This window comes from Olsenella sp. HMSC062G07 (genome assembly GCF_001811895.1).
Taxonomy (GTDB): Bacteria; Actinomycetota; Coriobacteriia; order Coriobacteriales; family Atopobiaceae; genus Olsenella_F; species Olsenella_F massiliensis.
The window spans coordinates 427,775-485,445 of sequence record NZ_KV806951.1 but is presented as its reverse complement, the minus strand read 5'-3'; the positions used below and the strand labels follow the sequence as shown (position 1 = coordinate 485,445).

At 65.4% G+C, this 57,671-nt stretch carries 46 protein-coding genes and 1 tRNA gene (1 of these 47 cut by a window edge); 14 read left to right on the top strand and 33 right to left on the bottom strand.

Features of this window, described 5'->3' with window-relative positions; genetic code table 11:
- From HMPREF2826_RS05360 to HMPREF2826_RS05335, 6 genes are all read right to left on the bottom strand, one after another.
- Window positions 1-3,623, bottom strand: partial view of a DUF4430 domain-containing protein gene (locus tag HMPREF2826_RS05360; protein ID WP_070639853.1) — the 5' portion only. The gene continues 1,438 nt to the left of window position 1, outside the view; only the first 3,623 of its 5,061 coding nucleotides appear in the window; it begins with the start codon at window positions 3,621-3,623; its stop codon lies beyond the left edge, outside the window.
- A 244-nt stretch (window positions 3,624-3,867) separates the two neighbouring features.
- Window positions 3,868-4,698, bottom strand: coding sequence for a prolipoprotein diacylglyceryl transferase (lgt, locus tag HMPREF2826_RS05355; RefSeq protein WP_070639850.1), 831 nt, complete (start codon window positions 4,696-4,698; stop codon window positions 3,868-3,870).
- Window positions 4,699-4,846: 148 nt separating this feature from the next.
- The gene (locus HMPREF2826_RS05350) at window positions 4,847-5,065 is read right to left on the bottom strand and encodes a NifU family protein (RefSeq protein WP_070641172.1); all 219 of its coding nucleotides are present in this window, start codon (window positions 5,063-5,065) and stop codon (window positions 4,847-4,849) included.
- A 241-nt stretch (window positions 5,066-5,306) separates the two neighbouring features.
- Window positions 5,307-7,850, bottom strand: a complete 2,544-nt coding sequence (locus tag HMPREF2826_RS05345) for a U32 family peptidase (protein ID WP_070639847.1) — start codon at window positions 7,848-7,850, stop codon at window positions 5,307-5,309.
- Between the two features lie 103 nt (window positions 7,851-7,953).
- On the bottom strand, window positions 7,954-9,012 hold the full coding sequence (locus HMPREF2826_RS05340) for a glycosyltransferase family 2 protein (protein ID WP_070639844.1): 1,059 nt from the start codon (window positions 9,010-9,012) through the stop codon (window positions 7,954-7,956).
- Window positions 9,009-10,163: a glycosyltransferase gene (locus HMPREF2826_RS05335; protein ID WP_070639840.1), complete on the bottom strand. Its 1,155-nt coding sequence runs from the start codon at window positions 10,161-10,163 to the stop codon at window positions 9,009-9,011. The genes HMPREF2826_RS05340 and HMPREF2826_RS05335 overlap by 4 nt, the downstream gene beginning before the upstream one ends.
- A gap of 139 nt (window positions 10,164-10,302) precedes the next feature.
- On the opposite strand from HMPREF2826_RS05335, the gene HMPREF2826_RS09425 reads away from it, so the two are divergent.
- Genes HMPREF2826_RS09425 through HMPREF2826_RS05320 form a run of 3 tightly spaced genes read left to right on the top strand, consistent with a single transcriptional unit; the run spans window position 10,303 to window position 15,261 of the window.
- Entirely contained in the window at window positions 10,303-12,411 is a 2,109-nt protein-coding gene (locus HMPREF2826_RS09425; protein WP_070639837.1) for a hypothetical protein, read from the top strand.
- A gap of 13 nt (window positions 12,412-12,424) precedes the next feature.
- On the top strand, window positions 12,425-13,516 hold the full coding sequence (locus tag HMPREF2826_RS05325; protein ID WP_070639833.1) for an acyltransferase family protein: 1,092 nt from the start codon (window positions 12,425-12,427) through the stop codon (window positions 13,514-13,516).
- Window positions 13,513-15,261 (top strand): DUF6020 family protein, encoded by a 1,749-nt coding sequence (locus HMPREF2826_RS05320; protein WP_070639830.1) that lies wholly within the window; start codon window positions 13,513-13,515, stop codon window positions 15,259-15,261. The genes HMPREF2826_RS05325 and HMPREF2826_RS05320 overlap by 4 nt, the downstream gene beginning before the upstream one ends.
- Window positions 15,262-15,375: 114 nt before the next feature.
- On the opposite strand, the gene tyrS is transcribed toward HMPREF2826_RS05320, so the two are convergent.
- Complete coding sequence (tyrS, locus tag HMPREF2826_RS05315) at window positions 15,376-16,593, bottom strand: tyrosine--tRNA ligase (protein ID WP_070639827.1); 1,218 nt, start codon at window positions 16,591-16,593, stop codon at window positions 15,376-15,378.
- A 214-nt stretch (window positions 16,594-16,807) separates the two neighbouring features.
- Between tyrS and HMPREF2826_RS05310 the strand changes: the two genes are divergently transcribed.
- On the top strand, window positions 16,808-19,741 hold the full coding sequence (locus HMPREF2826_RS05310; protein WP_070639825.1) for an RICIN domain-containing protein: 2,934 nt from the start codon (window positions 16,808-16,810) through the stop codon (window positions 19,739-19,741).
- Between the two features lie 38 nt (window positions 19,742-19,779).
- On the opposite strand, the gene HMPREF2826_RS05305 is transcribed toward HMPREF2826_RS05310, so the two are convergent.
- The 3 genes from HMPREF2826_RS05305 to rfbA form a co-directional block, all read right to left on the bottom strand.
- A complete protein-coding gene (locus HMPREF2826_RS05305; protein WP_070641170.1) occupies window positions 19,780-21,249 on the bottom strand; it encodes a sugar nucleotide-binding protein in 1,470 nt (489 codons plus the stop codon).
- Between the two features lie 65 nt (window positions 21,250-21,314).
- Entirely contained in the window at window positions 21,315-22,334 is a 1,020-nt protein-coding gene (rfbB, locus tag HMPREF2826_RS05300; RefSeq protein WP_070639822.1) for a dTDP-glucose 4,6-dehydratase, read from the bottom strand.
- Between the two features lie 2 nt (window positions 22,335-22,336).
- Window positions 22,337-23,248 (bottom strand): glucose-1-phosphate thymidylyltransferase RfbA, encoded by a 912-nt coding sequence (gene rfbA, locus HMPREF2826_RS05295; protein ID WP_070639818.1) that lies wholly within the window; start codon window positions 23,246-23,248, stop codon window positions 22,337-22,339.
- 281 nt (window positions 23,249-23,529) lie between these two features.
- Between rfbA and HMPREF2826_RS05290 the strand changes: the two genes are divergently transcribed.
- A complete protein-coding gene (locus HMPREF2826_RS05290) occupies window positions 23,530-25,683 on the top strand; it encodes a transglycosylase domain-containing protein (RefSeq protein ID WP_070639815.1) in 2,154 nt (717 codons plus the stop codon).
- Between the two features lie 167 nt (window positions 25,684-25,850).
- On the opposite strand, the gene HMPREF2826_RS05285 is transcribed toward HMPREF2826_RS05290, so the two are convergent.
- Entirely contained in the window at window positions 25,851-26,288 is a 438-nt protein-coding gene (locus HMPREF2826_RS05285) for an arginine repressor (protein WP_058271216.1), read from the bottom strand.
- A 197-nt stretch (window positions 26,289-26,485) separates the two neighbouring features.
- On the bottom strand, window positions 26,486-26,899 hold the full coding sequence (locus tag HMPREF2826_RS05280; RefSeq protein ID WP_246824696.1) for a GtrA family protein: 414 nt from the start codon (window positions 26,897-26,899) through the stop codon (window positions 26,486-26,488).
- Window positions 26,900-27,122: 223 nt separating this feature from the next.
- Between HMPREF2826_RS05280 and HMPREF2826_RS05275 the strand changes: the two genes are divergently transcribed.
- The gene (locus tag HMPREF2826_RS05275; RefSeq protein WP_083307281.1) at window positions 27,123-28,310 is read left to right on the top strand and encodes a cysteine peptidase family C39 domain-containing protein; all 1,188 of its coding nucleotides are present in this window, start codon (window positions 27,123-27,125) and stop codon (window positions 28,308-28,310) included.
- A gap of 108 nt (window positions 28,311-28,418) precedes the next feature.
- Here the strand turns inward: HMPREF2826_RS05275 and HMPREF2826_RS05270 are convergent, their stop codons facing one another.
- Entirely contained in the window at window positions 28,419-30,140 is a 1,722-nt protein-coding gene (locus tag HMPREF2826_RS05270; protein WP_070639812.1) for a phospho-sugar mutase, read from the bottom strand.
- A 235-nt stretch (window positions 30,141-30,375) separates the two neighbouring features.
- Here HMPREF2826_RS05270 and rlmKL point away from each other — a divergent pair, with 235 nt between their 5' ends.
- Window positions 30,376-32,757, top strand: coding sequence for a bifunctional 23S rRNA (guanine(2069)-N(7))-methyltransferase RlmK/23S rRNA (guanine(2445)-N(2))-methyltransferase RlmL (gene rlmKL, locus HMPREF2826_RS05265; protein WP_070639809.1), 2,382 nt, complete (start codon window positions 30,376-30,378; stop codon window positions 32,755-32,757).
- A 45-nt stretch (window positions 32,758-32,802) separates the two neighbouring features.
- Here rlmKL and HMPREF2826_RS05260 read toward each other — a convergent pair whose 3' ends face one another.
- The 6 genes from HMPREF2826_RS05260 to HMPREF2826_RS05235 form a co-directional block, all read right to left on the bottom strand.
- Entirely contained in the window at window positions 32,803-33,477 is a 675-nt protein-coding gene (locus HMPREF2826_RS05260) for a potassium channel family protein (RefSeq protein ID WP_070639807.1), read from the bottom strand.
- 2 nt (window positions 33,478-33,479) lie between these two features.
- Window positions 33,480-34,154 carry a potassium channel family protein gene (locus tag HMPREF2826_RS05255; protein WP_070639805.1) on the bottom strand — a complete coding sequence of 225 codons (675 nt, stop codon included), beginning with the start codon at window positions 34,152-34,154 and terminating at the stop codon, window positions 33,480-33,482.
- Window positions 34,155-34,156: 2 nt separating this feature from the next.
- Window positions 34,157-37,036 carry a cation-translocating P-type ATPase gene (locus HMPREF2826_RS05250; RefSeq protein WP_210388975.1) on the bottom strand — a complete coding sequence of 960 codons (2,880 nt, stop codon included), beginning with the start codon at window positions 37,034-37,036 and terminating at the stop codon, window positions 34,157-34,159.
- 208 nt (window positions 37,037-37,244) lie between these two features.
- Window positions 37,245-37,940, bottom strand: coding sequence for a response regulator (locus HMPREF2826_RS05245; protein ID WP_070639803.1), 696 nt, complete (start codon window positions 37,938-37,940; stop codon window positions 37,245-37,247).
- Entirely contained in the window at window positions 37,937-39,505 is a 1,569-nt protein-coding gene (locus HMPREF2826_RS05240; RefSeq protein WP_070639802.1) for an ATP-binding protein, read from the bottom strand. The genes HMPREF2826_RS05245 and HMPREF2826_RS05240 overlap by 4 nt, the downstream gene beginning before the upstream one ends.
- Window positions 39,506-39,514: 9 nt before the next feature.
- Complete coding sequence (locus HMPREF2826_RS05235) at window positions 39,515-39,724, bottom strand: hypothetical protein (RefSeq protein ID WP_070639799.1); 210 nt, start codon at window positions 39,722-39,724, stop codon at window positions 39,515-39,517.
- Window positions 39,725-39,938: 214 nt separating this feature from the next.
- Here HMPREF2826_RS05235 and HMPREF2826_RS05230 point away from each other — a divergent pair, with 214 nt between their 5' ends.
- Window positions 39,939-42,245, top strand: coding sequence for a KUP/HAK/KT family potassium transporter (locus HMPREF2826_RS05230; RefSeq protein ID WP_070639797.1), 2,307 nt, complete (start codon window positions 39,939-39,941; stop codon window positions 42,243-42,245).
- Window positions 42,246-42,311: 66 nt separating this feature from the next.
- On the opposite strand, the gene HMPREF2826_RS05225 is transcribed toward HMPREF2826_RS05230, so the two are convergent.
- The 4 genes from HMPREF2826_RS05225 to HMPREF2826_RS05210 form a co-directional block, all read right to left on the bottom strand.
- Entirely contained in the window at window positions 42,312-43,763 is a 1,452-nt protein-coding gene (locus HMPREF2826_RS05225; protein WP_210388974.1) for a citrate synthase, read from the bottom strand.
- Between the two features lie 75 nt (window positions 43,764-43,838).
- On the bottom strand, window positions 43,839-44,135 hold the full coding sequence (locus HMPREF2826_RS05220; RefSeq protein ID WP_070639795.1) for an ACT domain-containing protein: 297 nt from the start codon (window positions 44,133-44,135) through the stop codon (window positions 43,839-43,841).
- A 112-nt stretch (window positions 44,136-44,247) separates the two neighbouring features.
- Entirely contained in the window at window positions 44,248-44,748 is a 501-nt protein-coding gene (locus tag HMPREF2826_RS05215; RefSeq protein ID WP_070641159.1) for a CarD family transcriptional regulator, read from the bottom strand.
- A 143-nt stretch (window positions 44,749-44,891) separates the two neighbouring features.
- A complete protein-coding gene (locus HMPREF2826_RS05210; protein ID WP_070639793.1) occupies window positions 44,892-46,790 on the bottom strand; it encodes a subtype A tannase in 1,899 nt (632 codons plus the stop codon).
- Window positions 46,791-46,951: 161 nt separating this feature from the next.
- Here HMPREF2826_RS05210 and HMPREF2826_RS05205 point away from each other — a divergent pair, with 161 nt between their 5' ends.
- Window positions 46,952-47,344 (top strand): acylphosphatase, encoded by a 393-nt coding sequence (locus tag HMPREF2826_RS05205; RefSeq protein ID WP_083307279.1) that lies wholly within the window; start codon window positions 46,952-46,954, stop codon window positions 47,342-47,344.
- A 105-nt stretch (window positions 47,345-47,449) separates the two neighbouring features.
- Here the strand turns inward: HMPREF2826_RS05205 and HMPREF2826_RS05200 are convergent, their stop codons facing one another.
- Window positions 47,450-47,965, bottom strand: a complete 516-nt coding sequence (locus HMPREF2826_RS05200; RefSeq protein WP_070639791.1) for a ferritin — start codon at window positions 47,963-47,965, stop codon at window positions 47,450-47,452.
- A gap of 195 nt (window positions 47,966-48,160) precedes the next feature.
- Between HMPREF2826_RS05200 and HMPREF2826_RS05195 the strand changes: the two genes are divergently transcribed.
- From HMPREF2826_RS05195 to HMPREF2826_RS05175, 5 genes are all read left to right on the top strand, one after another.
- Complete coding sequence (locus HMPREF2826_RS05195) at window positions 48,161-50,059, top strand: DUF2207 domain-containing protein (protein ID WP_246824695.1); 1,899 nt, start codon at window positions 48,161-48,163, stop codon at window positions 50,057-50,059.
- A 71-nt stretch (window positions 50,060-50,130) separates the two neighbouring features.
- Window positions 50,131-50,206: transfer RNA gene (locus HMPREF2826_RS05190), tRNA-Phe, on the top strand.
- Window positions 50,207-50,518: 312 nt separating this feature from the next.
- The gene (locus HMPREF2826_RS05185; protein WP_070639787.1) at window positions 50,519-50,758 is read left to right on the top strand and encodes a helix-turn-helix domain-containing protein; all 240 of its coding nucleotides are present in this window, start codon (window positions 50,519-50,521) and stop codon (window positions 50,756-50,758) included.
- Entirely contained in the window at window positions 50,755-51,333 is a 579-nt protein-coding gene (locus HMPREF2826_RS05180) for a recombinase family protein (RefSeq protein ID WP_070639785.1), read from the top strand. Before HMPREF2826_RS05185 ends, HMPREF2826_RS05180 begins: the two co-directional genes overlap by 4 nt.
- Window position 51,334: 1 nt before the next feature.
- Entirely contained in the window at window positions 51,335-51,601 is a 267-nt protein-coding gene (locus HMPREF2826_RS05175) for a hypothetical protein (protein WP_070639783.1), read from the top strand.
- A gap of 246 nt (window positions 51,602-51,847) precedes the next feature.
- Here HMPREF2826_RS05175 and HMPREF2826_RS05170 read toward each other — a convergent pair whose 3' ends face one another.
- The 9 genes from HMPREF2826_RS05170 to HMPREF2826_RS05125 form a co-directional block, all read right to left on the bottom strand.
- Window positions 51,848-52,201, bottom strand: a complete 354-nt coding sequence (locus HMPREF2826_RS05170; protein WP_070639781.1) for a hypothetical protein — start codon at window positions 52,199-52,201, stop codon at window positions 51,848-51,850.
- A gap of 95 nt (window positions 52,202-52,296) precedes the next feature.
- Window positions 52,297-52,569 (bottom strand): hypothetical protein, encoded by a 273-nt coding sequence (locus HMPREF2826_RS05165; protein ID WP_070639779.1) that lies wholly within the window; start codon window positions 52,567-52,569, stop codon window positions 52,297-52,299.
- Window positions 52,570-52,619: 50 nt separating this feature from the next.
- On the bottom strand, window positions 52,620-53,567 hold the full coding sequence (locus HMPREF2826_RS05160; protein WP_070639777.1) for a DnaB-like helicase C-terminal domain-containing protein: 948 nt from the start codon (window positions 53,565-53,567) through the stop codon (window positions 52,620-52,622).
- A complete protein-coding gene (locus HMPREF2826_RS05155; protein ID WP_070639775.1) occupies window positions 53,554-54,135 on the bottom strand; it encodes a helix-turn-helix domain-containing protein in 582 nt (193 codons plus the stop codon). The genes HMPREF2826_RS05160 and HMPREF2826_RS05155 overlap by 14 nt, the downstream gene beginning before the upstream one ends.
- Before the next feature lie 270 nt (window positions 54,136-54,405).
- A complete protein-coding gene (locus tag HMPREF2826_RS09420; protein ID WP_070639772.1) occupies window positions 54,406-54,675 on the bottom strand; it encodes a helix-turn-helix domain-containing protein in 270 nt (89 codons plus the stop codon).
- A gap of 414 nt (window positions 54,676-55,089) precedes the next feature.
- Window positions 55,090-55,308, bottom strand: coding sequence for a hypothetical protein (locus HMPREF2826_RS05140; RefSeq protein WP_070639770.1), 219 nt, complete (start codon window positions 55,306-55,308; stop codon window positions 55,090-55,092).
- Window positions 55,305-55,964, bottom strand: a complete 660-nt coding sequence (locus HMPREF2826_RS05135) for a hypothetical protein (protein WP_070639768.1) — start codon at window positions 55,962-55,964, stop codon at window positions 55,305-55,307. The genes HMPREF2826_RS05140 and HMPREF2826_RS05135 overlap by 4 nt, the downstream gene beginning before the upstream one ends.
- A 31-nt stretch (window positions 55,965-55,995) precedes the next feature.
- On the bottom strand, window positions 55,996-56,184 hold the full coding sequence (locus HMPREF2826_RS05130) for a hypothetical protein (protein ID WP_070639766.1): 189 nt from the start codon (window positions 56,182-56,184) through the stop codon (window positions 55,996-55,998).
- Window positions 56,185-56,187: 3 nt separating this feature from the next.
- Window positions 56,188-57,444, bottom strand: coding sequence for a tyrosine-type recombinase/integrase (locus HMPREF2826_RS05125; protein ID WP_070639764.1), 1,257 nt, complete (start codon window positions 57,442-57,444; stop codon window positions 56,188-56,190).
- Window positions 57,445-57,671 lie beyond the last annotated feature (227 nt).

Genomic DNA, 57,671 nt, shown 5'->3' with positions numbered 1-57,671 from the left:
AGCCACATGGCCAGCGACGTGCCCTTGTCAAACGCACCCTCGTGGACGGGGGCGTCCGATCTGCCGCTTCTGTCGTTGCCCAGGCGTCCCGCCCAATCGACGCTGCTGTCCAGGGGCTTCGTGTCCTGCCCCCACGGCGCGGGGTCGCTCGGCGTCGGGGGCGGTGCGGCGGCATCGCCGTAGCTCCAACAGATCCGGTCGCCGTCCCTGAGCGTGTAATTGCCGGGAAGGTACGCGGAGAACGTGCCGTTGACGTAGAGGCGCCAGAACGACCGCGCCCCCGTCCTCTGGTCCGTCGCGTCCCCGCGACGGGAGCTTCCGTCGGGGAGCGTCTTGCCGTCGCGCGCGATGATGGTGAGGAGGCTCGGGTCCGTGTCGTAGCCGGCAGATGCAAGGACCTCGCGCGAGGCGGAAAGTGCCGTCGTCCCCGCCTTGAAGCGCCTCGTGGTCTCGGGCAGCCAGTCGACGGCGCGCCCCCGGGCGTCCGGCCCCACGACGCGAACGCTCGCCGTGACGTCCTGGGCGGAATCGTTTGGCCCGAGAGTCGTCCCGGAGCCCGTCGGGTCGTCCTTGCCGCTCGTGCCCTTGACGACGAGCGTTGCGGCGACATCCTGGCTGACGAGGCGGCGCAGCTTGGGCCCCCAGACGGGGTCGTCGCCGTAGGCCTGCGCGACGGCGACGAAGCGTTCGTCGGACAGGACGGAGCGCACGGTGACGGCCGTGTTGTAGCGGGGCTGCGGACGCCACTTGTAGGACGAGCCCTCGTTCCACGCCAGGTGGAGGGTCTCGTTGACGATGACGTCCGTGTTGTTCGAGACAAAGGTGCGGGCCTGGTCGGCGGCGCCCATGGGGTCGTATCCCGGCAGGTCCTCAAGCACGATCCCCTCGTGCGCGCCCGCCTCCGTGTAGGTCCGCGCCCAGGCGAGCGTGCCGTCCGCCGCGCGATAGGCCTTCTGGAAGGTGGCAAGGTCGCGCGTCACGTCCCCTGCGGGCTGGCCGGACAGAAGCGCGGCGGCGTAGCCCGCCTTGGCCTGCTCCATGAGCTCGAGGGCGTCGTCGACGTCGGCGGCGGCGAGCGGGTCGACGACGAAGGTCAGGGTCTTGCTCGCCGTGACCTCGGGGTTGGCCTTGCTGGCGATGGTGCAGGTCACGTCAACGGCCCGGGCGGCAGAGCCGGGAAGCGGGCGGGTGGGCGTTGCGGCGTAGCCCACGATGCCTAGGGCGTCGTCCGAGCTCGCGTACGTGACGGAGAAGTCCCGCCCGTCCACCCCAAGGACGCGGGGCCTCGGGAGCCTCAGCCGCTCCGTGACGCCCGTGCCGTCCGCACTCACGGCCGCGCCCGTGGTGGAGACGGTGACGTTGGCGTACGTGAAGGCCGCGTCGAGCTTGTCGGCGAGCTCCTGTCGTGCCTGCTGGATCTTGAGGGGGTCCGCCTTCACCGTGACCGTGAAGGTCTTGCTGACGGTGCCAAACGCGGCCGCGGACTCGACGTAGTCGTTGAGCACGCTCGCGTTGGGTGCGAACGTCGCCGTCAACGTGACGACGCGGTCCGTCGCCTGGCGGGTCACCGTGGCGCTCAGGGGAGCCGTGGGCAGGGTGCCGGCGGCGGCCTGGGGGCTAACGACGCTCGGATCTGAGCTCTCCCATGAGATCGCCGCATAGGAGCCCCGGACGCCCGCGCCACCGAGCTGCGGGAGCGCAAGGTCGCCCGTAACCTCGCCAAGGGAGGTGTTTGACCCCTTGATGGCGTCGTCGGCGAGCCCGTCCGCCTCGGCCTGCATCCGAGAGCGGAAGAAGTCCTGGTCCCAGCAGACCGTGACCGTATGGGGCGCCGAGACGGCCTCGGCCTGGCCCAGCGAGAGCCTGAAGGTGCAGGAGACGTTTCTGAAGTGACCCCAGCTGCCGTCAAGCTCGTCCGTCACGTAGCGAAGGGAGCCGTCCTGCGCCACATGGGCCGCGTCATCGGTGGAGGCGACCTCCACCCTGAGGCCGGCGGGGACCAGGCTTCCCAGGCTGGACAGAACGAGGTCATTGACGTTGGTGTCATGACCAAACTGCGGTCGCAGCGCCGTGAGGCCGTTCAGGGCCTTGGCGGCCTGGTCCACGAACATCTGGTTGGGGTCTGCGAAGACCTTGATGCGCCGGGTGACGTAGAGCTCGGACGTCGAGGGCGTGAAGGGCTGGGTGACCACGGTGCCGTCAGACCCCCTCGCCGTGACCGTGTAGGGGGCGTTCGCGACGCTCAGGACGTAGCTGCCGTCGGCGGTGGGGGCGTCCGTGACCGTCTCGGTCATGCCCTCCCAGTCCTCCTCCTCATGGGTGACCACGAAGCGCGCGCCCTCGTCCAAAAGGCCGCCCGCGCCAAGTCCCACGAAGGTGACGACGTTCTCGCTGAGGGTGGCCACGACGTCGAGCGGGGCCGTCTCGGCGCCCGTCACCACATGGGTGAGGCGGGCCGTCGCATAGTGGGGCGCCGTGACGCTCGCCACGAGCGTGGTGCCCACGGCCGCCTCGTAGCTGCCGTCAGCCTGGGGCGAGAGGGGCGTCCCCCAGGAGCTGCCCCTCCTCACCTGGACGGAGGCGCCGCCCATCTCGTTGCCGGCCGCGTCCACGGCGCGAAAGCGCACCCGGGCCATCTTGAGGGGCGCGAGCGCCGGGCCAAAGGCGCCCGAGGACATGGGCGTAAAGCGCGCGTCGACATAGGGCTCGTATCCGTCGGCGCTGACGGTGACGTGATAGGTCTTGGTCGAGTCCAAAGGGTAGCTGCCGTCTGCGGACGGGCTCACGACGGGACCCCCGGAGGCGCCCTCTCGCACCGTGACCGTGGCACCGGCGACGGCGGCGCCGGTCTTGGCGTCATGGGGCGTCAGGTCCACGGCAAAGACCGCCGGGGCGCAGGCGAGCTCCAGCGAGAAGGTGAAGGTGGCGAGCGGGCTCGCCGTGCTGACGTCGGCGCCCTTCTCGTACACCGAGAGGGTCAGCTCGACCGTGGACGGCGCGCCCTGGGGACGGTCATGGATCGTGAACCTCCCCTTGGTGGGGTCGGCGGTGCTGGCGCTCACATAGGGGTTGTCCCGCACGGTCAGGGCCATGGTGTACGAGCCGTCCCGCACGAGCGGGCGGAAGTTGAGCGTGTTGATGACGGATTCCGAGGGGCTCTTGTATCCCACCTGGTAGCTCAGGCCGCCCTCTCCCTTGACGACGGCGTCGCCCCCGTTGGAGATGATCTTGGTGCTGCCGTCGAGGTAGGTTGACCGAACGTGGTCGCGCGCCGCCCTGGCCGCCGCCTCGTCGACGCTCCCTCGCGTCGCGGGCGGCGCCGGCACGCCCGCGACGCCCGCGGACGCAGCGGGCACAGGAGCGCGGGGCCCATCGGGCTTGCCGGCCGGCGAGCCCTCGTCAAAGGCTGCGGCGCCACCATCGCGCACGGTCGGCAGGGACGACGTCGTCGGGGCCTTCGCGGTGGCCGGGGCCTCAGGGCTCACCTGCTCGGCAGGGACGGCCTGCGCCCACGCGACGGCGGGCACGCCCGAGAAGGCCAAGGCCACGCTCAGCATCAGGCACAGGCACCCCCGCGCGACGCTCGCCGCCAGCCTGACCTCACGACCTCGTCCGTCAACCATGTACCCGCCCCCCATCTCCCCGCCACGTCAAGCGGCGTCGGCAACTACGTCGGGAGGGCAGGCTCACGCCGGGGCGATGCCCCTGACGCGATGGTGCGAACACGGTCCCACGCTGGCCCGGTGTCAAACCGGAATCCTTTCAGCAGGCGTAGCAGCAACGGCAACGTGCCCTCAACTTGTATCTTGCAGTGTATCAGGGTCAGGGGCCCCACGTCACGAGCCGCCGCCCGGCAGGGCGGGCCCGTCAGTCGTCCAGATGACCCCGCTGAGGACGTCCTCGGCGGAGCGCGACCAGGGCGACGACGGCGCCCGCAAGCACGAGCGGCAGCGAGAGGCACTGCCCCATGGTGAGCCAGCCGGTGCCAAACAGGTAGCCCAGCTGCTTGTCGGGCAGGCGCACGAACTCGACGAGAAAGCGGAAGCAGCCGTACAGGACCAGAAACGTGCCAAGAAACGTGCCCTGAGGCAAGGTGGGGCGGCGACGGGCGAGCAGGTAGAGCAGCACGAACAGGACGACGCCCTCCAGCAGGGCCTCGTACAGCTGGGAAGGGTGCCGATACACCAGGCCGCCACCCGTGTCAGAGAACATGACGCCCCAGGGCAGGCTCGTCTCCTTGCCCCAGAGCTCGCCGTTGATGAAGTTTGCGCACCGCCCGAAGAACAGCCCCAGAGGGGCGCCGCACGCCACGAGGTCGCACATGGTCGCAAACGAGACGCGCAGGGAACGACAGATGGCGAGGCCCCCCACCACCGCCCCCACGAGACCGCCGTGAAAGCTCATGCCCCCCTCGCTGAGCGCAAAGACCTTGAGGGGCTGCTGAAGATAGTAGCCGTCGCCGTAAAAGAGCACGTAGCCAAGACGGGCGCCGACGATGACGCCCAGCGCCACGGCAAGGACCACGGACGTGACGTCGTCTGCCGTGAGACCCACGCCCCAACGACGGGAGTTGCGCGCGACCATGAGGCCCGCGAGCGCGAAGCCCGCAAGGTAGGCAAGGCCGTACCAGCGGATGGCCAGGGGCCCCAGCTGCAGGGCGACGGGGTTCAGGGCGTGATAGAGCTCATCGAGCCACATGGGCGAAACACTCCTTGCCTCGGACGGGGCCAGCCGCGCGGGTCCCGCGAATGAACGCGACGGACGGGTCGTCGTCGCCGGCGGCGGGCCCGCGGGGGCCGGTGTCGCGACGGCGCGGGAACGACCGATCAGGCACTGATGGCGTCTGCTACCAGGGCATGGCCGGCTGGACGCGCGTCACGCCCGGCACGTGCTCCCTGAGGATGCGCTCGATGCCCTCGCTCATGTCATAGCTCGACATGGGGCAGCCCGCGCAGGCCCCCTGCATCTCGAGCGTCACGACGCCGTCGTCGTCGCAGTTGACGAGCACCACGTCGCCGCCGTCGGCCTGCAGGCTCTGGCGGATGACCTCAAGGGTCGCGTCCAGGAGCTCTCGGTTGACCTTGGGGGGCTCCTGCGTCTGGGGGGCCTCCTGGGCCTGGGGGGCCTGTCCTTCCGTCTCGTTCTTGGCGTTGTCTGTCACGACGCTTCCTCTCCTGCGATGACGCGCCCCGGATCGAGGCAGCGTAAATCCTACCTATTGACGTGCATTTTTACGGAGTGTACCCCAAGAGCGGGCGGCCCTGTCAGGCGGGACGCCGCCCCGGCGAATCGCCGCGCGCCGGCGTTCATGCGATGGGCCGGAAGAGATGACCGTCGCTCGTGCCTTTCAGACGGGGTGCGGGACGCTCGCCTTTTCCCACGGCGCAAACGGCACGAACGACGCGCGCGACGGCGGAGGCGGCCTCCTCGGCAGAGAGCAGCGTGCAGTCGGCCATGAGCCGCGTGACGCCGGCGGCGAGGTACGCCCCCACCTCCGGGGTGGCGTCCAGCGGGCGGGCGGCGTAGATGCGGCTGCGACCCTCAAGGTCGGTGCGGACGGGAAGGAGCTGGCCCTTCCCGTCACGCAGCGAGAGGCGCTGGCCCCTCAGGGAGCAGCGGGCGCAGTCGTGGATGCAGCGGCCGGCCGTCTGGAGCACGCAGTGCTCGCTCGTCATGGCCCGGGGCCTGCCGCTGACGATGACGCCGCAGGGCACGGCCGCCATGCGTCCGAGGTCGCAGGCCTCTTGGAGCGTGAGCTCGCCCGAGAGCCAGAAGCCCCGGGCCCCCGCCTGTTCGAGCGCCACGAGGCAGCTCTCGTTGTGGACGGGGATGCAGGGACGCACCTCCGCCTTGGCGCCGCACTCCGCAGCAAGCGCGAGCTCGCTCACGTTACCCACGGCGCAGGGCTCCCCCGCGCGCACGAGCGGGTCCAGGCGGGCATGGTCGCCCTCGCGACACACCTCGTCGAGCCAGGGGATGGGCGCCGTCCTTCCGGGCCAGACCCTCCCCGCGCACTCGGCGTCGGCCAGCGCGTCGGCGGTGGCGTAGAGGCGCGTCGCTCCCGCCTCGAGCGCCGAGACGGCAACGGCGGGCGTGGGGACGAGGGCGCAGACCTCCGCGGCCGGGACGCCGCGGCGGGCGTCGCGCGCGGGCGCCCCTCCCCTCTCTCGCCTGAACGTGAGTTGGGCATGAATGTCGGCAAGGTCGGGGACGCGCGCCAGGCCGCGCTCGCGCACCGCCCTGCCAGAGGGCGCGAGCAGCCGCTCCTCAAGGAGCCTGCAGGCCTCGGCCCTCACCGCGTGGACCGCCGAGAAGCCCATGCCGCAGCCCTCGTCAAGCTTCACGTCAAAGGAGGCGGGCGCGAAGGGGCTCTGCCCCATGCGGCCCACGTGCTCGACGAGGTCCTCCCGCGTCACGGCCCTGGTGCGCGCGCCCTCCACCACAAAGCCCTCGGCGCATGCCGACGCCGACCCGTCCACGCAGGCGAGCTCCACCGAGAAGGGCTCGCCGCGGCGTGCGACGACCCTCACCGCGACCTGCCGTCGCGGCGGTCGCTCCCCTCCCGCGACCTGGGCAGCGTCGTCTAGCGCGGCCTGCGAGCGGATGACGCGCACGGGGGAGCCCGCCGGCATCGGGCGCGCCGTCGCACAGCGCAGGGTCTCGCCCGCGGCCGCGTCTGCGGGAGCCAGCGTTGTGAGAAATTGGCTGGGGTCGGCGAGGGGCCGCGCCTCGAGGAGGTCTCCCTTGCCCACCGGGGCGTCAAGGAGCACGTCTATGGTCGCGTAGGTCTTGGAGCGCAAGCGCGCGCGACCGCCGTTGGCGCCGCCGCGCCGGACCCTCCCCGACCCCAGGTCGCTCGATGCCGTCACGCTGCCCACGAGCTCGCCCCGGTTGTTGGACCTCTCGTAGCTCATCATGTCGTCATCCGAGCGACCGTCCAGGTAGGAGTTCGTAAAGTCGCGGTTGAACGCCCTGCGCAGGCGGGTGAGACGCGCCGAGCGCGCCGCCTCGTCAGGCTCCCTTCCCGCGGCGAGGTCGTCCAGCTGAAGGCGATAGGCGGACGCGACCGCATGCACGTAGTCGGGGGACTTCATGCGTCCCTCTATCTTGAGGGAGCTCAGGCCGGCCCGGGCGAGACGCCCCAGGTCGTTCATCGTGCAGTAGTCCTTGGGGCAGAGCGGCAGCCTCCTGCCGGGCGCGGAGACCACCTGACCCCGTGCGTCCACCAGGTCATACGGCAGCCGGCACGGCTGGGCGCAGAGCCCCCGGTTGGCCGAGCGGTCGCCCGCGAGCGAGCTCATGAGGCACGTGCCCGAGTAGCAGAAGCAGAGCGCCCCGTGCCCAAAGCCCTCAAGCTCCACGCCCTCCCGGGCGATGCGGGCGATCTCGGCCACCGAGAGCTCGCGCGAGAGCGTGACGCGCGATACGCCCAGGGCGCGACACCACGCGACGCCGCGGGCGTCGTGCACGTTGGCCTGGGTCGACACGTGTAGCTCCAGCTGGGGATAGCGCTCGCGCAGCTCAGCCATGAGGCCCCAGTCCTGGACGATGAAGGCGTCCGCCCCCAGAAGCCAGGCCGTGCGCACGAGCGCGAGGGCGCGGGGCAGCTCCTGGGTGCGGATGACCACGTTGACGGTCACGTACACCCGCGCCCCCGCCAGGTGGGCGGCGCGGCACGCGGCCTCGAAGGTCTGGTAGGTGAAGTTGCGCGCCCCGCGTCGGGCGTTGAAGTCGCTGCCCAGGGCGCAGTAGATGGCGTCCGCGCCGGCGGCGAGCGCGGCGTTGAAGGCCTCGGGGCTCCCGGCGGGGGCCAGAAGCTCGGGGACGCTGCAGGGGTCTGGATGGGTCACGAGGGAATGCTCCAGGGTCGGTGGGTGTCGAGGGCGCGCCGGGGCGCCGGCGGCGGAAGGTGGGGACGGCCGGGACGCGGCGGCGCGGCGAGCGCCAGGCGCCTTAGGCCCGCAGGTACCAGCCCGTCGTCAGCCACCTGCGCACGTCGTCCTTGGCATAGCGGAAGTAGTAGAGCGTACGGGCCGACAGCTTCCTTGGCAGCACGAAGCGACTGCGACCCGCGAGGAGCGACGTTGCCAGGCGCCTGTCCGCGTCGTTCGCAAGGCGCTGCGCCACGCCCTCGTCAAAGAACTCCCGCAGGACGTCGGACAGCTCGTTGGTCACCGCCAGGAACTCGCGCTGCGGAACCTTGAACAGCTCGACCATCGTGAAGTCCAGGGCCCACGAGATCATCTCGGGCGCATGGGCCTCAAGCAGGCCCATGCCCCGCCAGTCGGCCAGGATGTGCCGGGCGATGTTGACGTGCTCGCTCATCTTTGCGCCCAGGTCCTGGTTCATGCGGTCCATCAGGGACCCCGCCCGCCAGGCCTGATACTCGTAGAGCTTCTGCGAGAGGAAGACGGTGCGACGCGACCGCGGGTACACCGCAAAGCAGAACACCTGGTCCTCGCCAAAACGGACGTCCTCGTCAAAGAGCAGGTCGTTGTCAATGAGGAAGTCCCTCGCAAAGGCCATCCGCCAGGAGAACGGTCGTGACGCCTCCTTCATGAGCACGTCCATCGAGAAGCCGTCGTAGGTGACGTCCCTCGGGCTCAGGACAAAGTCCAGCCAGGGGCTCCCCGCCTCCGGAGGCGTGTAGGTGGCGCCAAAGGTGAGCACGTCAGCATTGGTGGAGCTAAGGGTGGAGACGATCTGCTCGCAGGCGGCGGGCACGAACGTGTCGTCGGAGTCCAGAAAGCACACGAACCTGCCCCGCGCATGCCTGATGCCGGCGTTGCGCGCGGACGAAAGGCCCCCGTTTGGCTTGCTGACGACCCTCACGCGAGCGTCCCTGCGCTCCCATTCCCTGAGCTTGTCAAGGGAGTCGTCAGTGGAGCCGTCGTTGACGCAGAGGATCTCGATGTTGCCGTAGGTCTGTGCGGCAAGGGAGCCAAGGCAGGTGTCCAGATACGAGGAGACGTTGTAGACCGGCACGACGACCGAGAGCAAGCCTCCCGTCATAGCCTTCCCATCGCCTTGAGCCTGACGAGGGTGGCGACGGCCCCCGGGCCGCCCGCCGCCCAGAAGTTCCTGACGGTCTCCCACTTGCTCTCGCTCGTCCTGGACCTGCGCCTGGCGGCAAAGAGGGCCTTGTTGTCGAGGATCTCCCTGAGGTCGCTCACCTGCCAGGGCATGAAGTACTGGAAGCAGGCAAGCTCGGGGTCCTTGAGGTACGAGCCGTCGAGGACGCCGGGCGCGATGGCGCCTGCGTCGACCTCCTCGCGCATCTCCCGCGAGAACCTGTCGAGGAACTCGTCCTTGAACTCGTCGGCAAGGCGGTCGTAGTTCCAGGAGTAGTTGAGGAACTTGACGTGGGCGCGGATGGGGTCAAGCTCCTCGCGCAGGTCGGGCCTGTCCTCCCTGAGGAAGCGGCTCATCTCCGCGTGCTCGTCGCAGGTGCAGTACACCTTGCCCTTGGAGTTGACCGACGAGTGCTCGTTGTCCTGGCGATAGTGCAGGAAGGCCCGGCCGGAGTACCTGACGCGCTCTGCGCAGGCCAGGACCTTGAACGTGAAGCTGGAGTCCTGGTACGAGGCGCCCGGGGTCGCAAGGAAGCGAATGTCGTTCTTGCGCAGGAAGTCCGTGCGGTACAGGGCGGACCAGATGGAGGGCTTCTTCCAGAACGCACCGGGCACCTTGCGGGCAACGTGGACGCCCAGGCTGATCATGTCAGGCGTGGCCAGTTCGCAGTAGATGTCGTGCCTCGAGGAGTACTCGGGCTTAGGCTCGGACCAGTAGAACCAGAAGGCGCACTTGAACATGTCAAGACGGTCCCTCTCGGCGTGCTTGACCATGTACTCTATGGCCTGGGGCTCCAAGAAGTCGTCTGACTCGAGAATGGAGATGTACGTTCCCGTGGCGGCGTCCATGCCTTGGTTCATCGAGTCGCCGTATCCGCTGTTTGCCTTGTCGATCACGCGAAAGCGGTCGTCCTGGTCAATGAACGACTGGATGATGTCGCGCGAGCCGTCCGTGGAGCCGTCGTTGATGCAGATGACCTCGATGGCGCGATAGGTCTGCGCCCTGAGCGAGCTGAGGCACTCCTCAAGGTACGTCTCGACGTTATAGATGGGAACCAGCACGCTTACCAAGGTATCAGTCGGATTGCTCATGAGCGCCTCCAGAGAATTCGCCTTCGCCTCCTCCGCCTTCAAGAGAGATGGCGTCATCCGATGGTAGCAGAATGACCCTCACCCGTCCCCCGGGTGCATCCCGCTAGAATGAAGCCATCAAAACTCACGGAGGTGCTTTGTGTACATCAACCATCCACTGACCCCCCGACACGCTTCCGCCCAGGCGCAACCATGGATCAAGCGCCTCATAGCTTCACTGGTCGTACTCGTGTTCATCGAGGTCTTCCTGATGAACTTCCGATTCTGGGAGTCGCTCACGTTTGGCGAGAGCGCAACGCCGAGCATCGCCTCAATTGGAGAAGGGCTTTTGGCACATGACGACGGCAGCTATACGGTCACCGACCCAGACAGAGCCTTCGTCGAGTACGCCGACCTTGGGCGCCACATTGACAACGTTGAGCTTGATCTTGACGTCCCGGGATGGGCTCCCACGTCTTGGAGAGATTCTTCCGGGCCGTACCTCATGACAAGGCTGGAGGCAAACGATGAGTCGAGCGCGGACCTCATCACGCTTCCCAAGACAACATACGCTCGCAACAATACACAGAGCCACTGGACCCGCATACATCTATCTGGTAAATCCCAAAGGCTCAGGCTTACCGTTAAGTGCCCCAAAGGGACGGAACTCACGATTGGTCAGACGCGAATCAACAGCGTCCGCCCCTTCCTCCTCTCTCCCGCACGCATTCTCGCGCTTGCAATCTGCATGTTCCTGTTCCAGCTCCTGCGCCCCTCGTCCCGCCTCTACTCCACCGACATGTTTGACGGCAAGCTTTCAAAGCGATTGGTTGTCATCTTCGTCTGTGCCGCCGAGATCGTTGTAACGGTATTCGTGGGAAGCATCGTCTCAAACGGGGAGATTGGAGCACAAACGACATCGGGCGCAACGGTCTATGACTTCAACCAGTACAATCACCTGGCCGACGCGCTCAGCGCGGGGAGGGTCTCCTTGGACCTGCCTGTGGCAAGCTCGCTCAAATCCCTGGACAACCCCTATGACTCCAAGCTCCGGGAGGAGACCCTTTCTAGGGCGGGCGAGACGTACTACCTGGACTATGCATACTACAAAGGAAAGTACTACTCCTATTTTGGGGTTTTGCCCGCCCTGACGCTTTTCCTGCCCTATAAGGCAATCACGGGGTATGACCTGAGCACTGCCCGTGCCGTCGTATTTATGGGAGCGGTGTACATACTGGCCATGAACCACCTGCTCCTGTCCCTTGGAAGAGCCCTTAGGGTTCGGATGAGCATAGGGACATTTTTGCTCGCCTCCCTGTCCATGGTGACATCATCAGGATTTCTCTATCTCATCTACCTCCCCCAGCTTTATTCCTTGCCAATACTCATGGGACTCAGCACGCTATTCGCCGGACTCGGCATCTGGCTGAGAGAGGAGGCTGGCTCAGGCGCACGAGGCTACCGCATCTGGGCCCTTGCCGGCGGCTCGTTCCTCATCGCATGTTGTCTCCTCTGCAGGCCTCAGTACTTTTTGGCAGTAGCGCTTGCCCTCCCGCTTTTCTGGGATGCCATAATAAAAAGGCGCGCCTTTTTCTCTCGCAGAGGTCTGGGGAACACGCTTGCGGTCATCCTCCCCTGTCTGCTTGTTGCCACAGTCGCCATGGCATACAATTTTACCCGGTTTGCTTCGCCCATTGATTTTGGCGCAACGTACAACCTGACCGGGAGCGATATGACCCACCGCAGCATTGACCTCGCTCGCTGCATTCCGGCCACATTCCAATACCTGTTCCAGCCAATCTCCCTTTGCGCCAGGTTTCCCTACATACTTGCGGCAAACATGGCCGTTGACTATCAAGGATACTGGTTCTTTGAACCATACCTTGGAGGAGCAGCCTGGTTCTGCCCGCTTATCTTCACGCTCTTTGGCCTACGCAGTCACCTGAGGGGCAAGTCTGGACTCTCGGTCAGGCTCGTTCCCACGCTTGTCATCCTCGCGGCAGTTATTCTTTTTGTCGACTTCCAGGTCGCGAGCGTGACCACGCGATACTTCAATGACTTTATGTGGCTGCTCATTCTCGCAACCTGGACAGTTTCCTGGGATGGAGCGAGGGAGAAGAGCTGCGGCTGTCCCACATATCTCATTCTGCTCGCCTCTGCCGGATGTGCTCTCAACGTGCTCGCACTTTTCGCCGAGGGGCACTATGCCCCCATGTCTCTATACTGTCCCAGTCTTTTCACCACACTCAGAACGTGGCTATATTGCTAGAAGGAGACTAGTCGTGACGCATGTCAAGCTGAGGAATGCCGCCTCCCCACAAGCAACCGCTCGGATGCCCGAGTTTGACATTGCCAAATGCGGGGCCTTTGTAGCCGTTATCATGGGACACTGCAGCTTTACAGGAATTCCGACGAGCATCATCCAATTCTGCTTCTCATTTCATATGCCGCTCTTCTTTATCGTAAGCGGATATTTCTGTAAACCCTCGGCGCGCCTTGACCGTTCGTTCGTCATGAGGAACATCAAGGCGTTGATCATCCCCTATGGACTGACCTGCCTCTTCATCGCCCTTGCCGCCGCAGTGGTAGGGGCGATAACGAGGGTGGGCCCACCCATGGATTCCGCCATCCATTGGCTGGTGTCGGGGGTATGGGGCTCGGGGGCAATCATGGACGGAATGCCTCCCTCCGTTGGGCTCATCGGCGCCATATGGTTTCTCTGGGCATTGTTTTGGGGAAGGCTCCTTCTTGCCGCAGCAAACCAAATGGGTCATCCTGCCATCGTGTCACTTATCCTATTCATAGTCGGCATCTCCACGACCAACCATGTCTGGCTCCCCTTCTCGATTCAGCCGGGCTTATGCGCGACACTCTTTCTCTGCATCGGGCAGCTCTCCCGCACTCATGACGTGTTCGAAAGGGGCAAAGTATCTCCGCTGCTCTGGTTCTGCGCTTTCATGACCTGGCTCTATTGCGCCGTATTTTTTGGACAGATGAACATGGCCGCTAATAGCTACCCTGCCGGCGCGATTGATGTCATAGGTGGAACGGCGGGAAGCCTTTGTCTTATCAAGGGGTCCCAGGCCCTCGTTCAGAGGGCGCCTCGGCTTGGCCAGGTCCTTGCGAATGCCGGCAGCATCACACTTCCCTTGCTCTGCGCACATATCATCGAGCTTGACGCTCTTCCCTGGCAGCTCATCCTTGACCACCTCTATCGGTTCTCTCAAATCGTGTGGCCTGCCGCGTTCTTGATTCAGCTCATCTCCACCATTGCCATTGCGTTCGCCATCCGATTGCTCCCACGTCCGATCTCCTCTGTCTTCTACTCCGGCATTCCAGACGCAAGCCAAGAGAAAGGAAGGCTGCACCGGTGAAAACACCCATCGCATATGGCAGAGGCATCAACCTAAAACCCGATTGGGCTGCGGTGGCAGCCGCGATGCTTTTCTTTGTATCAATGTGCGCGGGGCAGCTCACGCTTGACGTTATGTATGGTACGGCCACGGTTTCCGGATACTTCAAGACGCATGTTCCACAACTGCTTCAGTATGCGCTCCTTAGTGTTCTGGCCTTCCTGCTGGCAACAGCCTTCTTCTCGATCGCTCATCCCCATAACGCGCAACCGACTCATGCAAAAGGGCGTTCCTTCTTGGAAATATGCCGCCACTTCATTTTCAGGGACACAGCTACGATGTTTGCCTGCTGGCTTCCGCTCCTGCTGATTCGATTTCCTGGAAACCTTGACCCCGACACGCTCTGGCAACTTATGCAGACCAGGGGTTTGGCGCAGCAGTCCAACCATCATCCTTGGTTTGACACGATGTTCTTTTCGACCTTCTGGAATCTAGGGGACGTCCTTGGAAGCCATGCGTGGTCGCTTGGCATCTACGCACTGCTCCAGATGTGTTTAACCGCGCTCGTTCTGTCTCTTGCACTTTCTTACCTACGCTTCGTCATCCCAGCCGGACGCCACCTGCCCGCCATCTCCAAACTGTTCTATTGCCTGTACCCCGCCATTCCGCTTTTTTCAATGACCATGATGAAGGACTCCGTCTTCGCCGTATTTTGGATTCCCTTCCTCATCTGCTTCTATGAGATCGTGCGAACCAGAGGCGTCTGTTTGAAGAACAGGCTTTTCTCAGTTTTTTTCGCTATTGTCATTCTCATGCTCATGCTGACAAAAAAGACGGGCGTATACCTTGTTGTGCTTTCTGCAATTCCGCTCGTTCTTGCCTGCCGGGGGATGAAAAAGGTTCTTTGTTTGACCTGGGTTTTTGCTCCAGTTGCCATGTTCCTCCTCGTCTGGGAATCTCTTCTGCTTCCCATGATGGGCGTCATCAAGGGAGGAGAGGGTGAAATCATGTCGCTGCCCTCCCAGCAGGTTGCATATTACCTGCAAACACATGGTGACGAGATGACCCCCGCCGGATGGGATGCCCTCAGGGGCGTCTACACCTCCCCTGAGCTGCTGGCAAGCTCGTATCAGCCCGGACGAGCAGACTTCACCAAGCGCTACTGGAAGCAGAGCACCCCCAAAGAGCGTGCGGCATTCTTTGCATGGTACGGAACTGAGATGTTTCGCCACCCGGGCACGTTCGCTTTGCCTGCACTTGCTAACACCCTGCCGATCTATTTCCCTGACACGGTGACCGAGGACGATGAGAGCCTCATCTTCTATCGAAACAATCTCAAGTCATCTGAAATGGGGGACGCGGGACTTGAACAAACGTTGCTCGAATTCTCGGGAGGCCTTGGCACCAAGGAGGGAATAGCCGACATGATGTCGGGGGCATATAGAAATCCCCTGGTCAGCAAAATGTCGGACTCCTTCGATGTCCTGTTGAGAAATTTCATGAGCGCAACGTTCCCGCTCTTTGTAAAATGCCTCTTCACATGGTGGATACCTGTGCTGGTATTTCTCGGATGCCTTCGTCAGAAGAACCTCAGGGGCATGCTCACCATGATTCCGACAATAATAGCCTGGCTAACCCTTATTGCAGGGCCAATTGCCTTGCCTCGCTACATGGTCCCATTTGTATTTAGCGCCCCCCTGCTACTTGCCTCACCGTGGATAGGACATGCTGCACCAAAGGCAGGAGAGGCTAAGTCAGGGACCTAAGGGCAAGGTCTCGCCCGGTGCACAAGGCCCCTGCGGCCGCTCGCACGGGACCGGCAGTTCGTCTTTGTAGGATGGGTATGGTTGCCCGTTTGGAAGTACTTGCAGGGAGCGAGGCTACACCAGCCGCGCCCAGCGGCGCTTGCCGGCCTGGAGCACCGTTCCCGGCCCCAGGAGCGCGGGGCTCACGTTATAGCCCTTGGCAGGGACGGGGGCGCCGTCGATCTTGACGCCGCCGCCGTCCACGAGCCTGCGCGCCTCGCCCGCCGACGCGGCGATACCGACGTCCACGAGGAGCTTGCCCAGGTACACCTGCCCCTGGTCGTTGACGGCGGCGACCGTCGCCGAAAACTCGGGGACGTCATCAGGCACCTCGCCCTTCTTAAACGTGGCGTCAAAGGCCGCAAGAGCGCGTTGGCCCTCCCCCGCCCCGTGGTACAGGTCCACGATATTGGCGGCGAGGGTCCGCTTGAGCCGGTACGGGTCGGCGCTGCCGTCCGCGAACGCGGCGTCGATGGCGTCCATCTCGTCGAGCGAGACGGTGGAGCACAGGCGGTAGTACATGGGCACCAGCTCGTCGGCGATGCTCATGAGCTTGCCGAACATGTCCTGGGGCGCGTCCGTGAGGCCCACGTAGTTGCCATAGCTCTTGGACATCTTCTTGACGCCGTCGGTGCCCACCAGAAGCGGCATCGTGAGCGCCACCTGGGGCTCCATGCCCCGCGAGCGCATGAGGTCGCGGCCGGCGAGGAGGTTGAAGATCTGGTCGTTGCCGCCCATCTCGACGTCGGCGTCGATCACCACGGAGTCGTAGGCCTGCAGCACCGGGTAGATGAACTCGTGCAGGGCGATGGAGCGACCCTCCTCGTAGCGCTTGTGGAAGTCCTCGCGCTCGAGGATGCGCGCCACGTTGAACTGGCTCATGAGGCCCAGCATCTGTGAGAGGTCGAGGGGCTTGAGCCACTCGCCGTTGTGGACGATGGTGGTGCGATCGGGGTCGAGCACTTTCATGGCCTGCTCGACATAAGTCCGAGCGTTAGCTTCCACCTGCTCCTCCGTGAGGGGGGGTCGGGTGCTGTCGCGACCCGAGGGGTCGCCGATGAGCGCGGTGCCGTTGCCGATGATGAGCGTGACCTTGTGTCCCAGGTCCTGGAACTGCCTCATCTTGCGCAGGGGGACGGCATGGCCCAGGTGCAGGTCGGGCGAGGTGGGGTCCACGCCGAGCTTGATGTTGAGGGGCCGCCCCTCCTCGAGCTTTCTTTTCAGCTCGTCCACAGGGACGATCTGCATGGTGCCCGACGTGATGACCTTGAGCTGCTCGTCAACTGACAACAACGCGTATACCTCCAGGGATGCGGTCCCGCCCCTGCGGGCGGACGATGCGGCAAATCGTGCTTTCCTAGGATACCTCAACGAGACGGGTGCGCCCCCCACGGCATCGAGCCCCAGGGGCGATTCCCCGTGGCGAGGGGCCAGGGGTGCCCTTTTGGCGCGACATATGCAATCATAGGGAAATCACAGGTCAACCCTACGACCCAAGGGGACTTTCATGCATGCCTCCTCGCCCGTCACAGCAAAGGTCCTGGGCGCCGCCGTCGCGGCCGTCATCCTGCCGTTTCTCATGACCCCCACGAAGACCCTGGCGCTTGAGGGCGCCCCCATGGCGGAGAGCGTGGACGCGGCTGCCTCTCGCGCCATATGGTCCGAGGGCGCCGCGATGACGAGCTCCACCACCGCGAATGAAGCCGCGGCATCGGCCACGGCGCATGCGGCTACGACGAAGCCCGTCTCTGCGGGCGACTCCTTGACGGCGGACTCCCCAGAGGAAACGGACGATTCCGCCTCCCCCAACGCGGGAGAGCCAAACGCCGGCCAGGCGCCAGCGGCGGACTCCCTACCCTCGGGGGACGCCGCCGAAAATCCGCAGGATCCTGCGACGCCGGCCGCCCACGTGGCGCAGGGGGCGGGCGCAGACGACGCCTTGGGTGAGGCCGCCGCGTCCGAGAACCCCGCGTCAGGCGCCGACGCGCCCCGTCAGGCGACCGGGACGGCCGCCAAGGCGCCGGCCCAGGTCGTCCGCGACGGACTGTACGAGATAACGGCCGGCACCTCCTCGTCGCTGAGGCTTGACGTCTCTGGCGGCTCGACGGCCGACGGCGCCCGCGTCCAGGTGTGGAGCGCCAACGACAGCTCCGCGCAGCGCTGGAAAATCACGGCCGGGAGCGACGGCTACTACACCATCATGAACGTCGGAACGGGCAAGTACCTTGACGTGCGCTGGGCGGCCGCCACGAGCGGCGCGCACGTTCAGCAGTACAGCGGAAACGCAAGTTACGCCCAGCAGTGGAGAATCGTGCCGGACGCCGCCCGCGCGGGCTACTTCATGTTCCTCTCGCGCCTTGACGAGTCCCTCGCGCTGGACGTGCCCGGAGCGTCATCCGCAAGCGGCGCGCGCATCCAGCTCTACGCCAGAAACGGCAGCTCCGCCCAGAGCTTCTGCCTCTCGCGCCTGCAGGCAGCGATCGATGACGGCGTGTACGTCGTCGCCAACTCCGGATCGGGACATGCCCTCGACGTGAACGCCGCCTCGCTGGCCGACGGGGCAAACGTGCAGCAGTACGCCCCAAACGGGACCCTCGCCCAAGCGTTTCGCCTGTCCTATGACGCTGCCACGGGCTACTACACCGTCATAAACGCCCAAAGTGGCAAGGTGCTGGACGTGGCGGGCGGGCGCTCGGGCGACTGCACCAACGTCCAGCAGTACGCGTCCAACGGCAGCGCGGCGCAGCGCTGGGTCATCCGGAGGCTCGATGACGGAACCTTCGGGTTCTTCTCGGCCATAGACGGCAGGGCGCTCGACATTGCCTCGGGCTCCCTGAGCTCGTGTGCCAACGTGCAGACCTTCCGCTGGAACGGCACGCGCGCGCAGCGCTGGACGCTGAGCGCGACCACCGCGTGGCTCAAGGACGACAGCTACGAGCTGGTGTGTGCCGCAAACACGAGAATCGCCGTTGCCGTCGGCCGCCACGGCGGACCGGGCGAAGGCGCCCTCACCACGTCCGTCCGGAAGCCGGCCAACCCCTACCGCAAGTGGCGGCTCGTGCGCGGGCACGACGGGTACGTGCACCTTGTGAACCTGGCCACGGGTCTTGCCCTGACGGCGAGCCCCGGCGGGGCGAGCGGCGACGTCATCGGCCAGTCCGCCTACACGGGGGCCCACGAGCAGCAGTGGCTCCCCGTGCTCACGACGGGCGGCATCATGCTGCAGTCGAGGCTCTCCCCCTCCGTCGTCATGGACATTCGGGGGGGTTCGACGAGCGCGGGGGCGACGGTCCAGACCTTCGCGAGCAACGGGACGCCGGCACAGCGCTTCCTGTTTGTCCCCACGAGCCTGCTTGCGACCAACAGGAGCTACCACATCTCGAGCGCCGCGTTTCGGACGATGTCCGTGGACGTTCCAGGCGCGAGCACCGCGGCCGGGCAGGACGTCTGGCTCTACACGTCCAACGGGACGGCAGCCCAGATGTTCTATGTCGAGGACGCCGGCAACGGGCGCGTCCGCCTCATGAACGCCAACTCAAGGCTGTACCTCTCGTCCACGCCCGGCGACGAGTACGTGAGGCAGGTCACCTCCAGGGACGCGGCCTCCTCGCTGTGGACCGTCTCGTTTGGCAACGACATCAACGCCCTGCGCCTGACGAACGCGGCGACGGGGCTTGTCATCACGAGCGGCACGAACGCAAGGGGGGCAAACGCCGCGCTCTTCACCACGGCCCAGAGCACGGGTGACGTTCATGAGGGATTCTTCCTCGTGCCCGTGAGGGTGAGCTCCCAAGGCAGGCTCAACGGCATCGACATCGCAAGCTACCAGGCGGGCATCGACCTGTCCAAGGTCCCCTGCGACTTCGTGATGGTGAAGGCGACGCAGGGCGCCCGCTACGTCAACCCCACGTGGAAGACCATGGCAGACCAGGCCCTCTCCCTTGGCAAGCTCCTTGGCTTCTATCACTTCGTGAGCACGGGCGCCGGCGCGATCGCGGAGGCGACTCACTTTGTGGACACCGTCCGCGACTACGTGGGAAGGGCGATCCTCGTGCTTGACTGGGAGAACAACGACATCACGGGCGAGCAGAACCTCAGCCGAGGCCCCGCCTACGCCAAGGCCTTCCTCGACAAGGTGTACGAGCTCACCGGGGTGCGGCCCCTCATCTACACGAGCAAGAGCGTCACGCGCGAATACGACTGGAGCTCGGTGGCCAGCAGCGGCTACGGCCTTTGGGTCGCCCAATATGCGAACATGGCCCCCCAGCATGGGTATAACCCCGACCCCTGGACCGACGGCAGAGGCTATGGTGCCTGGGACGCCCCGACGATGTTCCAGTACACGTCGACAGGCTACCTCAGCGGCTGGGGGTCGCCTTTGGACCTGGACGTCTTCTACGGCGACGAGGAGGCCTGGAACGAGCTCGCCTCGCGCACCTGACGCGCCGTCAGGCCGCGCGCCCTGCCAAGGCCCTGCCCCTACCCCGCAAGGGGACGGGGCAGGGCCTTCACGTAGCGCTCGAGCTCGTCCTCCCAGGCGTCGGGGACGAAGCCCGCAGACGCCAGCTTGCACAGCGAGAGGACGGAGCTTCTGGGGCGCGGCGCCACGGGGCCCTTGGAGCCCCGGGAGTACTCGTCGGTCGAGACGCCCACCACCACCTCCGGCGACCCGTTGCCGTTGCGCAGGTCAAACACGCGCCGGGCGAGCTCGTGCCAGCTCGTCGGCTCCCCCGAGCCGGTAAGGTCATAGCAGCCGAAGGGCGCGGAGGTCTCCAGAAGGTGCAGGATGCCCCGTGCCAGCTGACGCGCGAAGGTGGGCCGGCCCAGCTGGTCGTTCACAACCCGCACCTGCGTCAGGTCGTCATGAGGGTCCGCGACCCTATCGGAGAGGCGGGCCATGGTCCTCACGAAGTTACGCCCCTGTCCGACGACCCAGCTCGTGCGCAGGAGATAGTGCGAGGGGCAGACCCGGACCGCTAGGTCGCCCGCCGCCTTGGCCTGGCCGTAGACCGAGAGGGGCGTGGGGGTCTCGTCCTCGTCGTGCTCGGCGACGGTGCCGTCGAACACGTAGTCGCTGCTCACATGCACGAGGGTGATACCCGCGTCGGCACACGCCCGCGCAAGGCGGGCGGGGCCCACGGCGTTTGCCGCCCAGCAGGCGCGACGCCCCTCGGCGGTCTCGGCGCCGTCCACGTTGGTGTAGGCGGCGCAGTTGACGAGCGCGCCGTAGCGGCTGCCGTCAAGCGCGTCCGGGGCGTGGGGGTCCGTGAGGTCAAACTCGTCACGGCCCCAGAACTCGAAGTCACCTGCGCGGCCCCGCTCCTCGACGAGGGTGCGCAGGGCGCGCCCCAGCTGGCCGTCCGCGCCGACGACGAGCGTCCTCTTGGGCGCCATGGGTCGCACGTCCCTCAGGAGGGGGTGGTGCCGGTCCGCCTCGGAGAGCTCGCACTCGTCCAGGGGGATGGGCCAGGCGATGGCGAGGTCGGGGTCGGCCAGGTTCACGAAGGTGTAGCTTGCCTTGAGCGCGGCGGACCAATGGGCGTCCACGAGGTAGACGTAGGTCGTGCCGTCCTCGAGCGCCTGGTAGGAGTTAATGACGCCCCGAGGCACGTAGACGGCCCTGCTTGCGTCGATGGTCGTGGTGAAGACCGTGCCGTAGGTCCGGCTGCCCTCGCGCAGGTCGACCCAGGCGCCAAAGATGGAGCCCGTGGCGACGCTCACGAACTTGTCCCACGGCTCCCCGTGGATGCCGCGGGTGGCTCCGCGTCGCTCGTTGTACGAGACGTTGTTCTGAACCCAGCGACGGTCGGGCACGCCCAGCTCGACCATCTTCTGACGCTGCCAGTTCTCCTTGAACCAGCCGCGGTTGTCCCCATGGACCGCGAGCTCGACGATCTTGAGGCCCTCGATGCCCGTCTCGACGAGCCTGAGGCTCTTCTCATACTCCATGCTTGCCTTCCTCTGGTCGAGACGACTCCGGCGCGTCGTCACGTCGCCGGCAGGGTTCCTGCCCGTCACTGGCCCTGGACGGCGTAGCGGGCCTCCGTCTTCTCCTTGACGGGACGCCACCAGGACTCGTTCTCGCGATACCAGGAGATGGTCTGGTCGAGCCCCTCGGCAAAGTCGGTGTGCAGGGGCCGCCAGCCCAGCTCCTCCCTGAGCTTGGTGGGGTCGATGGCATAGCGGCGGTCGTGCCCGGGCCGGTCGCGCACCCAGTCAAAGGCGTCGGCGGGCTGCCCCATGCGCTCCAGGATGGCCGCGAGGACGTCACGGTTGCTTCTCTCGCCGTCCGCGCCAATGAGGTAGGTCTCGCCGAGCCGGCCGCGCGTGAGGATGTCCCAGACGGCGCGGGAGTGGTCCTCGGTATGGATCCAGTCGCGCACGTTCTTGCCGTCGCCGTACAGCTTGGGACGGACGCCGCAGAGGACGTTGGTGACCTGCCGGGGAATGAACTTCTCGACGTGCTGGTAGGGCCCGTAGTTGTTGGAGCAGTTAGAGATGGTGGCACGCACGCCGTATGTGCGGTGCCAGGCGCGCACGAGCAGGTCGGAGCTCGCCTTCGTTGAGCTGTAGGGGCTCGAGGGCCTGTAGGGGTCGTCGGGCCTGAAGCGTCGCGGCTCGTCCAGGGCGAGGTCGCCGTAGACCTCGTCGGTTGACACGTGATGAAAGCGCAGGTCATGCCTGCGACAGGCCTCGAGGAGGCGGTAGGTGCCCTCGACGTTGGTGCGGACGAAGGGGTCGGGGTCCTCGATCGAGTTGTCGTTATGGGACTCCGCGGCAAAGTGGACGATGGCGTCATGGCCCGGCGCCAGGCGCTCGAGAAGCCCCTCGTCGCAGATGTCACCCACCACGAGCTCGACGCGCTCGGGGGGCAGGCCCGCGAGGTTGGCGGGGTTGCCGGCGTAGGTGAGCTTGTCAAGGACGGTCACGTGCACGTCGGGATGCGCCCGCGCCACATGGTGGACGAAGTTGCTCCCGATGAACCCGCAACCTCCCGTCACGATGATGTTCGCGGGCACGAAGGGCTCGGCCATGTTCACTCCCCATCCAGGTCGGCGAAGCGGTCGGGGGCGATCCTGCCCTCGGCCACCTGAAGCAGATGACTGCCGTAGTTGCTCTTACCATAGCGCCTCGCGCACTCGAGGAGCTTCTCCCGCGTGACCCACCCGTTGTCGTAGGCGACCTCCTCGGGCACCGAGACGGGCAGGTCCTGAGCCGTCTGGACCGTCCGCACGAACTGGGAGGCCTCGAACAGCGACTCCATCGTGCCCGTGTCAAGCCAGGCGAAGCCACGCCCCAGCGTCACGACGTCAAGGCTGCCGTCCTCGAGATACAGGCGGTTGAGGTCCGTGATCTCGTACTCGCCGCGCGCCGAGGGCGTGACCCTCGACGCCAGCTCGCACACCCGCTCGTCATAAAAGTAGAGGCCGGTCACGGCGTAGCTACTTTTGGGGCGGGCCGGCTTCTCCTCGATGGAGATTGCGTTGTAGTCGGCGTCAAACTCGACGACGCCGAAGCGCTCGGGGTCGTCCACGCGATAGCCAAACACGGTGGCGCGCCCCGCGCGCGCGGAGGCGACGGCGTGCCTGAGCCTGCCCGTGAGCCCGTTGCCGTAGAAGATGTTGTCCCCCAGCACGAGGGCGCAGGCCTCGCCGCCCACGAACGGAGCGCCGATAACGAAGGCCTGGGCGAGGCCGTTGGGAGTGGGCTGCTCAGCATACGAGAGCGTGATGCCAAAGTCGGACCCGTCGCCCAGCAGGCGCTGGAAGTTGGGGAGGTCCTGGGGCGTGCTGATGATCAGGATGTCCCGGATGCCCGCAAGCATGAGCGTGGAGAGGGGGTAGTAGACCATGGGCTTGTCATAGACGGGCAGCAGCTGCTTGGACGTGACCGTGGTGAGGGGATAGAGACGCGTCCCCGAGCCGCCCGCCAGAATGATGCCCTTCATGTGATGCCCCCCTGCCGCATGCTCGCCTACATAGCTCCACCATGTCAGCCACACCCTGTAAGGGTACCTGAATCGGCTGGCGCGCGGTCGTCACAATCACGCTCGGCGGGCCTTTGCCGCCCAGCGCAGAGCCCGCGTCGCACATTCCCAAGGCGGCGCGCCCCATCCGCCGCGCGGCGGGCGCCGCACGCCCCTGCCACGCCGCGTTCCCTGGGCGCAGGGCGGGACGGGCGGGCAGGTCACCTATAATGATGCATGACTGTTTGTTCAAGGAGGCATACATGGGCATTCGCACCCGTCGGGCTCGTACGCGCTCGCGCACGCACATCGTGGGATTTGGCATCGCCGGTATCTTCGGCTTTGTCGCCCTCCTGGTCCTTGCCCTGTGCATATCGCTCGGCGCCCTCGTGGGCCAGTGGCTTCAGGACCTCCCCGACTACTCCTCGGCGGACGCGTACCTCGTGGCCGAGCCCACCACCGTCTATGCCGCGGACGGCTCCGTCATCAGCGAGTATTACGTGCAGAACCGTCGCACGGTGGAGCAGGACCAGATGTCCGACTACGTCCTCAAGGCCATCATCGACACGGAGGACAAGCGCTTCTACCAGCATAACGGCGTGGACCCCCAGGGTATCGTCCGCGCGGCCGTCGTCCAGCTCGGCGGCGGCTCCGAGGGCGCCTCCACGATCACCCAGCAGCTGGTGCGCAACACGGTCCTCTCGGACGAGCAGTTTGAGCAGACGCTCAAGCGCAAGGTCCGCGAGGCCTACATCGCCGTCCAGATGGAGAAGATGTACACCAAGGACCAGATCCTGACCATGTACCTCAACACCATCTACTTTGGCCACAGCGCTTACGGCATCGAGGCGGCTGCCGTCACCTACTTTGACAAGGACGCCAAGGACCTCACGCTCGCCGAGGCGGCCACGCTCTGCGGCCTGCCCCAGTCTCCCACCACCTATGACCCCCTCGCCAACCCCGAGCTCGCCACGACGCGCCGCAACACGGTCCTCGACCGCATGCTGACCGCCGGCGACATCACGCAGGAGGAGCACGACGCCGCCGTGGCCGAGCCCCTGGAGACCAACGAGGGCAGCTTCACCGACGCGCAGAACGAGTACCCCTATTTCACCGACTACATCAAGCAGGTGCTCCTCCAGGACTTTGACCAGGACACCATCATGAAGGGCGGCCTCAAGGTCTACACGACCCTCAACCCCGCGACGCAGAGGTCCGCCGAGGATGCCGTGAGCTCCCAGCTCAGCGCCATCGGCAACCCCAAGCTCCAAGCGGCCCTCGTGGCCATTGACCCCAACACGGGCTACGTGCTCGCCATGGTCGGGGGACGCGACTACCACACGAGCCAATACAACATGGCGACGGACGCCCGGCGCCAGGTGGGGTCGAGCTTCAAGACCTTCACACTGATAGACGCCATATCCCAGGGCATGAACCCCAACATCTACCTCACATGCAACTCGCCCATGCGCTTTACCTCCACCTGGAAGGTCCAGAACTTTGCTAACGCGAACTACGGGAACATCTCGTTGGCACGAGCCTTCGCCGTGTCGTCCAACACCGGCTTCGTGCAGGTGGCCCAGGCGGTCAAGTCGGAGAGCATCGTCTCGACCGCCCAGTCGCTGGGCATTCGCGAGCCGATGGAGGCCTATGACTCCCTGACGCTGGGCACGACGGGGATCCCCCCCATCCAGATGGCGGAGGCCTATGCGACCGTCGCCACCAACGGCGTGCATCGAGGCGCCGTGGCCATCACCAAGATCGAGGACCGCAACGGCAACGTGGTCTACCAGCATGAGGACAGCCCGACCCAGGCCATCAGCGCCCCCGTCGCACAGGCCTCCCGCGAGGTCATGGAGGGCGTGTGCAAAGGCGGCGGCACCGCAAGCCAGCTCACTTCGCTCATGAAGGTCAACCAGCCCGTCGCCGGCAAGACCGGCACGTCCGAGAACTACCGCGACCTCTGGTTCTGCGGCATCACGCCCCAGCTCTCCGTGGCGATCTGGTGCGGCTACGAGCAGGAGGCGGCGGTCTACGTGGGCGGGTCGTACGGCCACCCCTACAACACGGCCGTCCCCATCTTCGCCAAATTCCTCAACGGCGTCCTCGAGGGCGTCGCGCGCGAGGAGTTTCCCACCACCAAGGAGGCCGTGACGTACAAGCCCAACCGCGACTGGACCTTCTCAAAGACCAACGCGTCCATCTCGGGCATTACCACCCCCACGACGCTGAGCTGGACAAACGCGATTCTTGCGCCACCCAAGCCCGAGGAGGAGGAGAAGAAGGAGGAGGGCGCCGACGCCAGCCAGGACACCCGCACGACCAAGACGGGCGACACCGGGACGCAGACGACGACGGGGACGACGCCCTCGACGACGGGCGAGACGGGCGGCGGGACGACGGGCGCGGGTACCTGACCGGCGCCGCGGACGGCCTTTGAGGCCTGCACGGACGATGCAAGAGGCCGACCTACGAGGTCGGCCTGAGGGGCATGCCTGCGAGCTGTCCTGACGTCGTCTTTGCCCCTTGGGCGTCCGTGCGCCAAGGCGCAACCGTCGCCTCCCGGGCGACGCGGGCGGGGCGCCTAACGACGGGCGTTCTGAAGCTTGCCGATGAGGTGCGTGAGGTCCTGCGCCGCCTCCTCGCTGCCGGAGATGACCAGGACCGTGTCGTTGCCGGCGACGGACCCCTTGACCTCGGGAAGCAGCGCGGCGTCCACCGCGGCGGCCACGCCCGAGGCGGTGCCGGGCTGAGTCTTGATGACGACAAGGTTGTTGGCGATTTCGACGGTCAGCACGAACTCCGACACCATGCGCTGCAGGTGCAGGTCCTCCGCCAGGACATAGATGCCGTCGCTGAGCTTGCGCAGTCCCATGTCGGCGATGTCGCGCGACACGGTCGCCTGCGTGCAGTTGAACCCTATGGCCTGAAGCTCGTCCACGAGCGCCCGCTGGGTCCTGATCGACTTGCCGCGCACGATGTCCCTGATCGCATCCTGCCTGTTATTACGCCTCTTGACCATCGAACGATCCTCTCGAACGCCATCAGGACGAGCCTGAAGGATTCTTGCCATACGCCTGCTCGTAAGGATATCCGATAAGGTATACAATTTGGTGAAAATTACTTCCGTGTTTCGCTCTCTACATGAATACTACATGTGCGCCGCACGGCACAGGCGCATCGTCTGGCCCAGCGGTACGCATACGGCCGGCACAGGCCCTAGTCGGCCTCGCCGGCGTCGAGCCAGCGCCTGCGGCTGAGGAAGTTCCATACCATGACGATGGTGGTGGCGATGAGCTTGGTGGCCGTGATGGCCAGCGGCGAGGCGCCCAGGGCCGTCGTGCCCAGCCACATGCAGAGCTCGTTGATGGCAAGGCCGATGAGAGAGAGGATGACAAAAACCACAAACTCGCCTTGCCGACTGAGGTCGTCGCGCCGGGTGAAGACGTAGCGCATCGAGGCGACGTAGTTGAATATGAGCGAGATGACGAACGAGATGCCCGCCGATAGGACGGGATCCCAGCGCAGGCCCACGGACAGCAGCATGAGGATGCCGTAGTCGATGAAGAACGCGACGAGGCCGACGACGCCAAACTTCAAGAACTGCCTTACGATGCCCCGCACGTCCGCCATGTGGGCCTCCTCTCCGACGATAACGGCGCCCTGTCGCCCTGCCTGGCGCCCGGCCTTATGTCCCAACCCTGCGCCCCAGCCACCAGGGCCCCGAACAGCCGCTGGCTGCCTCGTCGGCACCCAAAGGCCACGCCGCCTGGCGCGGGAGCGTCATAATGCAATAGTATGGAATGGTACGCCTTGGCATGCGCTCCTGACGCATGAATCGACAAGAGGACAGTTCATGGCACGCAATATGGGTAGGCAGGGCCGTCGGCCCAGCGACGGCAACGCACCGTACGTCCCCAGCACGAGGGTCGGCAGGGACGATCCCCGTCGCACCAGCATAGGGTCCCAGTCGCGCGGCGGACGCGGTTCGAGAGCCATCGGTCCGCAGCGTCGCAACTCAAAATACCGCAGCGACCAGAACTACCGAACGATCACGGGCAGGGACACCGGCTACTCCCTGAGGGGGCGCAGCCAGCAGATCAACTTCGACGGGCGCCGGCGCGACCTGCTGGCGCGCTACGGCATATCCAACCGCATGCTGGTCCTCGCCGCCGCCGCCCTCGTGCTCGTACTCATCCTGATCCTGGGCGTGTCCAGCTGCGTGCGGGGCTGCACGGCCAAACAGGCGGCAACGGGCAATGACGACCAGGCATCCACCAACCAGTGGGACGCCCGCGTGGCCGTCGGCGCCTCGCAGGAGCTCACGGGCAAGTTCTCCCCCGCCCTCGACCGCGGCGAGAAGCTCGCCGCCATCGCCAAGAGCGCCGACCAGTACCCTGACCCCCGCATTCCCGAGCTGGCCGTCAACGAGCCCGAGGCCGTCGACTTCGTCAGCGCCTATGCCACGGCGGAGCACAAGCCCACCGACTACGGCCAGCCCAACGACAAGGGCAGCTTCCCCCTGCTGTACGACTGGGACGTGCGCTGGGGCTACGTGGACTACGCGGGCAGCGTCATGGGCGTGACCGGGTCGGGTCCCACGAGCCTTGCGATGGCCTACATGGGACTGACGGGCAAGACGGACAAGACGCCCGCGGCCTTTGCCGCCGACGCCCAGGACAAGGGCTACGGCACCACCGATGACGCATCCACCACCGGCGACCTGTTCACCTACGAGGCCACGCAGCTCGGCCTTGGGTGCAAGGCATACACCAGCCCCTCCGCCGAGACGCTTGAGGACATCCTGTCCGTCAAGGGCGCCGTCGCGATCGTGGGCCTCAAGGCCGGCTTCGACGGCCCCTATGCCCACTGGGCGCTCGTGGTCAGGAAGAACGACGACGGCTCGGTCACGCTGCACGACCCGACCTCGGCCGCCGCGTCGGGCCACAGCTGGAGCGTGGGCACCGTCGCCGCCAACGCCACCTCCTTCTATGCCCTGAGCGGTGATAGCACGTCGGGCTCCTCCGACGCCGCAAAGGACTAGGACGTCGAGGCGCGCGACTCTTTCCTGCGCCCCTCCCGCACACAGTGAGCCCCCGCCGACGTCGGCGGGGGCTCGTGACGCAGGCGGACAATCGCGCGGCGCCCTGGCCTATGAGAGGATCTTCTCGCACGCACCCCTCAGCTCGTCCAGCACCGCCTCGGACGCGGCGCGCGTGGCACCCTTGCTAAAGAGGTATGCCTTGACCTTGGGCTCCGTGCCCGACGGGCGGAAGATGACCTTGTTCTCGCCCGCCAGGCGATACTCGATCACGTTGGCGGGCGGCAGGACCTGCGGGGCCTCCTTCTGCAGGCCCGCCACGCGCGGCATGTCCGCGCCCGTGGCGTAGTCGGTGACACCCTCGACGGCCAGGCCCGCGATCTGGGAGAGCGGCTCGTCACGCAGCCCCTGCATGATGTCCGCCATCCTCCTGGCGCCCTGGGCACCGGGGAACGAGGCATTGACGATGCCGTTGAGGTAGTAGCCATAGCGCTGGTATAGCTCCTCCATGACCTCATAGAGGTCCTTGCCCTGCGCGGCATAGTGAGCCGCCATCTCGACGCACATCTCGACGGCGACGATGGCGTCCTTGTCACGGACGTGCGTGCCGATGAGGTAGCCATAGGACTCCTCGTAGCCCATGAGGAAGCGGTCCTCCTCGCCCGCAGCCTTGAGCTGGTCAATCTGGTCGCCCACGTACTTGAAGCCCGTGAGGACGCGCCTCAGCTCAAAGCCCTGGTCCTTGGCGAGGGCGTCGGGCATGACGGACGAGACGATGGACGTGACGGCCACCTTGCGGCTGACGTCCTCGCCGTTGTCGGCGGCCATCTGCGCAAGCCAGTCCATGAGCAGGACGCCCATCTCGTTGCCGTTGAGGAGCTTGTACGCGCCGTCGTGGGGAATGGCGGTGCCCATGCGGTCGGCGTCAGGGTCGGTGGCGACGACGAGGTTGGGCTTGACCTTCTCGGCGAGGTCGAGGGCGAGCTGGAGCGCCTCGCGAAACTCGGGGTTGGGATAGGTGCAGGTGGGGAAGTTGCCGTCGGGCTCGCTCTGCTCGGGCACCACCGAGACCTTCTCGACCCCGATCTCCTTGAGGATGCGCGTAACGCACTCCATGCCCGTGCCGTTGAGGGGCGTGTAGACGACCGAGTAGGACTCGTCCGCCTTGAAGCCGGGGACGGAGACCTTCTTGACGTTCTCGATGAAGGCGTCAAGCACCTCCTCGGGCGTCCATTCGATGAGTCCCCGCCTGAGGCCCTCCTCAAAGTCCATCATCTTGATGTCGCCGAAGACATCGACGGACTCGATGTTACGGCTGATCTCCGCGGCGGCCTCGTCGGTGATCTGGCCGCCGTTGTCGTTGTAGACCTTGTAGCCGTTGTAGGCCGCGGGGTTGTGGGAGGCCGTCAGCACGATGCCCGCGCTCGTGCCCAGATAGCGCACGGCGAAGGAGAGCGCGGGGACGGGCTCAATGCGGGGGTACACGTACACATGGATGCCGTTGGCAGCAAGCACGCCCGCCGCGACGCGCTGGAAGTCCTCACCCTTGAGGCGGGAGTCGCGCGCGAGCGCAAGGGTCGGCGACTCGTAGTGCTTGTTGAGATAGTCGGCCACGCCCTGGGTCGTCTGGGCCACCACGTGGACGTTCATGCGGTTGGTGCCCACGCCCAGGATGCCGCGCAGGCCGGCCGTGCCAAAGGCGAGGTCGCGATAGAACGCGTCGTTGAGCTTCTCCTCGTCACCCGCCAGGAGCGCGTCGAGCTCCTCCTTGAGGTCAGGCTCCGTCACATGGTCCTTCCACAGCCGGACCTTCTCCTGCGTCTTCTGATCCATGGTCTTCTCCTCCAACGTATGTCGTGGCTGCGGGACGCCCAGCTCCAACCTGACATGTCTGATACTACTTGAAGCTGCGGGGGCGCGGTCAGAGGCCTGGGCGGACGGTCGCGCCCCCTCGGGCTGAGAGGTGCGGCGCCGGCGGGCCTGGCGTGCATCTTGCGGGCGGGCGACTCCCCGAGGTCCAGACGCCTGGGGTCATGGTACCGTACGTAGCAGTCGAAAGGGTGCCATGATGAATGAGAACAGCACGACGGCAAGCGACCACGCGTTCTTCGCCAGCTGCCCCAAGGGCTTCGAGGGCCTGCTCGCGGACGAGCTCAGGTCCCTGGGCACGCCCGGGGTGCGCCCCCTGACGGGACAGGTGGCCTTTCGCGGGAGCGTGCGCGACACCTATCGGGCATGCCTATGGTCGCGCCTCGCCTCGCGTGTGGTGCTCGTCCTGGGCGGCGTGGACGCCCGGGACGCCGACGCGCTGCATGCGGGCGTCTCGTCCCTGGCGTGGGAGGACCAGCTGCCCCAGGGCGCCACGATCGTCGTCGACGCTCACGGCACCAACGCCCAGCTCAGAAACACGCAGTTCGTTGCCATGAGGACCAAGGACGCCATCGCAGACCGCATGATGGTGCGCACGGGCGCGCGCCCCGTGGTCGACGTGGCTCGCCCGGACGTGCGCGTGGTCGTGCGACTCGGACGCGACCGGGCGAGCGTGGGCATCGACCTCTCGGGCGAGGCCCTCTTCAGGCGCGGGTACGAGCGGGACGCCCACGGCGCCGGGCGCGGCGCGAGGGGCCCGCGCCTTGAGGGCCTACGCTGCGACTACGCAGCGGCTCTGCTTGCCACGGCGGGCTGGTTCCGCACGCTGCGTCACCCCCACCCCTGCCTCGTCGCCGCGTTTCCCGGCACGGGCACGCTGCTCGTGGAGGCGGCGGCCCAGGCGCTCGACCGCGCTCCCGGGCTGCTGCGCAGGCGTTGGGGCTTTGAGGGCTGGGCGGGTCATGACGCTCACGCATGGGAGGAGCTGGTGGCGGAGGCGCGCGAGCGCGCCGAGGCGGGCCGGGACGGACTGGCGCCGGAGGCGGACGTCGTGCGTCTCGTCGGCTGTGACACGCGACGCGGGGTGGAGGGGTCGGCTCGGCGGCTCCTGCGTGCGGCCGGCATCGACCTGGAACCTCGGTTCGTGACGCCCGGCGAGCTTGCCGGCGCGGTCGCGGGCTGCGTGCCGACGCTCGTCTGCGACCTCTCCTGGGCGGGCGGGGATGACATGCCGCACGAAGCGGCGGCGCTCTCGCAGCTGGCATCCGTCGCCGCCGCCGTCAACGACGCGCCAGGCGAGGGCGGGGCGGCCGCCCTCGCGCGTGACGCCGTCGTCGACGAGGTCCTGGGACGCAGGCCCTCCACCACAACCGAGGTGATCGTGGGACGAGACGGGGCGGTCCTGCGCGGCTACGGGGCGGCGCGCGGGGCAGACGCTCCGCCGACGCCGCCGACGGCGGAGCTTCCCAACCCTCACGGGGGCGCCGTCCTGAGGCTCCCCGTGCTCGTGGCGGGCTCCGACCAGTTTGCGCGACGCCTGGCGAAGATGGCCCGTCAGAGGGCAAAATGGGCGCGGCGCGAGGACGTGAGCTGCTATCGCGTCTATGACGCCGACCTCCCTGACTATGCCGTTACCATCGACCTCTTCCAGCGGTCGGAGCTCGCGCCCCAGCGCGGGAGCCGGGGGCCCTGGCTGCAGGTGTTCGAGTACGCGGCTCCCAAGGACGTTGACCCCGCCCTCGCCCGCAGGCGACTTTTGGACGTCCTCTCGCTCGCCCCGCACGTCCTGGACGTGAGCCCCGACAACGTGTTTCTGAGAACCCGCGTTCGGGCGCGGGGCGGCTCCCAGTACGCCGCCGAGGCGGCTGAGGGGCGTTACGGGCCGCGCCGGGAACGGCGGGAGGGCAAAGGCTCGTCTCGCATCGAGCTGCCGCGCGGTGCCCACCTGGTCGACGAGGGAGGCCTCACGTTTGAGGTCAACTTTGACCTGCGCCTGGACTGCGGCATCTTCCTGGACCACCGCGACACCCGCGCGCTCGTGCGCGAGATGGCCAAGCAGACTCGAGGGTCCAAGCGCTTCCTCAACCTCTTTGCGTACACGGGAAGCGCGACCTGTTACGCGGCGGACGGCGGCTGCAAGTACACCACGACCGTGGACATGAGCCGACCCTCGCTTGAGTGGGCCCGTCGCAACATGGCGCGCAACGGCTTCGTGGGACGCCAGCACGAGTACGTCCAGGCGGACGTCCTGTCGTGGGTCAACGAGCAGCGCCACAGCAGGAACCGCTGGGACCTCGTGTTCTGCGACGTGCCCACCTTCTCCAACTCAAAGGGCATGCAGGGCAGCTGGGACGTGCAGCGCGACCACGTTGAGCTGCTCATCGACGTGTCCCGGCTCCTCACCCGCGACGGCGTGGCGCTCTTCTCGTGCAACCTCAGGCGCTTCAAGCCCGACGTGGCCGCCCTCGCCAAGGCTGGCGTTGGCGTCGAGGACATCACCGACCGGACGATTCCGGAGGACTTCTCGCGCTCCCCCCAGGTCCATCATTGCTACCTGGTAAGACGAACGACCCAACCCTGACGGTCTGACCGGCCGCCGCGCCGTCTTGATGATGCGCGGCGGCCGTCAGATGGCGGACGCACCGTTGCAGAACACCGCGACAAGCTGATCGCGACGAGACCCCTGCACGAGCGCGATCACTCGGTCGCCCGCCAGCAGCGTCGTGTCACCATGCGGAAGCGTCACCTCATCCCCACGGGCTACGGCAAGGACGAGCACATCTTCCCCAAGCCCAAGCTCTGCCAGGCTGCGCCCGACGGCGGGGGCGCCCTCGCTCACGTCAAGCTCGACCACCGTGCGGTCGCTGGCACCGACGCTCATGAGGGCGTACATGTCGCGCATGTCAAGTCCGTTCCTGATGACGCGCGAGAGAATCTCAGACTGGTCAACAGCGACGTCGACGCCCATCTCACGTGTGAACATCCAGGCATTTTGCGGATTGTTGACGCGCGCGATGACGCGCGCGACGCCATATTCCCTCTTGGCGAGCATGGAGGCGACGATGTTTACCTCGTCTGAGCCCGTGGCGGCGACAAGGGCGGCCGCATCCTGTATGCCCGCAGCCTCAAGAGCGGCCACCTCAGTGCCGCTGCCGGCCACCACATTGAAACGACCGGCCTTCCTTCTGAGACGCGCGAGCGCCGACCTCTCGCATTCCACAAGGCTGACGTCGTCCTCATGTGCCAGAAAGCCCGCAAGATACGAACCCACCTGACCCCCGCCAATGACGATGACCCGCATCGCTACCTCCCCTCCGTCGAAAGATTGAGCCCGACGCCCCAGATTCGCCCGAAGGTCCCCAGGGACCTGCCGTCCACGACGGCCACGACGACGTCACCATGAGCGAGGACTGTGCCCAGGGCGGGAACGCAGGAGCGCCCGTCACGCACAAGGGCGACGACGCCCACCTCGCCCGGCACCGACACCGACTGAACGTTGCACCCCTCAAGGAGGTCGGGAACCTCGACCCTCACTAGCGAGACGTCACCGGGCCCCACCTCTCCTATGACCTCGACCTTATCGTACGAGAGCAGCTGGGTGATGCTCCGCACCCCCCAACCCGTCGTCGATACGGTGCGAATGCCCAGACGGCGATAGGTCTCGGCCTTCTCGGCGTTATACAGGCGAGCTATCACCGTGGGGACATGGAACAAATGCTTTGCGGTATGGGCCACGACGATGTTCGTCTCGTCAGCGGACGTGCAGGCGACGACCGCCGACGCCGACTCGACGCCAGCCTCGCCCAGCACGTCCCGGTCAAAGCCCACGCCCACGACCCTTCGTCCGGAAAAGTCATCCGGAAGCGCGTCGAGGGCTCGCGGGTCTCGGTCGATGACCGTGACTTGGCGCCGCTGCCGCGACAGCGCCAGCGCAAGGCTCAGCCCCAGGCGTCCGACGCCAACAATGATGATGCCCATGACTACCTTCCCTCCTTGACGGGACTCACACAGGGGGCCTGCGCCGTCTGGCTCGGCGCGGGCAGCATCCGGAACAGCCCCTTGCGAGCCTCCTCGATGATGATGACTGCCAGAGGTATGGGCAGAAGCGTCCAAAGGTCCTGCACGCTGACGTAGGTGGTCCCAAACACCGCCTGCAGCGGGGGAAGGGTGATGATAGCGGCAATGATGAGCAGCTCGACCATGACGCCGACGTTGATCTGGCGGTTGGAGAATATGCCGACGGAGAGGAGCGATACCTTGTTTGTCCTGCAATTATATACCTGTCCGACCTGCGCGAAGACGATTGCCGCCAGCGCCATCGTCGTCGCCTGGGCATAGGCGGGGTCAAACGGGTTGACCACGCCGATCATGGGCAGGTTCCCGTCCCACCCCGCCAGCACCTGGGCCCTAAAGAACGCAATCAGCGACATGCCCGCGGCGATGAGACCGTACCACAGGAAGGCGCGCACCAAGAGCCCTCGCGTGAGAAGCGAGCCGTGAGGGTCGCGAGGTGGCTGACTCATGACGTCATCCTGGGGCGGCTCAGTGCCAAGGCCAAGGGCAGGCAGCATGTCAGTCCCCAGGTCGATGGTCAGGATCTGCATAGTCGTGAGAGGAAGGGGCACGGCTCCGCCCGACAGCAGATGGACCGCCGACGGCACCGCCTCGGGCACGTTGGAGTTGAGGATGTAGAGGAGAAACTTCCTGATGTTGGCGTAGACCGCCCTGCCCTCCTCAATGGCATGGACGATGGAGGCAAAGTTGTCGTCCGTCAGAATCATGTCCGCGGCCTCCTTGGCCACGTCCGTGCCGCTGACGCCCATGGCCACGCCAATGTCCGCCTTCTTGAGCGCCGGCGCGTCGTTGACGCCGTCACCCGTAACCGCCACGATTTCGCCCATGGCCTGAAGGCTCTCCACCACGCGCAGCTTTTGCTCGGGTGCCATGCGGGCAAACACCACCTCACCGCCGAGCGCCCGCCGAAGCTCGTCATCACTCATGGACGCCAACTGCGCCCCCGAGATCACCTGAGGTCGCCCGCCGCGGACGATACCGATCTTGCGGGCAATGGAAACGGCGGTCAGCCCGTAGTCGCCCGTGATCATGATGACGCGTATGCCGGCTCGACGGCACTCAGCGACCGCGCGCTCCACCTCCGGGCGAGGGGGATCCTGCATGGCCTCGAGCCCCACGAACGTGAGGTCCCTCTCGATGAGCTGAGGCGTGTACGCGCTCAGGGCGTCGGGAACGCCGTCGTCATCGGACGAGAGGGGCCGATATGCGACGGCAAGGACGCGCAGACCGCGCGCGGAATAGTCATCATAGGCGGCTGTGATGCGTCGGCGCAGGTCATCGTCAAGGTCGATGACCTTGTCAGCCACCCTAAGCCTGGTGGACAGCCTCAGCACCTCGTTAGGGGCGCCCTTCACGAAGGCGACGCGAGAAGCTCCGTCTATCGGCTCGTCCAGCTCATGCACCGTCGTCATTCGCTTGCGCGTCGAGTCAAAGGGCAGCTCCCTGACGCGCGGCATACGCCGCTCAAGGTCCTGCCTGTCCATGCCCGCCTTCTGCGCGCACACGATCAGGCACGCCTCCGTGGGGTCGCCTAGGACCCTCAGGCGCCCATCGTTCTCCTTCGAGGAAATCAGACGGGCGTTGGAGCAGAGGGACCCTCCGGCAAGCAGGAGCCTGAGGCCCTCGTCAGGGGCCGAGCCGCCAGCAAGGTCCGTGGACGAGCAGTCTTCCCTCGTCAAGTCCCCCTGGGACGAGTAGCCGACGCCGGAAACGCGGTAGGAGGACGCCGCCGTCCAGAGCTGACGCACGGTCATCTCGTTCTGGGTAAGGGTTCCCGTCTTATCGGTGCAGATGACACTCGTTGACCCCAGCGCCTCCACGGAAGAGAGCTTCTTGACGAGGGCGTTGCGTCGGCTCATGCGTTGAACCGCCATGGCCAGGGACAGCGTGACGGTCGGCAGCAAACCCTCGGGGATGAACGCCACCACCATGCCCAGCGCGAAGATGAAGGCCTCGGCCGGGCGGCTGCGCACGCAGAAGATGTCAAGCAAAAGAAAGAGCACCCCCATGAGCAGGGCAAAAACCGTGACTTGCTTCGTAAGCTTGTCAAGCTGGCGCTGCAGGGGGCTCTGCTCGTCCCCCACGTCCTGAGTGAGGCTGGCAATCTTGCCAAACTCCGTGGCCATCCCGATGCTCATCACGACCGCCCGCGCGTTGCCGCCGGCGACGGACGTGCCCGCAAAGATGAGGTTTGGGGTCTCGGCGGTCGAGAGCCCCTCCTCAAGGGATGCGTCAGCGCTCTTGCGCACGGGATTGGACTCTCCGGTAAGGGTCGACTGGTCCACGCGAAAGTCGGAACACGAGATGAGGCGGGCATCGGCCGAGATGCGGTCGCCCTCCGCGAGTGACATCACGTCGCCCACGACGAGGTCCTCCGCCAGAATCTCTCGAATCTGACCCTCGCGCACGACGTTGGCTTGGGAGGGAAGCATGCGCTTGAGCGCCTCCGTCGCCTTGCCCGCACGAAACTCCTGCCAGAAGCTGAACAGTCCGTTGATGACGTTCACGAGCCAGACGGCCACGCCAAGCTCCGGCATGCCGGCCAGAAACGCGATTGTACCGGCCGCCCATAGCAGGATGGCCATCAAGTGCACGAAGTTGGACAGGAACTTGAGGAGGGGCGAGGTGCCCCGACGCTCCTCCACGAGGTTCTTCCCGAAGCTCCGCTGGCGCTCGAGGGCCTCCTGGCATCCCAGGCCTTCCGTCGAGCTACGGAGGGCCGTCAGCGCCTCTGCCGACGTCATGCTGCGAATGCGCGCCACGTCCGTCACGATTGATTGACTCACGGCATACCTCCCTGACGGAGTGGGGTCATCCACTCCACGTCGGCATCTACGCCCGACAGAGTATCCGCCTCGTTAAAAAGGCCCCCTAAAGAAACGACTCGGGACATAAAGGGGGGCTAAAGGCACAAGGACGGCACGGGTCAGACGCGATGCCGGGAGGCACGCCGCGGCAGGCGCGGACGCGACTCAAGCGCACGCAATACGGGCCTCAGACGCGGCTCAGACGATAGCCGACGCCAATATGGGTGTGCAGATATTGGGGATTCGAAGGGTCGGGCTCTATCTTGCGCCGCAGCGTACCCATGAAGACCCGCAGCGAGGCGAGGTCGCTCTCCGAGTAGCTCCCCCATACCGCCTGAAGAATGTACTGATGCGTGAGCACTTTATCCACGTTGCGGGCAAGCAGGCAGATAAGCTTGTATTCCAGGGGCGTGAGATGCAGCTCGGCGCCGGACCTCCGGACGACCCCCGCCCCAAAGTCAATGTCGAGCTCACCGTCCGTGAAGAGCGTCTCCTCTCTTGTCGCCGAGGGTTCGCGTCTCCTGAGCACCGCGCGCAAGCGGGCCAGGAGCTCCTCCACCGAAAAGGGCTTCGTCAGGTAGTCGTCAGCGCCCTCATCAAGCGCGTTGACCTTTTCCGAAGCGTCGCCGCGTGCGCTCACGACGATGATGGGCAGATCAGACCAGCTACGAACCTTGCGCAGCACCTCTATGCCGTCGATGTCCGGAAGTCCGAGGTCAAGCAGGATGACGCAGGGGGCGGCAATGGCCGCCTGGGCGATGCCCGCCTTGCCGTTGGGTGCAAGCAGGGCCTCATAGCCCGAGGAGCTCAAGGCCGTGGAGATGAGGTTTCTTACGGAGGGGTCATCCTCGACCACCAGCACGCGGCTCTTCTCACCACTCATGCGCTCTCGACCTCCTGGCTGGCAAGCGTGAACCTGAAGGCCGCCCCCCGCGGAAGGCGATCCTCGACCCAGATGGTACCCCCGTGGGCCTCGACGATGGCCTTGCAGAGCGCAAGGCCCAGGCCGACGCCCCGACGTCCGTCCGGACGTCGGGGGTCGAGGGTGTGAAAGGCCTCGAAGACGGCCTCCTTCTGGGCATCGGGGATGCCGGGGCCCTCGTCGAGCACCGAGACGAGCGCGTCCGTGGCGCCGGGGGCGCGTCCGACGGTCACGCTCACGACGCCACCCGTCGGCGTGTAGGTCAGCGCGTTGTTGATGAGGTTCACGACCACCTGCGTCATCACGCGGGCGTCCAGGCTGCATACGATGACCTCGCTGGGCGGCTCGAAGCGAATCTTGTGGCCCTGGGCGTGGCGCGAGCAGAGCTGGACCGCCTCGAGGATGATGTCATCCAACAGCTCGGGCTCTCGCCGGAAGGCGACGCCGTCGCCCATGCGCGTCATGGTGAGGAGATTCTCGACGACCTCACTGAGCCATGCCGCGTCATCTCGTATGTCTCTGAGCAGGCCGTCTCGATCCCTCTTGCCAACGTCCACGGAACCCGACAGGAGCAGGTCCGCATTGCCGATGATGGCCGTGAGGGGCGTGCGCAGGTCATGCGAGATGGAGCGCAGCAGGACGGACTTGGTTCGCTCGGACTCGGCGCGCACCCGTTCCGCCTCGCGGGCGTCGAGGGCGGCGTTACGCTCAAGAGCGAGTCGCATGTCTCCCGCCACAGCGCGCGCTATGGCGAGCGCCTCGCTGTCCATCCCCCTCGCGGGTGCGGCAAGCCCGATGACCGCAAAGACCTCGCCGCCCCTCAGGACGGGCAGATAGCTTCCTGGGCATTCGGGCAGACGCTCGCAGCCGGCCCCCACGGGCTCTCTCTCACAGAGGGAGAGGCGTGCGGCGTCGACGTCGTCGGGCGGCCGGGACCCTCCCTCCCGAAAAAACGGCCTGGGCGCGCCCAGCTCGCCTCCCTCGCAGGGAAAGATGGCGACGGGGGCCTCGAGCATCCGCGCAAGCTGTTGTCCGCAGGCCTCCACGATCTCCTCTTCGCTGCCGCAGGCCTGCAACAGCCGGCTCGTCTCAAGGAGCCTGCCCGTGCGAACGGATTGGGCCATGGAGAGTTTCAGTAGATCCCTGAAGTTGGCCATATAGAGGCTCATGAGCAGGCCCACGAACAGCAGAAGGAGGTAGACGGCAGGGTAGCCGCTCTCGTCGGACACGAGCGTGAGGCGGGGGCTGACGAAAAAGAAGTCATAGCACGCCACGCATAGGAGAGCGCCGATCACCAGCACGGACCGGCGCGACACCACGAGGCCCATGACGACGATGCCCAAGAGGAACGCCATCGCCTGGGTTATCTGACTCCTGGCGATAACGCCCAGCAGCGCGGCGACGTCACAGGTGCACAGGATGGTCATCAAGGCGGCGAGCGCGTCGAGCGAGAGCCTCCTCGTGGGCAGCCGCGCCCGCCAGTCCGCAACGCGAAGGGGCGGGCGCATCAGGCCGCGCTCAGCCATCCTACCTCCCTACGAGCCGATGTTCAGATACACCAGCACTAGTATGCTCAGCAGCACGAAGGCGATGACCGACGCTCCCAGCAGCGTCGAGGACAGCTTGCCGAGGAACAGGCTGTCCTGGGAGTCGCCATCGTAGTAGCTCTGCTCGCCATAATACTCGTCACCGTCTGTTCCCGCAGGCTTGGCCCACGCATCATACGCACGACGACCGTCAGTCATGTCGTCCTCCTTTCCTAGGAGCCGACCTGTAATCGCCAGTACAGCACACGCAGGATAAAGCCGACGTAAAGCTCATGCCCCCGACATTAACGCGAGCTAAAGGATTCGTGGCATCCCGGGCGCCGCATGGCTAAACTAGGGGTGCTGGCGCCGCCGGCCGGCCTGGGGCCGGGCGCGGCGCATGACGTTTGTCCCGCTCGACGAAACGGATGCTATGAACACGAAGACTACGGCACAGACCGCCGGCGACACGGCCGCCGCGAGCCGGCGCACGAGGCTCAGGCGCGCCGGCATCCCCCTCTCCGCAGGCATGATGCTCGTGACCCTTGGCGTGGTGTACGGCGACATCGGCACGAGCCCCATGTACACGCTCAAGGCCATCGTGTCGGGCAACGGCGGCCTGGCCACCATGGGCGAGGACGCCGTGCTCGGCGCCCTCTCGCTGATCATATGGACCCTCACGCTCATCACGACCGTCAAGTACGTCCTCGTGGCCATGAAGGCGGACAACCATAACGAGGGCGGAATCTTTGCCCTGTACAGCCTCGTCAAGCGCTGCGCCCGATGGCTCATTCTCCCCGCCATGATCGGCGGGGCGGCGCTTTTGGCGGACGGCATCCTGACGCCCGCGGTCACGGTGACCACCGCCATCGAGGGCCTCAGGACCATCGACGCCGTCCATCAGGTTATCGGCGACAACCAGCGCATCGTCATCATCGTCACCGTCACGATCCTCTGCGCGCTGTTTTTGATCCAGCGCGCCGGCACCTCCACGATCGGCCGGCTCTTTGGCCCGATCATGACCCTGTGGTTCCTCTACCTGGGGGCGACGGGCCTCATGAACGTCGGGGGCAACCTCAGCGTGCTGCGCGCCCTCAACCCCCTGCGCGGCCTCACCTTCCTCTTTGACGGGAGCATAAACGCGGCCGGCGTGATGGTGCTGGGCAACGTCTTCCTCTGCACCACCGGCGCGGAGGCCCTCTATTCCGACATGGGCCACGTGGGCAAGGCCAACATCTACGGCACCTGGCCCTTCGTCAAGCTCTGCCTCATCTTCAACTACCTGGGACAGGGCGCCTGGATCCTCGTGAACCAGCACAGCCAAGAGCTCGCGCGCATCGAGGACCTCAACCCGTTCTTTGAGATGATCCCCGCGAACTTCCGCGTCCTCGCCGTCGTGCTCTCCACCCTCGCCGCCATCATCGCCTCGCAGGCGCTCATCACCGGCTCGTACTCCATCGTCTCGGAGGCCATCAGGCTTGACCTCCTGCCTCACATGAAGATCATCTATCCCTCCGAGACGCGCGGGCAGATCTACATTCCGCTCGTCAACTCCATCATGTGGATAGCCTGCATCTTCGTGGTGCTCCTCTTTCGGCGCTCGAGCGCCATGGAGGCCGCCTATGGCCTGGCCATCACGGTGACCATGCTCATGACCACGATGCTGCTCTTTGCCTACCTCTCGCACAACCGCAAGAAGACCGCCTTCGCCGTCGTCTTCGCGTGCGTCTTCGGCGCCATCGAGCTCATGTTCTTCTTCTCGAGCCTCACCAAGTTCTTCCACGGCGGCTGGTTCACCGTTCTCATGGCGACGCTCATCTTTGTCGTCATGTACATCTGGCGGCGCGGCACGGCCATAGAGCACACCCAGTCGGTGTATCTGCCCGTGGCTCGCTACCTTGACCAGCTCAAGGCTCTCTCGCATGACACCGACTTTCCCTACACGGCCGACAACCTGGTCTTTTTGACCAACGACTCCTCTCATGACAAGCTTGACCGCGACATCCTCTATTCCATCCTGGACAAGCAGCCCAAGCGCGCGCGGGCGTACTACTTCCTCAACATCAAGGTCACGAACGAGCCGTACACGCACGAGTTCATCGTCAACGACTTTGGGACCAACTTCGTCTTCAAGGTTCAGCTGCGCCTGGGCTTCCGCGTCAACCAGCGCGTCAACACCTACCTGTACCAGATCGTCGCGGACCTCATGCAGCACAACAACCTCGAGCCGCAGGACCACAAGTACTCGATCTACCGCAACCGCGGCAGGGTGGGCGACTTCCGCTTCTGCCTGATTCGCAAGATGCTCTCCCCCGAGTCGGACATCTCGGGCTTCAACGCCAACGTCATCGGCGCCAAGTACTTCATCCGCCGCTTTGCCGGGTCGCCGGCGCGCTGGTACGGCCTGGAGAACTCGAGCATCATCTTTGAGTACGTGCCCCTGTTCGGGCGCACGAAACGTCAGCACCGTCTCAGGCGCGTCAGCGGGCAGCAAGAGCAGGAGCAGGCCCTGCACGCGGCGGCGACGAACGAGAGCATGGAAGGCGACGACGAGGACATCTTCTCGGCCGACATGCAGGCCGAGCTCCAGGAGTCCGTCGTCGAGGTCGAACACGAGCTCGTGGGCGGCGACACGGCGAGCTTCAAGCCCCTGCGCATTGACGATGACGAGATTGACGCGACGGTCGCGGGCGGAGGCCTCATGGACGAGGCGGACGGCGCACGAGACGGCAAGAACTAGGACGACGCGTGTCGGACGGCGGCGGTCTCTCCGCCGTCGTCCGAACGGACCGCGCTAGCGCTCTTGCTAGCGGCTCTCGATGGGCTCGTAGGGGCGCTCCGTCATGTAGGAGCTGTAAGCGGGCCTGATGATGCGCGCCGAGCCAAAGAGCTCCTCCATGCGATGGGCCGCCCAGCCGCTCACGCGCGCCAGGGCGAAGAGGGGCGTAAAGAGGTCCTCGGGTATCTTGAGCATCGTATAGACGAAGCCCGTGTACATGTCGATGTTGGTGGAGATGGGCTTGCTGATGTGCATGACGTCCCGCATGACCTCGGGGCCCAGGCGCTCCACGCGACGGATGAGCTCAAACTTGTCGAGCTGCCCCTTCTTGCGCGCCAGGGACTCGGCATAGGAGCGCACGACCTCCGCGCGGGGGTCGGTGATCGTGTAGACCGCATGCCCCAGCCCGTAGATCAAGCCGGCATGGTCAAAGGCCTCCCCCTTGAGCACCTTGATGAGATAGGAGGCCACCTCGTCGTCGCTCGACCAGTCACGGACGTGCTCGGCGATGTCATTCATCATCTTGCCCGCCTTGAAGTTGGCGCCGCCGTGCTTGGGTCCCTTGAGCGAGCCGAGGGCTGCGGCATAGGCGCTATAGGCGTCCGTCCCCGACGACGAGAGCACGCGGCAGGCAAAGCTCGAGTTGTTGCCGCCGCCATGCTCGGCATGGAGCATGAGCATGACGTCGAGCATCATGGCCTCCTCGCGCGAGAAGCCCTCGTCGCCGCGAAGGACGTCCAGAATGGTCTCGGCCATGGTGTAGCCCTCCCGTGCCGGCGGGACCCTCAGGCGCGTGCCGTCCGCCTCGGCGACGTAGGCCTGATGGGCCAGCGAGGCGACGCGCGGCCAGCGCCCCAACAGCGAGATGGCGACGTCGATCTCGTGCTCCGCTGAGGTCTCGTCGGGGCTGCGGTCAAAGGCGTACAAAAGGAGCGTGGCGCGCTGCAGCACGTTCATGATCGAGTGGCTGTAGGTGGTGCGGGGAAAGATGTCGAGGTAGCCCTCGGGGAGCTGGCGTCGGGCGGCGATGCGAGCCTTGAAGTCGTCGAGCTCGCCCTGTGTGGGCAGAAAGCCCGAGAGCAGCAGGAAGGCGACCTCCTCATAGCCAAAGCGGTCGGCGTCGTGAGTGCCGCTCACCAGGTCGCCTATGCGATATCCCCTGAGCTTGAGCTCGCCGTGGTCAGGCGCGAGCCTGCCGTCGGCCTTGGTGTAGCCGTGCACGTCGGAGATCGTGGTGAGACCCACCAGCACGCCCGATCCGTCGGCATTGCGCAGGCCCCGCTTGACGTGGCGCTGGGCATAGAGTTCGGACGGCACCGCGTCCACGCGCTTCATGCCCTCGTAGAGCGTGTCAGACACCGGGAGGCGTCCCATGCCCTCGGACGGCATGGGATACACGTCCGCGATATGCGAGAAGGCGGACGTCTCGTTTCGGCCGAGAAAACGCCTCTCGATGCGTTGCGTGATGCTGTCCGCCATGGACCTCTCCCAACTGCCCGCCCGCGCCGCGCGAAGGGTCAGGCGTCATCCCCGCAGCCGGGGCCCTTACAGAGACTACAGTCTGTACATGTAATTGAACACGTCCTCGCGCTGCAGGTTGACCTGCACGCAGAGGTCCTGGGCGAGCCGGTCGAGCCGCTCCTGGACGTGCCTGAACTCCACGCTCGCACCCGCCAGGTCCACCAGCATGGTCATCGTGAAGATGCCCTGCAGGATGGTCTGCGAGATGTCGAGGATGTTGATGTCGCACTCCGCGAGCGCGCCCGTCACGGCGGCCACGATGCCGGGGCGATCGTTGCCCAGCACGGTCACGATGGCGCGATTGTTGGTGGTGTCGCCCGTCTCTGACACGTCACTCCCCTTTGCTCGTAGGCAAGGGGACGCCCGTCTCCCCTCCCGGACCATTCTACGACGGAACGTCCGAGGAGGGTCGGCTTGTAACAAACTGCTTGCTCACGCCCGCCTAGCTGGCGTTGGCCTCCGCGGGCTGGCCGGACTGGAAGAGCGCGGCGACGTCGTCCTTGGAGAGGTCGAGCGCCACGGAAAGCTCCTCGAGGGAGCGCTCGCAGGCCTGCTTGAGCAGGCGCTCGTAGACGACGGGCGGCTTGCGGTTGTTGGCGCGGGCCTCGGCGATGCGACGACGGAAGGTCTTGACGGTCCGCACCGAGTCAAGGCAGCTGCCCCGTCGGATCTTGTCCTTGAAGTACTTCTCCTCCAGGGCGGCGCTGTTGGAGGTGTAGCTGTCGATGGGCAGGTCCGTGTACTCGCCGATGAGGTCACGCGCCTCCTGCCGCGACACCACCGGGCGCAGACGTGACCCTCGGTCCACGGGGTAGCTGATGCGCATGGGATGAGGGGCGCTGACCGGCATGAGCATGTATGCGGCCTGGGGACTCTCGACGATCTTCTCGACCTTGCAGACCCCCTGACCGGGATGGACGATGAACTCGCCAACGTTATACATGAACATGCTCCTTTCGTATGACTATAGAAGAGTCTAGCACGAAAGGAGAAAAATTTCTAACTTTTGCAGAATGAGGCTTGTGCGCAGCCACATGTTCTACTAGATTATTCTGTTTATATCGTCACGTTCCCTACCCTATCAGCTCATCCCGCTGACGAGTCGACCTCCGAGACCGCCTGCGGGCAGCGGGCCACCACCCATTCGACCAGCTTGTCCTGGGCGTCACCGTCACGCTCGGCCAGCTCAAAGCCGCGGCCCCACACCGGGGTGTAGCTCACGTCTGACACGCCCTGGTAGTGGTCGAGCGCCAGCGCCAGGTTGAGCTCGGCCGTGATGGCCATCTCCGTCTGGAACAGGCCCGAGTTGATGCGCCAGTGAGGCGCCACCTTGGCCTTGCCGTAGCCGTCGTACCGCCCGCTGAGGGTGTAGAGGGGGTTCATGGCGTTGACACGCTCGGTCATGCTGACGTCAAACGCATCCTTCTTGGCCAGGTCGCCGTCCCAGTCGTCCGCATAGCGGGCCTCATAGCCCTCGGCGGCGGCGTAGCTGTCGTGGTGGGCCGAGAGCAGGCCGCCCACCATCGCGTCAAAGTGCAGCGTACTCTCCTTCCCGATGCCAAAGAGCTGGTTGCACGGGGAGCTGCGGTCAAGCATGTCAAAGCCGCACACGGGGCGCGTGGCGGGACGGCAGTGCGCGACGAAGTCCCAGAGGCTCGCGATGCGCACCCTGCCGCGGCTGGCGCTGTAGGTCATCCAGCGGTTGCCTTCGTTGAGGGAGCTCAGGTAGGCCGTCGTGCTGTCATACACCGTGGAGCTCACGGAGCTCACACCGGACGGCGAGGCCGTCGCGGCGCCGGAGGAGCCGCCCGGCGAGCCGACCTCCTGCTCGGCCTCGCGCTTGAGGTTGGGATCCCCGGGAAAGCAGGGGTCGGCCATCTGCGCGGGCGTGTGCGTGTAGGGCCAGCTGGCACTCCTCAGGAAGTCCGCCGCCGCCGCCTCGATCGTGCCCATGACGTAGTCATAGTAGCTGCCGTCAAGGTAGGCGCCGTCGCTCACCGCGCCCAGGGTGAGGGCCTCGTCGTCCTTGTCCCTGAGGTCCATGGCGTTGATGTAGTCGCCGTAGGCGTTGGCGAGGTCCGTGGAGAGGAGCTTGGTCCAGGAGCCGTCGGCGCGCGTGTCGGCATCGGCGAACTGCCCCATCATCCACTCGTAGGCGCTGTCCTGGGTGTCGAGGGACGTGATGGGGCACCAGGAGGCGGATCCGTAGATGCCGTCGGAGAGCGGCTCCCCCTCGGCGTCATGCGTGGCGGCGCCAATGGCGTCCAGATACGGGGCATAGAGGTCGGAGTCTCCCATGGCGCCCAGGACGGCGCTCAGGCCGCCGCCGGCGCCATAGCCAAAGACCATGACGCGCTCGGGATCGATGGGAAGGCTCGCCGCGTTGTAGCGCAGGTAGCGTATCGCGGCCTTGAGGTCAACGGCGGGCCAGGGGGCGCCGCCGAGCACCATGTCCTTCGAGGTGCTGGTATAGCCGCTCGAGCGTCCCCTGAAGCCGGCGTACACGTACACCAGGCCAGCCGAGAGGTAGCGCGACAGCCCCTCGAAGCTGTAGGACTCGGGGCTGGACTGAGCGTTGAGGCGGAGGGAGTTTATGGGAAGCACGGCGGGCGCGCAGGCGGGGCTGAGGCTGCCGACCGTGGCGTCCTTCCTGACGGCGCAGCTGTACGTGTCGCCCTTCTTGGTGGCGTCAAAGTAGGCGCCCGGCACGAAGATGGCAAGCGACTCGTACGAGTCGTTGCCCGGCTTGGTGCAGTAGGTGAGCCCCAGCTGGTAGTAGCAGTCGTTGTCGCTGTCGTAGCGCCAGGCGGCCGTGTCGAGCCTGAGGCTCTCGAACTCCTTCAGGTCCACGGACGGCACGTCGTCCTGGGGCTGGCCCTGCGGTTGGTCCTGCGACTGGGACTGGCGTGCGGCGGCGCAGCCCAGGGCACCTAGGGCCCCAAGCCCGCCGGCGAGGGTGAGGAAGTTCCTCCTGGTGGCGTTCATCAAACCTCCAAGCGCTGATGCGTGAGGACGCTGCGGCCCCGGCGCCTTCGGCCAGATTGGGGCAGCTCACCCCAGTGCCGGGGCAGACGGGCCGCTTGATGGTATTGTACGCATTAGCGGCCCCTCGGCGCATGCCGACGACGTATGAGGAGGGGATTCACATGACCTGCCTTGACCTTGCCTCGATCTTACGAGACTCTCGCGCGTCCCGCGCGTCCGCCAAGGACGCCTACCGCGCGTCTGCGGCCGCGCAGGGCGACGGCGAGGGGCCGGGCCTGCGCCGGATCAGGCTCAGCTTCACGGGCGAGGTGCAGGGCGTGGGCTTTCGCTGGACCGCCCGCATCGTGGCGGAGCGGGTGGGCTGCAGCGGCTGGGTGCGCAACGAGTGTGACGGGAGCGTCTCCATGGAGCTTCAGGGCACCAACGAGCAGATCAGCGCCTGGTTCGGAGGCTTCGCCGGCGTGTATGCGCACCGTCCCCTCGACTACCGCATCGCCCGCAAGGAGGATGTCGAGCCGGTGCGCGGCGAGCGGGGGTTCGCGGTGAGGTTCTAGCTCGTTCGCCGTCCGGGCATTTGGCAAAGACGCGACGTGCCGCCCGCCCCACGGGCGAGCGGCACGCAAGAGGGCGGGCCGGCGAGGAGCGACGCCTCGGCGCGGCTACATGGCGATGGTGGGCGGGTTGAACGTACGGGAGAGGTACTCGCGGTCCAGGTCGTAGAGGCCCTTGGGGTCAGAGCCGAAGAGCTCCATGTTGGTGATCATGTCCTTGGAGTTGGTCTCCTCCTCGCCCTGCTCGGCGATGTACCAGTCAAGAAGCTTCATGGTGCGCAGGTCGTTGACCTTCTGGGCGGCAAGGTAGCACTCATAGATGCTCTTGGTGATGAGCTGCTCGTGCTCGAGGGCGGCCTTGAGGGGACCCATGTCGTCGTCAAAGCTCATGTCGGGCCTGGCGATGGCCTCCATGACGGGATGCACGTCGTTGTCAAGCAGGTAGCGACGGAGGCCCTTGGCGTGGGCCAGCTCCTCCTCGACCTGAATCGTGTACCAGTTGGCAAACCCCTTGAGCCCGCGCTCGTCATAGTAGTCCGCGAACGTGAGATACAGGTATGCGGAGAAGAGCTCCTTGTTGATCTGCTCGTTAAGTAGGGCGGCGACCTTCTCGTCAAGCGCCATGCTGTCCCTTCCTTTCCGGCCGACGCGACGTCGGCCCCTCGTGAACATACCATCCGTCACGACCATCCGCTACGGACCCGTTCGGCTTTTGCCGGCGGCTTTGGTATATTTGGCTATGGACAGTGTTCTTCTACCCAAAGGGAGAATCTCATGACGCCTCGTCCGCGAACGTCGCGCAGGTATGTCCGTATCGTCATGGCATGCGCACTTCTCGCCCTTTGTGTGCTGGCAGCCCCGTTGCGAGTCCTGGCGAAGGACTATTCCATCGACGAGGTCCGCATCAGCGCCACGGTGGCCGCTGACGGGTCGGTCTCGGTGAGCGAGACGCGCGAGTTTGCCTTTGACGGCTCCTTCAACGGCGTGTATTGGAGCATTCCCACGGGCAGCTACGACGGGAGGGACGTCCACACCTCCATCGGCGCCGTGGGAATCCTGGAGGGCACGACGTTCGTCCCCTTTGAGCAGTCTGACTCGGGAGAGCCCAACACCTACTCGGTCACCGACGAGGGCGACACCATCAGGGTCAAGCTGTACTCGCCCCACACGGACGAGCGGGTGACGTTTGCCATAAACTACACGGACACCAATCTGGCGGCGCGCTACCAGGACACCGCAGAGCTGTACTGGAAGTTCGTCTCGGACGGCTGGGACGTCGAAAGCTCCAACGTCAGCTGCACCGTGAGCCTTCCCGTGCCGGCGGGAACGACGGTCACGCCGGGGGACAACGTACGCGCCTGGGGCCACGGGCCCCTTGACGCGACGGTGGGCTTTACCGGCAACGACGTCACCTATGCGGTGCCCGGCGTGGGCGGCTCGGAGTACGCCGAGGCGCGCATCACCTTCCCGGCTGAGTGGCTCGCGTCCGCGCCCCTCATCGAGCAGGACAAGCTGCAGTCCATTCTCACCCAGGAGCAGGCCTGGGCGGATGACGCCAACGCACGTCGCCATCAGGCGCGCGTCATAAGCTGGGGGGCGATCGGCTTTGACCTGGTCGCGGCAGTGGGATCGATCGTCGCGGGCCTCGCGGCCTGGGGGTCCTACCGGCGCAGCCACAAGGCCCAGTTTGATGACACGTACTTTCGCGACGTCCCCAGCGACGACCATCCTGCCGTCCTAGGCGCCCTGCTCAACGGCGGAAAGCCTCGCGGGGAGGACCTTACGGCGGCGCTCATGCGCCTCACGAACATCGGCGCGGTGAAGCTCGACCTCATCAGGACCAGGAAGACGGGCTTTTTGGGAAGGGAGAGGACGGAGGAGGACTGCCGCCTCACCAGGACGGACAAGGACCTCAGCTCCCAGCCCAGCCACAAGCTGAAGATTGACTACGCGACGCTCCGCTTCCTGTTCGAAAAGGTCGCCCGCTGGGCGGACACGGAAGACGCGCTCTACTTCAAGGACGTCGAGCGCGTGGCGAAGGACGAGGCGGAAAAGTACTCGGGCGCCTACGAGACCTGGGAGGACGCCGTCGGCGGCGCCTGCGCGTCGCGTGGGTTCTTCACGAGCAAGGCCAAGACCGGCAAGGGCCGCCTCTACGCGCTCTGCGTGCTTGACGTCCTGCTTGCCTTCGTCACCGTGTTCCTCGTCATCGCCGGCGTCGTCGCGCCCGCGCCTGGCGGCGGCATCGCGGCGGCGCTCCTTCTGACGGGGGTCATCCTGGGAGTGCTGGGCGGCAAGATGCGCACGCTCTCGCCCGAGGCCATCGAGATCACGGCGAAGCTCGAGGCGCTGCGCCGCTGGCTCAAGGACTTCACGAGACTCAAGGAGGCCGTGCCCACCGACGTGGTCCTCTGGAACCACCTACTGGTCATGGCGGTGGTGCTCGGCGTCGCGAACGAGGTCATCGACCAGCTCAGGACGACGATGCCCCAGATCCTGGAGGATCCCGTCATAGCGCCGGTCTACGGATGGTACTACGGGGGCAGCCCGGGCGGCATGCCGCAGCAGGCCTTCTCGAGCGCCGTCGGCCAGGCGCACCACGTGAGCACGGCAGCGCTGGCGGCCTCCAGCATGAGCTCCGGCGGGGGCGGAGGTGGAGGCTTCTCCGGCGGAGGCGGCGGAGGCTTTGGCGGCGGAGGCGGAGGCGGGGCCTTCTAAAATTTCATTCGCCACCGTTGACAGGGGTCGCATCTTTGCTATAGTAAACGAGCTGTGTTTGACAGCATCTTGGCTGGGTAGCTCAGTTGGTAGAGCAGGGGACTGAAAATCCCCGTGTCAGGGGTTCGATTCCCTTCCCCGCCACCAGAAATTAGCAGGTCAGGGCTTTACGGCCCTGACCTTTTTTCTAAGCTGCCCGATATCTGCCCGATTTTCTGCCCGATATCCTCCAAAGGCTTCACGAAAGCCCAGTTGGCAAGAGCGCCCAGAATCGCCACCCAAGAGGTACCCCCAGCCCGCCACCGGGCAGGAGAACGCAGACGGTTTTGAGCGCCTGTTCATCCCCCCGTGGGCCTACGGCAACAAAAAGGATGGCTCTGTTAAACCAGAATTGACATATCCGCAAACCAAACGGCTAACCTAGCAATCGCAATATCGGTCAGCAAGAAGGGGGCTTGCATGGACCACACGGAAGCAATGAGGGAAATCCTCGCCAAGCGCGGGTACAGCATCAGGCAGCTCGCGGATAAGGTCGGCGTCACCAACGTTTCGCTTGGCCGGACGATAAGGCGCGAGAACGCCCCACTGTCCGTAATCGCGAAGTATCTGAACGCTCTGGGCTATCAGGTGGCGTTCGTGCCGTCAGGGGCGAATCTCCCCGATGGCAGCTATCTCCTCGAAGAGGGTGACGAGCAATGACCGTCTACGGCTACGCCCGCGTCTCCTCGAAAGGCCAAGAGCGCGACGGCAACGGGCTAGAGGTGCAGGAGCGCCAGCTGAAAGAGGCGGGCTGCTCCGAAATCGTCTCCGAGGCGTTCACAGGCACCAAGATGGAGCGCCCGAAGCTCTCAGCGCTTATCGAGCGCCTGCAACCCGGTGACACCTTCATGGTGGCGAAGCTCGACCGCATAGCGCGTACCTCGCTCGGCGGCTGCGAGCTTGTGCGCGACCTCATGGAGCGCGGCGTGACGGTGCGGGTGCTCAACATGGGCACCATCGAGGACACCCCCATGGGGCGCATGATGCTGACCGTCATGTTCGCCATGGCCGAGTTCGACCGCGACATGATCGTTCAAAGGCTCGCCGAGGGCATGGAGGTCGCGCGGGCCAACAACCCGGACTTCAAGGTAGGCCGAAAGCCCGTCTCCGTGGACGAGCATCAATTTCGCGACCTCACGAAAAAGGTCGAGAGCGGCCAAATCACCAACCAGCAGGCGTGGGAGGAGCTTGGCATCGGCAAGACCACGTGGTACAAGCTTAGGAAGGCGGCTTAACATGCGACTCAGCCAAGATGGCCTCTTCGACAGGCCGGTTACGAACCCCTACTTCCGCTCCATGGCGAGGCAGGTCAGGCTTTGCCCCCGCTGCGGGCACAAGACACGGCTCGCAGGCACGCTCAACCCCGATGCCGCCTACGAGGTATGCGACGATTGCGGCCTCTTCACCACGCTCGTAGCGCCCGATTGGGCGAGCAACAAGAGCCAACCCAAGCCGACGTTCACCGTGGTGGAGGGCGGCAGGATAGACGAGCCGACAGACTAATTCGTCTATTCCTGGTCTATGGATTCCACCGGACACGCCCTCGCATCCCTCCCAGCTCTCGGCTGGGCGGGTGCTCCTGTGTCTCGCGTGCTCGACCCAGCTCGGCTCCAATCCTCGGCTGCGATTGTACGCGCCGATGCCAGCCGCGAGCGAGCCTCAACGCTTAACCGACGCGGTTAAGCGTTCGCGCGGCCAGCGCGTTTGTGGCGCTCAGCCCGGCGGGTGCCCAAACCTTGCAAAAAAGCCCTAGGCCATCGGCTTCTTCCAAGCCACGCCAGCTCCCTGCCTAGAGTGCTTCCAGCTGCCTGTTAGGCACTCCTTCCAGTACGCCTCACCTTGCTCGGTGAGCGAGAACAGCCCGCCAGCCTCTTCTCTGAGCAATCCTTTCTCGGCCAGCGTCCGCGCGTGCTCGGGGAACACCTGCGCCCGCTCGGCGGGGCCTCCGGCTATGTCGTGGCGTGAGCACATCTCCGCGCCCACGTCGAACGGCTCGCCCACGGGATGCCTAGGGCTGACGACGCGCAGGATTTGCAGCTCGCCGATGCACATATTCGGGTAGCCGTCCGCCCCACCCCTTGCCCTCGTCGTCGCTCTGTCCATTCGACGCCCCCTTTGCTCAGCCTCGAATCTGCTTGGGCACCACAAAAAACGGGCTGCTACCGTAGCAGCCCGTTTTCGCATTGAGGCGAAAACGCTTAGCCGCAGCTCTCCCTAATCTCTTGGAAAGAGCGCACGCACTCCGCAGCATCCCGGATGACGTCAAACCCTATGGGGTCGTTCAGCCCGCTCCCCCGTATCACACAGGCCGCGTTGAGCGCCCTCCATACCCTGCCCGCGAACAGGCGTGTTCCCTCGTCCATCTCGGGCGATTCCATGGCTTGTTTGCAGAGTGCGATAGCCCACGCCTCACATTGTGTTGCAGCGTTCTCAACCTCTTCAAGAATCTCTTTCTCAACGTCCTCGTTCATATGACCGCTCCAATCCTCAGATTTCGTGTTAAGAGATTCGTGCCCTTCGGCTACCTCGCCCACGTGAACCGGTTGTGTGCGCCGTCGAAGAATAGACCTATGGGGCTTCCCTCGGCCTGCCTCCCGTGGCGGTTCTTCACGACGTGGAGCTCAACGAGCCTCACGCCGTCCGCGCTATGGCCGTCGTGGTCGCTCTTGCGCAGCACCATCGCCGTCTCGGCGTCGTACTCGATGCCGCCCGAACCCCTGAACCCGTGCATGTCGGGCGCGTCCTTCGCCGCGCTCATGCGGTTCATGCTCGCAAGCACGAGCAGGGGGACGCCCAGCGAGTGAGCGAGCCGCGACAGCGCCTTAGACACGGCGCTAACGCGGTCGTACTCGGTGCCCGTGCCTTGGTAATCGAGCTGTTGGAGGTAGTCAACGACCATGAGGCCCATACCGGCGTCGCGTGCCTCCCAAGCCGCCTCCGTGAGCTTTCCGGTGTCGTGCAAGCCGTCCGCGTCGGCTATCGTCAGCCCAGCGCACTGCTGGGCCATGAACTCGTTTGCAGCGGCCACGGGGTCGGCCCTCAGTATGTCCCTCACACACGATTCGTCCCCGCACCTCTCGCGGCCCTCGCGCATGGCCTTAGCGAGCTTGCGGCCCATAGCGGGAACCTCGGCCCACCTGAACGGCGCGAGGCCGTCAGCCTCCATGGACAGCAGGGCCAGACAGCGCGACCGGCATTGAGCCCAGTCCATCTCCAAAGACACGTAGAGAGACCGATTGCCCCTCTGAGCGGCCATGAGCGCCACCTGTAGCGCCAATGCCGACTTACCGGCCCCAGGCTCTCCGCCAAGGACGTGGACGCCCGGCCTCAACCCCCCAGACAGAACGGCGTCTAGCGGGGGAACCCCCGTGCGAACCGGAACGGGGGCGTTGAGGTAGCAGCGCCGCAAGAAGTCCTCGCCGGTGCCGTAGGAGTCCCGGAACGCGGCCCAATCGTCAAAGCTCGCCACTCTCGAACCTCCTTTCCCATTCCTCGGCCTCGGCGTTGCACCTGAGCGTTACGTGGTTTCGGTGGCTCCCCGTGGGGACGGCCCCTAAAAGGCCGTCCCCTATTAGTTGATTATTAGGGGTAGGGATGACACCCCTACTCCCAGGGGGATGACACCCCAACCTATTCTCTGGTTTGGTGGTGCCATCATCCCTACCTGAGCGCTTCTTGGTGGTGCCCTCATCCCTACCTGAGCGCTTCTTGGTGGCGCCCTCGGCACTACCAAAGTCGGGCTGCTCTGAGTTGGGCATGAGCCAGTAGTCGGACGCCATGCGGCCACGGCCTCCGCGCCAGTGCTCCAAAGCGCCCTTCTTCACGAGCGCCTTAACGGCCTCGGACACGGCCCGCTCGGAGATTCCTAGGGTCTGGGCCATGTACTCGCGCGGGAATCCCGACCACGAGCGCCCGCCCTCTTCGCGCAGCCAGGAGCAGAGAAGTAGCAGCACAGCCGCTTGGTTGGTCAGCGCCCCGTTTGCCAGCGCGCCCCTTATCCATGTGACGGGGACGCGGGCGAACCTGCCCGCCGCCATGCTAACGCCTCGCTAGCTCGGAGTTTATGAGCCTGATTCGCTCGGTTGCCCACTCTGAGAAGTGCATGGGGCCGCTCGGGGTCGGAATCATGCGGTTGAAGTCCCTCGGCCTGTTTCTCTCCGTGCGCGCCAAGGCGTTGAGAAGCCTTTGGCGCTCGGCGAACAGGGACGAATCGCCCAACGCGTGAACATCGGTATTGTTGGCACGTCCGTAGCCCTCTGAGTCATCCAGAGCGGGCAAACGGTAGCCGCCTATTCGGTTCGTCATGGCTAGCCCTCGATTCCGTACTGCCCGCAAAGCTTCTTGCGGGGGATTCGCCAGCTGTTGCGAATCATCACGGCTTGAATCTCGCCGGTTTTGACGCAGCGCCAAACGGTCTGATAGTCCGTGTTGAGCAGCGTCGCAGCCCCGTAGATCGTCAACATCTCGGCGTTGGGGTTGTCTCGCTCTGACTTCCTTTGCGCTTTCGTCGCGGCGCGCCGCGCCTTCTCTTGTTCGGTGACCACCCTCTGGGGGCCGTGTGCCTCGGTGGCGCTCATTGTTCCATCTCCGTTCCTTCTGTAGCTTTGAATGTTCGCAACGTTGCCAAGAAGGACGATACCGGTAACAAGAAACGAGTTTTTGCAGGTAAAAGGCATGATTTGCTCATGGGAAACGGCTTGCGAGCGCCGCCGTGGGCAACTCTCGGATTCCCATTCGTCGTTTGCCGGAACTTTGCTCATAGGCAAGCGGAAACCCAGCCCACCGTGAGCAAAAAGGCGGAATTGGGCGGGAACTGCAATTAACACGCTTGTAACAATTGGCTACCGGCATAAGAAGAGCGCCCCGCTCAAACGGGGCGCTCTCTGTCTGTGCCGTGGGGCTGACCGTCACATTGCTTTGAACAGGTACCACACGATGCGGAACGGTAGCGTTATGACGCGCCAGACGAAATAGAGGAATACCAGCATTGCTCATACCTCCTTGGTCTCCGTGGCGCTCGCGGCCTCTGAGCGCCCGCCTTCTAAGACTCTCAGCACGCCGCTCGCGGCCTGCGCCTTCATGATTCTCGCGACCTCTGGGCGCTCTCTCGCGTAGGTGAGCGTGCGCTCTTTGTCGCTCGGTGTCATGGCCCTGTAGAGGTCGATTAGCTCGGCCTCTTCTCTATCGAGCCTGTAAGCGGCCCCCGTCATGCCAGCTCGCCCGCCTTGGCTTGCAGGTGCTTGTTCATCGGGTCGCCGTTCCCCCTACAAGAGTCCATCACGATATAGAGCCAATTCTCGGCGCGGGCTATAGCGTCGGTCTTATCGGTGCTCGCAGCCACGATGCCATAGGCCGCTTTGAGGATTTGGGAACATTCCTCTAGGCTCAGCACGTCGATAGCCTGCTCTAGAGCCGCCTTCGCGAACTCCTTTGCGCCTGTGGCCGAATACAGCTCGCCCAGTTCGTCAGCATCGACGAAATACGCCTTGCGCCAGTCCTCCAAGCCTTCGAGCGCTTCCATGCGCAGCGCCTCGGGCGCGTCGGGGTTCTCGCGCCGCAGGGCCTTACTCAGCTTCCCCAAGACGTTGGCCCGCGTCTCGGGTATATCGTTAGCGGGGCCGCTCAGGAACCTAGTAACGGTTTGACGGCTTACTCTGCCGGTCTTGCCGCTGTTTATGAAGTCGGCAAGGCTCTGTGCCGTGCGTATGCCAAGGGGCGCGAGAACTTCTAAGAGCGCGTCTTTCACGGTCTGGTCGTCGGCGTCGGGCTGCGGTATGAGTATCCAGCCCGTCGAAAACCTCCACGTGACGCCGCCCGCGCCCCGCTGTTCCTCAGATGCCCCGTTGCTCGCGTCTGTCTGCGTCACGTCATGCCCCTATCTGTGCTGCGGAGCGCCCCTAAAGGGCGCGTCCGCCCTCCACAACTTTCAGGCCCCTTGCCTCAGCCCGCCTTTTGCTCGCAAGGGCGAACGACTCCATGACGTCGCGGGCCGTTTCCCTGTAGGCGCGCGAGCACTCGCGATACCAGACGACAATCGCGGCCTCTTCGGAATCGAGCTTATAGATTCGGGCGTTGTCGCTCGCCATGGCTTAGCCCTCCGTTCCCGTGCACCTCATGGGAACAATCTCCGCGAGGTTCGGGCGCATGGCCTCTTGGGTAATCTCCGCCGCCCTGCGCTTGGCGTCGGGGTCGGCGCTCGCGTACACGTTGAGGGTCATAGAGGCGTTGGCGTGGCCTAGGTTGCTCGCCGCCGTCTTGACGTCACCGCCCGCCGCGAGGTACAACGTGGCCCAGCTGTGCCGCAAATCGTGAAATGTTGGGATTCGGCCCTCAGTACCCTTCACGCCGAACGCCTCGGCCAGAGCCGCCCAGCCGCGCCCAAGCGTGGCGGGGTGGAGGAATCCCACGGCATCCCCCAGCACAAAGGCGTTTTCGCTGAATCGCGTGTCGGCCTCGGCGAACTTCTCCATTTGGACGCCTCTCCAAGCCCTGAGCACGTCGGCAAGCTCGGCGGGTAGGGCAACGTCGCGCACCTTATCGGTCTTTGCGAGCTTCACGTATGCGCCGCCCTTGCCTAGGCCGATGTTGCGACGTACCCACAGAACGCCGTTCACAAAGTCAATGTCACGCCATTGGAGGGCGCAAATCTCGGCTTCCCTCAGCCCGGTGAACAGCGCGATTCGAGCGCCCACGGTAACGGGGGTGTAGCCCAGCGCGTCCAGCTTGCTAAGAACCTCGATGCGCCCCGCGCCGTCCAGCGCGTTTATGCCGGGGTTGGTCTTGACCCGCTTGGGGGGCTTCACGGGGTCAACGGGGTTGAAGTCAACGACGCGCTTGTTTACGGCGTCGTTCATTACCATCTTTAGCAGCCGGTGAACCTTGCCGACCGTGGAGCTAGACAGGCCCCGCGCTATGAGGTCGGATTCCAAGGCTTGCACGTGCTCAGGCTTTAGGGCCTCCATCGTGATTGACCCCAAGCCCTCACGTATGTATTTAGCGCTGCCACGGTAGCCGCGCACCGAAGATGCCTCTATGGTCTTTGCGGCCTCGGCGTTGCTTATGTAGGCGTCCACGTAGTCGGCGACGGGGGTTTTGGAGGACTTGACAGCCACGGGGCCGCGCTTGGCGTCCTTCTCGGCCTGTTCCTCCATATCGGCCCGCCAACGCGCAAGCTCGCGCTTGGCCTCGGTCTTGGTCGTGGCGCTCAGGGTCTTTGTAAGCTCGGCCCACTTCTCTACAGGCTTGCCGCCTGCGTCCAGCTCGCCCGTGGGCTGCTTGTAGCGCAGGATGCCACGCCACTTCTTGCCGTTGGCCGTCTGCTTGACCGTTGCTGTGCTGTAGCGCATCCCAAGCCCCCAGTTCGTCGGCATCGGGCAATCTGCCCGATTTTCTGCCCGATATCTGCCCGATTTGTGCCCGATATTTGCTTGCGAGTCCAGAATAAGACAGACAGCTCTAGATAGCAATAGACACTATCTAGCAGTGGAAACGTGATATCCTAGACAAAAGCCTGATATTGCAAATCCGCAGGGTCAGAGAACTGAAAATCCCCGTGTCAGGGGTTCGATTCCCT

Excerpts from the sequence above, each read along its gene's own strand:
- HMPREF2826_RS05285 (WP_058271216.1), bottom strand. The coding sequence starts at position 26,288 with ATGGTCAAGAGGCGTAATAACAGGCAGGATGCGATCAGGGACATCGTG.
- HMPREF2826_RS05245 (WP_070639803.1), bottom strand. The coding sequence starts at position 37,940 with ATGAGTGGTGAGAAGAGCCGCGTGCTGGTGGTCGAGGATGACCCCTCC.
- rlmKL (WP_070639809.1), top strand. The coding sequence starts at position 30,376 with ATGAATGAGAACAGCACGACGGCAAGCGACCACGCGTTCTTCGCCAGC.
- HMPREF2826_RS05195 (WP_246824695.1), top strand. The coding sequence starts at position 48,161 with ATGGCATGCGCACTTCTCGCCCTTTGTGTGCTGGCAGCCCCGTTGCGA.
- HMPREF2826_RS09420 (WP_070639772.1), bottom strand. The coding sequence starts at position 54,675 with ATGAGCGCCACCGAGGCACACGGCCCCCAGAGGGTGGTCACCGAACAA.
- HMPREF2826_RS05140 (WP_070639770.1), bottom strand. The coding sequence starts at position 55,308 with ATGACGGGGGCCGCTTACAGGCTCGATAGAGAAGAGGCCGAGCTAATC.
- HMPREF2826_RS05180 (WP_070639785.1), top strand. The coding sequence starts at position 50,755 with ATGACCGTCTACGGCTACGCCCGCGTCTCCTCGAAAGGCCAAGAGCGC.
- HMPREF2826_RS05240 (WP_070639802.1), bottom strand. The coding sequence starts at position 39,505 with ATGGCTGAGCGCGGCCTGATGCGCCCGCCCCTTCGCGTTGCGGACTGG.
- HMPREF2826_RS05290 (WP_070639815.1), top strand. The coding sequence starts at position 23,530 with ATGGGCATTCGCACCCGTCGGGCTCGTACGCGCTCGCGCACGCACATC.
- HMPREF2826_RS05305 (WP_070641170.1), bottom strand. The coding sequence starts at position 21,249 with ATGGAGTATGAGAAGAGCCTCAGGCTCGTCGAGACGGGCATCGAGGGC.
- HMPREF2826_RS05205 (WP_083307279.1), top strand. The coding sequence starts at position 46,952 with ATGACCTGCCTTGACCTTGCCTCGATCTTACGAGACTCTCGCGCGTCC.
- HMPREF2826_RS05275 (WP_083307281.1), top strand. The coding sequence starts at position 27,123 with ATGGCACGCAATATGGGTAGGCAGGGCCGTCGGCCCAGCGACGGCAAC.
- HMPREF2826_RS05335 (WP_070639840.1), bottom strand. The coding sequence starts at position 10,163 with ATGAGCAATCCGACTGATACCTTGGTAAGCGTGCTGGTTCCCATCTAT.
- HMPREF2826_RS05155 (WP_070639775.1), bottom strand. The coding sequence starts at position 54,135 with ATGGCGGCGGGCAGGTTCGCCCGCGTCCCCGTCACATGGATAAGGGGC.
- rfbB (WP_070639822.1), bottom strand. The coding sequence starts at position 22,334 with ATGGCCGAGCCCTTCGTGCCCGCGAACATCATCGTGACGGGAGGTTGC.
- HMPREF2826_RS05270 (WP_070639812.1), bottom strand. The coding sequence starts at position 30,140 with ATGGATCAGAAGACGCAGGAGAAGGTCCGGCTGTGGAAGGACCATGTG.
- HMPREF2826_RS05340 (WP_070639844.1), bottom strand. The coding sequence starts at position 9,012 with ATGACGGGAGGCTTGCTCTCGGTCGTCGTGCCGGTCTACAACGTCTCC.
- HMPREF2826_RS05310 (WP_070639825.1), top strand. The coding sequence starts at position 16,808 with ATGCATGCCTCCTCGCCCGTCACAGCAAAGGTCCTGGGCGCCGCCGTC.
- HMPREF2826_RS05215 (WP_070641159.1), bottom strand. The coding sequence starts at position 44,748 with ATGTATAACGTTGGCGAGTTCATCGTCCATCCCGGTCAGGGGGTCTGC.
- HMPREF2826_RS05230 (WP_070639797.1), top strand. The coding sequence starts at position 39,939 with ATGAACACGAAGACTACGGCACAGACCGCCGGCGACACGGCCGCCGCG.
- lgt (WP_070639850.1), bottom strand. The coding sequence starts at position 4,698 with ATGTGGCTCGATGAGCTCTATCACGCCCTGAACCCCGTCGCCCTGCAG.
- HMPREF2826_RS05200 (WP_070639791.1), bottom strand. The coding sequence starts at position 47,965 with ATGGCGCTTGACGAGAAGGTCGCCGCCCTACTTAACGAGCAGATCAAC.
- HMPREF2826_RS05165 (WP_070639779.1), bottom strand. The coding sequence starts at position 52,569 with ATGAACGAGGACGTTGAGAAAGAGATTCTTGAAGAGGTTGAGAACGCT.
- HMPREF2826_RS05125 (WP_070639764.1), bottom strand. The coding sequence starts at position 57,444 with ATGCGCTACAGCACAGCAACGGTCAAGCAGACGGCCAACGGCAAGAAG.
- HMPREF2826_RS05175 (WP_070639783.1), top strand. The coding sequence starts at position 51,335 with ATGCGACTCAGCCAAGATGGCCTCTTCGACAGGCCGGTTACGAACCCC.
- HMPREF2826_RS05170 (WP_070639781.1), bottom strand. The coding sequence starts at position 52,201 with ATGGACAGAGCGACGACGAGGGCAAGGGGTGGGGCGGACGGCTACCCG.
- HMPREF2826_RS05185 (WP_070639787.1), top strand. The coding sequence starts at position 50,519 with ATGGACCACACGGAAGCAATGAGGGAAATCCTCGCCAAGCGCGGGTAC.
- HMPREF2826_RS05130 (WP_070639766.1), bottom strand. The coding sequence starts at position 56,184 with ATGGCGAGCGACAACGCCCGAATCTATAAGCTCGATTCCGAAGAGGCC.
- HMPREF2826_RS05280 (WP_246824696.1), bottom strand. The coding sequence starts at position 26,899 with ATGGCGGACGTGCGGGGCATCGTAAGGCAGTTCTTGAAGTTTGGCGTC.
- HMPREF2826_RS05210 (WP_070639793.1), bottom strand. The coding sequence starts at position 46,790 with ATGAACGCCACCAGGAGGAACTTCCTCACCCTCGCCGGCGGGCTTGGG.
- HMPREF2826_RS05255 (WP_070639805.1), bottom strand. The coding sequence starts at position 34,154 with ATGGGCATCATCATTGTTGGCGTCGGACGCCTGGGGCTGAGCCTTGCG.
- HMPREF2826_RS05260 (WP_070639807.1), bottom strand. The coding sequence starts at position 33,477 with ATGCGGGTCATCGTCATTGGCGGGGGTCAGGTGGGTTCGTATCTTGCG.
- rfbA (WP_070639818.1), bottom strand. The coding sequence starts at position 23,248 with ATGAAGGGCATCATTCTGGCGGGCGGCTCGGGGACGCGTCTCTATCCC.
- HMPREF2826_RS05225 (WP_210388974.1), bottom strand. The coding sequence starts at position 43,763 with ATGGCGGACAGCATCACGCAACGCATCGAGAGGCGTTTTCTCGGCCGA.
- HMPREF2826_RS05235 (WP_070639799.1), bottom strand. The coding sequence starts at position 39,724 with ATGACTGACGGTCGTCGTGCGTATGATGCGTGGGCCAAGCCTGCGGGA.